A 54,004-nucleotide genomic window follows, 5' to 3' on the forward strand; every position below is an offset into this window, starting at 1 on the left:
CCCGGTGCACGGGTGTGATCGGGGCGCTCGACCCGCCCCGGTTCTGTCCCGAGTGCGCTCGCCGGATGGTGGTTCAGGTGACCCCATCCGGGTGGTCCGCGCGCTGCAGCCGGCACGGAGACCGCACGTCCTCGAACGCTCTGTCCCCGACCGACTAGTCTTCGTCACGGACAGTTGGTCGCGGGGAGCGGAGGCAGGCGTGGCGGAACAACCGGTCGGGGCGCAGGGCGCCGCACCCTTCCGGGCGGAGCCCGCCGCGGGCAGCAACAGCGAGCCCGGCAGCGAGCCCGGCAACGAGCCCGGCAACGGCTCGGGCACGAACGCCGAGGCGGGTGCCGGTGGACCGGTCGCCGGTGGCGATGCGGCCGGGTCCGTGCCGGTGACGCCGTACCCCACGTACTTCCCGTTCCCCTGGCGGCCGGAGCGGCCCAAGGTCGTGATCAAGGCCGACCTGCTGCCCGCGGTGAGCGTGCTGTCCACCGTCGCGCTGCTGGGCCTCGCGGTCGGCTGGCTGTGGTCGCGGCTCGCGCCGCCGCAGCGGATGATCATCGGGCAGGACGGCAAGCCCGTCGCGTTCGCCGCGGCTACCGGTAACCAGGCGGAGAGCTTCCACCGCTTCGACGACCTCGTCCTGTTCGCCCTCCTCGGCCTCAGCGCCGGCCTGTTCACCGGGCTCGCCGTGTGGTTCCTCCGCGAGCGTCGTGGCCCGGTGATGATGATCGCCGCGGTGCTGGGGGGCACGCTCGGTGGCTGGCTCGCCATGCAGGTGGGCGTCGCCTGGGCCGAGGGCCGCTACCCGGTCAGCGGCAACGTCAAGGTCCTCGACGTGATCCTCAAGCCACCCCAGCTGGAGTCCGGCTGGATCCTGCTGGCCTGGCCGCTGACCACCGCGCTCGCGTACGGCGTGATGGCCGCCTGGAACAGCATGGACGACCTCGGCCGCCGGCTGGGCTGAGGAACGTCGGCTCAGTTCTTGCTCGCGTGCCGGCGCAGCTCCGCCGGAGGGGCCGGCACCGCCCGCAGCGTCGCCAGGATCCCCGCCTCCCGGTTGAGCATCCGACCCACCAGCCGCAACCGGTGCAGCGGCCGGGTCTCCTCCAGTAATCGCTGACGGTCCTCCAGCGGCAGCAGGCAGTCGGTGGCCAGCAGGTGCGACAGCTGCGCGATCTCGGCGTCGGCGGCCGGCTCGGTCCAGTCGCCCTGCTGCCACGCCGCCTGGCAGTAGCGCCGGTACGCCGCCCGCGCCGCGCGGGCCAGCGACCCGATCGTGTCGGACACGTCGCGCTGGCCGGGGAGCATCGCCGGGGTGTCCGGCACCCACTCGACGGCGCCGAGCAGGTACGGCGCGCTGGAGGAGTCCACCGCCAGCAGCCGGAACCGCTGCTCGCCGAAGCTCACGATGTCGAACCGGCCGTCCGGCAAACTCTTGGCCTGGCGCAACACCGCCGCGCAGCCGAACTCCTGCAGCTGGTCGCAGGAGGTGATCTCGGCCTCGTGCGACGGAGTCAGCGCGACCACGCCGAAGCGCTTGTCCGGCAGCGTGCCGGTCATCAGGTCGACGGTGAGCTGCCGGTACCGCGGCTCGAAGATGTGCAACGGCAGGGGAGTGCCCGGCAGCAACACCGTCTGCAGCGGGAAGAGCGGGATCGTCTCGGGCACATGCTCAAACTACGACGCGTTGCCGGTCCTCGCTTGGTTCGGCGGCCGGAACACGGCGAACGGGTCGGTCACCTCCATGCTGCGCTCGGTGAACCGGAACAGCGCCGCGGGCCGCCCACCAGCGCGTCCTGGTGGTGCGGTCGCGCCCGTCGGCTCGAGCAGACCGCGTCGCGCGAGCACGCGTTGCAGGTTGGTCGCGGACACCTTGTAGCCCAGCGCGGCCGAGTACAGCTCGCGCAGCGCGGAGATCGTGAACGTCGGCGGCGCGAGCGCGAACCCGATGTTGGTGTACGACAGCTTCGCGCGCAGCCGGTTGCGGGCTCGGCGCACGATCGACTCGTGGTCGAACGCGGTGTCGGGCAGCGCGTCGACCGGGTGCCAGCGGGTGTCCTCGGGCAGCGCCGGGTCGTTGTCCGACGGCACGAGACCGAGGAACGCGGTGGCCACCACCCGCTCGCCCGGCACCCGTTGCGGCGCGCTGAACACCGCGAGCTGTTCGACGTGCGCCAACTGCCGGACGTCGACCTTCTCCGCGAGCTGGCGCTTGATCGACGTCTCCACGTCCTCGGCCGGGCCGAGCCGCCCGCCGGGCAGTGACCACCGGTGCGCGTGCGGCTCCAGAGCGCGCTGCCAGAGCAGCACCTGGAGTGAGCCTGCTCGCACTTGGAGCACCGCGGCCAGCACTTCATGGGCTTCCGGTCGGGGGACGGTGGTAGCATCGACCATGTTTTCGATCCTAAGGCGAAAACCTCTGGATGGGAAATCGGCAAGGGTGCTGACCCGAGGGAGGACACGATGGGCGCTATCGCTGAGCGTGCGCGGACCGACGATCTGACGCCGTACGGCGGGGTCGAGCCGGACGCGGCGTGGCGCGACGAGGTGCGCCGGCTGGCCCGGAAGCGCGACGCGGTGCTGCTCGCGCACAACTACCAGCTACCCGAGATCCAGGACATCGCCGACCACACGGGCGACTCCCTCGCGCTGAGCCGGATCGCCGCGGCCAGCGACGCGGCGACGATCGTGTTCTGCGGCGTGCACTTCATGGCCGAGACGGCCAAGATCCTCAGCCCGCACAAGACGGTGCTGATCCCCGACGAGCGGGCGGGCTGCTCGCTGGCCGACTCCATCGACGCCGCCCAGCTGCGCGCGTGGAAGGCCGAGCACCCCGGCGCCGTCGTCGTGTCCTATGTGAACACGACGGCAGAGGTCAAGGCGGAGACCGACATCTGCTGCACGTCGTCCAACGCGGTCGACGTCGTGCGGTCCATCCCGGCCGACCGCGAGGTCCTGTTCCTGCCCGACCAGTTCCTCGGCGCCCACGTGCGGCGCGAGACCGGCCGGGACAACCTGCACGTGTGGGCGGGCGAGTGCCACGTGCACGCGGGCATCAACGGCCCCGAGCTGGCCGCGCGGGCGGCCGCCAACCCCGACGCCGACCTGTTCGTGCACCCGGAGTGCGGCTGCGCCACCTCCGCGCTGTACCTCGCGGGGGAGGGCGTGGTCCCCAAGTCCCAGGTCAAGATCCTCTCGACCGGCGACATGGTCACCGAGGCCCGCGCCACCAAGGCGCGCTCGGTGCTCGTCGCCACCGAGATCGGCATGCTCCACCAGCTGCGCCGGGCCGCGCCGGAGATCGACTTCCGCGCGGTGAACGAGCGCGCGTCGTGCCGCTACATGAAGATGATCACCCCGGCCGCGCTGCTGCGGTCGCTGCGCGAGGGCAAGGACGAGGTGCACGTCGACCCGCTGGTCGCCGAGCGGGCCCGAGGCGCCGTGCGGAGGATGATCGAGATCGGCAAGCCGGGCGGTGGCGAGTGACCGCCCCCGGAGCGGGCGCGACGCAGCGGACGCCGGCCGGCCCGAGGAGCACGCGCAGGCGCGCCGGCGCGCGGGAGCGACCGGTCCAGCCCTGCTGGGAGGCGCGCGCGGACCTGGTCGTCGTCGGCACCGGGGTCGCCGGGCTCACCGCGGCGCTGCGGGCCCGGGAGCTGGGCCTGCGGGTGCTCGTGGTCACCAAGGAGGCGGCCGACGGCGGCAACACGCGGTGGGCGCAGGGCGGGGTCGCGGTCGTCCTCGGCGACGACGATGACGACTCCGTCGACCGGCACATCGCGGACACGCTCGCGGCCGGCGGCGGGCTGTGCGATCCGCACGCCACCGCGCTGGTCATCGGCGACGGGCCGGCCGCGGTCGCCCGGCTGCGTGATCGCGGCGCGGTGTTCGACGCCGCGGACGGCCGGCTCGCGCGGACCCGGGAGGGCGGGCACACCGCGTTCCGGGTCGTGCACGCGGGCGGCGACGCCACCGGCGCGGAGGTCGAGCGGGCGCTGCTGGCCGCCTCGCGCGACGGGCGGGTGCCGATGCTCGAGCACCACGTCGCGGTCGACACGCTGCGCACCCCGGCCGGCGAGGTCGCGGGCCTGCTGGTGCTCGACGGCGGTGGCGTGCCCGGCGTGCTCACCGCGCCGGCCGTGCTGCTGGCCACCGGCGGGCTGGGGCAGCTCTACCAGGCGACGACCAACCCGGCGGTCGCCACCGCGGACGGCGTGGCCATCGCGCTGCGGTCCGGCGCCCCGGTGGCGGATCTCGAGTTCGTGCAGTTCCACCCGACCGTGCTCTACACCGGCGAGGGCGCGCGCGGCCGCTGCCCGCTGGTCACCGAGGCGGTGCGGGGCGAGGGCGCGGTGCTCGTGGACTCCACCGGCGCCCGGGTGATGACCGGCGTGCACCCGCTCGCCGACCTCGCGCCGCGCGACGTGGTGTCGGCGGCGATCTCGCGGCGGGTCGCGGAGCTGGGTGAGGACCACGTGTTCCTCGACGCCACGCACCTGGACGGTCCGACGTTCCGGCGCCGGTTCCCGACCGTGCTCGCGGCCTGCATCGCGGTCGGCGTCGACCCCACGGTGACGCCGATCCCGGTGTCGCCGGCGGCGCACTTCTCCTGCGGCGGTGTGGTGTCCACTGTGGACGGTAGGACGCCGGTGCGTGGGCTCTACGCGGCCGGCGAGGTGGCCCGGACGGGGCTGCACGGGGCCAACCGGCTGGCGTCCAACAGCCTGCTCGAGGGCCTGGTCGTCGGCACCCGCGCGGCCGAGGCGGTGGCGGCCGACCTGGCGGTGGGTGTGCTGGCCGAGCCGCGGCTCGCCGCGTGCCAGCCGGTGCCCACGGTGCCGGTGGCCGACCGGGACACGCTGCAGCGGGTGATGAGCCGCTACGCCGCCATCGGCCGCGACGCCGAGGGCCTGGCCGTGGTCGGCTCGGTGCTCGATGTGTCCGCTGTGGACCGTCCACTCGAGACCCGGGTGCTGGTGGAGGACGCCGCGCTGACGTTGACCGCGCGTGCGTTGATCGCCGCGGCCGCCGCGCGGACCGAGTCCCGCGGCTGCCACGTGCGCGACGACTTCCCTGCCGTGGACCCGAGCTGGGCGCACGGCCTGACCATCCGCCTGACCCCGTCCGGCCAGCCGATGCTGGACCGTCCGGCGCTGCTGGCGAGGGGTGCGGCGTGACAGGCCTGGACCTGTCCGACGTGCGCCGCGTGGTGTCGGTGGCGCTGGAGGAGGACCTGCGCTACGGCCCGGACGCCACCACGGCGGCCACGGTGCCCGCCGACGCGGTGGCCGTGGCCGAGCTGACCCCGCGCTCGGCCGGCACGCTGGCCGGCGTGCCGGTGGCGCTGGCGGTGTTCGAGTCGGTGCTCGGCTCGGTCGAGGTGGTCTCCCGGCGCGAGGACGGCGAGCGGCTGCTGCCCGGCGAGCCGGCCCTGGTGGTGCGCGGTCCGGTCCGCGGCCTGCTCACCGCCGAGCGGACGGCGCTGAACCTGCTGTGCCACCTGTCCGGCGTGGCCACGGTGACGTCGGCCTGGGTCGACGAGATCGCCGGCACGGGCGCGGTGGTCCGCGACTCCCGCAAGACCCTGCCGGGCCTGCGCCTGCTCGAGAAGTACGCGGTCCGCTGCGGCGGCGGCGAGAACCACCGGCTGGGCCTGGGCGACGCGGTGCTGATCAAGGACAACCACGTCCACGCGGCGGGCTCGGTCACCGCCGCGCTGCGGGCCGCCCGCGCGCACGCACCCGAGCTGCCGTGCGAGGTCGAGGTCGACACCCTCGACCAGCTGGACGAGGCGCTGGCCGAGAACGCCGAGCTGGTCCTGCTGGACAACTTCACCCCCCGGTCCTGCGCGGCGGCCGTCGCCCGCGTCGCCGTGCGCGGTGCCCGGACGAAGCTGGAGGTCTCCGGCGGCCTGCAGCTGGCCGACGCCCGCGGGTACGCCGAAACAGGCGTCGACTACCTGTCGGTCGGCGCGCTCACCCACTCCGCGCCGGCCCTCGACCTGGGGATGGACCTCCGCTAACGCTCCTCGGAGATCGCGCGCAGGTCGGCCAGGCCGCGGAGCAGGTGCTCGCCCGCCGGGACGCTGGCCGGGTCGAGCATCCACTGCATCGACAGCCCGTCGCACACGGCCATCACCCAGCTCGCCACCGCGGTGCAGCGGGGGTCCTCCGGGGCCACCTCGTCGCCGAGGGCGGCGGCCACCAGGGAGGCGACCCGGCGCCGGGTGGTGGCGTACATGCCCGCCAGCTGGTCGCGCAGCTGCGGGTCGCGGTCCGCCTGGGCCAGGGCCTCCACAAAGGACACCAGCAGCGCGCGGCGGCCCGAGAGGGAGTCCAGGTGGGCCGCCCACGTGAGGTGGGCGCGCTCGATCGGCGACGCGTCCGGGTCGGCCATCGCGGCGGTCGCGAGCTGGGTGGTCCACTCCTCGAGCACCATGCCCAGTGCGGCGTTCAGCAGGCCCGCCTTCGAGCCGAAGTGGTAGCCGATGGAGGCCAGGTTGGTGCCCGACGCGGCGACCAGGTCGCGCGCGGTGATGTGCGCGTATCCCTTGTCCTCCAGCAACTGCCGCGCCGCCGCGAGCAGCTGTTCCCGATGGCCCACGGGCTGACGGTACCTTGTGCCTCGATCTATACGAGCGTATAAAACGTGGCATGGCGACGCTCGAGGTCGACCCGCGGACACTGCCACCGGGCTCGCGCCTGCCGTCGGTGCTCCAGACGTTCCTGTTCCTCGTCGCGCGGCGGCAGCTGCACATCCGCCTGCACCGGCGCTTCGGCGACGTGTTCAGCACCCGCATCGCCGGCCGCCGCCTGGTCGTCACGGTCAGCCGCCCCGAGCACATCCGCGAGATCTTCGCCGGCTCGCCGACGATCTTCCACGCCGGCGACGGCAACGCGCTCCTCGCACCCGTGATGGGAAAGCACTCCGTCCTGGTCATCGACGAGGACGAACACCTGCGCATCCGCAAGCTGCTGATGCCCGCCTTCAACGGCGCGGCGCTGCGCGGCTACGGCGACCTGATGGCCGAGCTCGCCACCGCCGACGTCGAGGCATGGCCCACGGGCCGGCCGTTCGCCGTCCACCCGCGGATGAACGCGGTGACCCTGGAGATCATCCTGCGCGTCGTGTTCGGCATGGCCGACGGCGCGCGGCTCACCGAGCTGCGCCCGCGCCTGCGCCGCATCTCCGACATCGGCCCGCTCACGGTGCTCGGCTGGAGCTACCCGAAGCTCACCCGGGTCGGCCCGTGGCGGCGCAACCTCGCCAACCTCAACTCGGTCAACGAGCTGCTCTACGCCGAGATCGCCGACCGCCGGGAGGCCGGCGACCTGGCCTCGCGCGGCGACGTGCTGTCCCGGCTGCTCACCGCGGGCGGCGGCGACCTGTCCGACGGCGAGGTCCGCGACCAGATGATCACCCTGCTGCTCGCCGGCCACGAGACCACGGCGACCGCGCTGGCCTGGTCGTTCCACGAGCTCGCCCGGCGCCCCGACGTCCAGCGCCGGGCCCAGGAGGCGGCCGACGCCGGCGACGAGGACTACCTGCAGGCCGTGGCCAAGGAGGCGATGCGCCGCCGCCCGGTGATCCAGAACGTGGCCCGCATGCTGACCGAGCCCACCGAGGTGGCCGGCTACCAGCTGCCGAAGGGCACGGTCGTCGGCCCGAGCATCAACCTCGTCCACAAGGACCCGAGCGTGTACGCGGAGCCGCGGGACTTCCGGCCCGAGCGGTTCGTCGGCAAGCAGCCGGAGGCCGGCACCTGGATCCCCTTCGGCGGCGGCGTGCGCCGCTGCCTGGGCGCCGGCTTCTCCTTGCAGGAGGCCGCCGCGGTCCTGCGGGCGGTCCTGTCGCGCTACGACCTCCGCCCGGAGCGGGCGAAGCCGGAGTACCCGAAACCCCGCAACATCACCCTGACCCCGTCCCGCGGCGGCCGCATCGTCGCCACCCCGCGCTGAGTCAGCGCACGGGCGTGTCCGCGTCCTTGCTCGCCGCCTTGGCGTTCGGCGTGACGTGGCGGCGGGCCACGAAACCGAGGAGCGCCGCGGTCAGCGCCAGGGCGAGGCCGGTCTGCTCGGCGGTCCACGTGACGAGCCCGAACCCGATCAGCAGGGCGAGTCCGGCCTGGATCACGCCCTGGAAGGCGACCGGCTCGGCCCGAACGTAGGCCGCGATCGTGGCGCAGACCGCCCAGACCGAGCCGTTGCGTGTGTTGTTCCGCATCGTGCACCCCCATGCTCGAATACTTCGAGTTACAGGAGGGTCGCCGACCGCTGCTGATACGCCGTGGCCGGATCGTGACAGAACCGTCGTTCAGGCCATTGTGGACGGTCAGAGCCGGCGGTTGGCCAGGACCGGGATCGACTCGCGGACCTTGTCGACCAGGGGCAGGTCCAGGTCGGCCACCAGCACGTCCGGCGCCGCGCCCAGCTGTGCCAGCACCTCACCCGACGGGCCGGCCACCGTGCTGTGGCCGATGCCCGTCGGCGCCTTCGGATGTGGCTCGACCCCGGACGCGGCCGGGTCGGCCTGGCCGGCGGCCACCAGCCAGCACGTCGAGTCCAGCGCGCGGGCACGCACCAGCAGCTCCCACTGCGCGAGCTTGCCCGGCCCCGCTCCCCACGACGCGCCCAGCAGCACCACCGTCGCGCCGCGGTCGGCCAGGCGGGTGAACAGCTCCGGGAAGCGGATGTCGTAGCAGGTGGCGAGCCCCAGGGTCACGTCGTCGACGGACACCGTGATCAGGTCGGCGCCGGGCGCGACGGTCTTCGACTCCGCGAAGCCGAACGCGTCGAACAGGTGGATCTTGTCGTAGCCGACGTGCTGGCCCCGGCCGGTGGCGAGCAGCGTGTTGAACACCCGGCCGTCCGGCGCCGGGGTGAACATCCCGGCCACCACCAGCATGTCGTGCTCCGCCGCGATGTCCGCGACCGACGAGGCCCACGGCCCGTCGACCGGCTCCGCGACCGGGCCCAGCGACGTGCCGAAGCACGCCATCGTCGCCTCGGGGAACACCGCCACCGACGCGCCCTCCGCGGCGGCCCGGCCCACCGCGTCGCGGATCAGGGACAGGTTCCGCGACGGCGAGGCCGTCGAGGTGATCTGGCACAGCGCGACTCGCACGGAACCTCCCAGGCCGTAATCCCCTGATCCACCCACGCGAGGATATGTCGCCCGGCTAGGGTCGGGCCTCGTGCCCACCATTCGCCACCGACGCATCGTGCCGACGCTCGTCGCCCCTGTGTTGTTGGTCAGCGTGCTGGTGGTCAGCGCCTGCACCGGCGGCACGACGCCGTCGGCCTCCGGCAACCCGGACGGCACGTCGCTCGTGATCGCGGTCGCCGAGGAGCCGGCCGAGCTCGACCCGCTCGGCGGGTACGCCCAGCACGGCGCCGCGAAGATCTTCGACGGCCTGGTGGAGCACGACGCCGACCTGTCCCTGCGCCCCGCGCTCGCCGCCACGCTCCCGCAGCCGTCCGCCGACGGTCGCATGTGGACGGTCAAGCTCCGGCCCGGCGTCACGTTCTCCGACGGCACCCCGTTCGAGGCGCAGGACGTGGTCGCCACCTACCGCGCGCTGCTCGACCCGGCGCGCCGGTCGCCGGTGCGGCAGCGGTTCACGATGCTCAAGTCGGTCCGGGCGATCGACCCGTCCACCGTCGAGTTCACCCTCACCGCGCCGTACGCGCCGTTCCCCGAGCTGCTCGTGCTCGGCATCCTGCCCAGCGAGTCGCTCACCGGACCGCGCCCGGCCGAGCCGATCGGCACGGGGCCCTACCGGCTCGCCGACTGGCAGCGCGGGTCCCGGATGGTGCTGGAGGCCAACGAGAACTACTACGACGGCGCGCCCGCGATCAAGAAGGTGACCGTCGAGTTCATCCCGGACGACAAGACCCGCGCGGACCGCATGCGCGAGGGCAAGCTCGACGGCGCCGCGCTGCCGCCGGCGCTCGCGCGCGAGTTCGCCAGCACCGACGGGCTGCAGGTCGTCGCGCACAGCGCCGCGGACGTGCGCGCGGTCGTGCTGCCCTCCGACGACCCGGTGACCGGCGACCCGGCCGTGCGGACCGCGCTCAACGACGCGGTGGACCGCCAGGCGGCCGTGGACAAGGTGCTCGCCGGGCAGGGGAGCGTGGCGTACACGCCGATGCCGGGCGTACTCGCGGAGTTCGTCGAGGCCGGCGCGAGCTACGAGCACGACCTCACCCGCGCGCTGGACCTGCTGGAGTCCAGCGGCTGGCGGACCGGGCCGGCCGGAATCCGCACCCGCGGCGGCCGGGCCGCGCAGTTCACCCTGCGCTACCCCGCCGGTGACTCGGTCTCGGCGGGCCTCGCCGGGGACTTCGCGACGAACGCGCGGTCGATCGGCGTGCAGGTCGACCTGGAGCCGGTGACCGGCGCGGAGCTGACCGGGCCCACCGTCGTGAGCTTCGGCGACCCGTTCGACCCGGACCTGAGCCTGTTCGCGATGCTGCGGTCCGGTGGCCCGGAGGCGCTCGGCGGGTACGCGAACGAGACCGTCGACTCGGCGCTCGACACCGGCCGTTCGGCGACGGACCCGGCGCAGCGGGCGGCGGCGTACCGGCGGCTGCAGCGGGCCTATGTGACCGAGCCGGGCATGGTCGTGCTGGCCGCGCCAAGCCACACGTACGTCATGCGCGACAGCTGGGACGGCTACACGCCGGTGGTCGACGCCGGCAGCGCGGACCTGACCTGGGGCGCGTGGTGGAACCTGGAGAAGTGGACGCCGCGATGATCGATCTGGCCGCCGTGCGGGCCGACACGCCTGCCAGCAACCGAGGGGTCTTCCTGGACAGCGCCGGGTCGTCGCTGCCGCCGGTGCAGGTGCTCGACGAGGTCATCGGTCACCTCCGCCGCGAGGCCGAGATCGGCGGCTACCGCGCGCACGACGAGCGGCTGGCGGATCTCGAGGACGGCTACGGCCTGATGGCGTCGTTGCTGGGCTGCGAGCCCGACGAGGTGGCGTTCACCGACAGCGCCACGCGGTCCTGGCTGGCGGCGTTCGACGCCGTCCCGCTGTCGGAGGGTGACCGTATCCTGGTGACGGAGGTCGAGTACGCGGGCAACGCCATTCCCTTGCTGCACCGGGCGGCCGAGGTCGGCGCGACCGTGACCCCGATCCCGTCGGCTCCCACCGGCGAGGTCGACGTCGAGGCGCTGCGCTCGATGCTGGACGAGCGGGTCAAGCTGGTGTCGCTGGTGCACGTGCCCACGAACAGCGGCCTGGTCAACCCGGTGGCGCCGGTCGTGTCGGCCGCGCACGAGGTGGGCGCGCTGGTCCTGCTGGACGCGTGCCAGTCGGTGGGCCAGGTCCCGGTCGACGCGGCGGCGCTGGGGGCGGACATCGTCTCCGGCACCGGCCGCAAGTGGCTGCGTGGCCCGCGGGGGACCGGTTTCCTGGTGGTGCGGCGCGCGGCCAGGTCGCGCCTGCGCCCGCGCCAGGTCGACCTGCACTCGGGCACGTGGAAGTCGCCGTCGACCTACACGCTCCGCGACGACGCCCGGGTGTTCGAGCTGTGGGAGTCGAGCGTCGCCGACCGCCTGGGCCTGCTCGCCGCGGTCCGCTATGCGCTGTCCCTGGGCATCGACGCGATCACCGCGGCCGTGCGCGACCGCGCGTCGCACCTACGCACCGCCCTGGCGGCGATGTCGGACGTGACGATCCACGACCTGGGCACCGACCGGTGCGGGATCGTGAGCTTCACCGTGGCCGGCGTGCCGGCGGAGGAGGTCAGGTCCCGCCTGGCCACCCACAACGTGACCGTCACGGTGACCGGCGTGCGCTCCACCCAGTACGACATGACCCGGCGGGCACTGCCGGAGGTGGTCCGGGCGTCCCCGCACTACTTCGTTTCCCCGGAACAGCTCGACGAGGCAGTCGCCGCCCTGAAGTCATGAGTGGGTGGGACCGGGTCGAGGTGGTGGCGTCGGTCGCGGGCGTCGGATGGGCGGAGCTGCCGTGGTCCGGGTGGGGTGCCGCGATCGGCTGGGTCGCGGGACCGGAACGGACGCGGCGCTGCGCCGACACGCGGGACCACGTCACGACCGTCACGACCTACGACGGCGACGGGAACGCGGTCCACGCGTCCTACCCCGCGCCGCCCGAGGAACGGGCCGAGGTCGATGACGACGTGGACGCCTACCTGTCCGAGCTGGGCATCCCGCCCCGGCCGCGGGGCTTCCGGTGGTTCGTCCGGGTGCCGGGCACGCCGGAGGAGTTCTGGGCCGCGGTCCACGCCGAGTGGCATCGCGGCGGCCGGCCCACGCCTGAGTGGCAACCACTGCTCCGCGACCTCGTCGGCCGAATCCGCTGATGCGCAACGGCGCCCGCACCCCAGCCGGCGGGTGCGGGCGCCGTTCGCCTCGTCCGGGTCAGCCGGCGTTCGTCAGGAGGATGTCCACCGCGCCGTCGTTGCGGGTCGTCTGGGGGACGATGTTCTCGTCGGGTGGGTAGAAGCCGTCGATGCCGCCGCCCGACGGGTACATCTCGAAGCAGAACGTCAGCACCTTGTGGGTGCCCCACATCCAGTCGTTGATGTCACCGTCGGTGATGTACAGGCCGCTCGACTGGTCCGGCGTGTAGCCGTTCGCCGACGCCAGCCGGGTGCCGATGTCGCGGAAGTGGTTGTACTCCGCCTGCGTCATGCCCTCGGTCACCTGGTCGTAGGTGTGCCCGAACGGCCACAGCACCAGCTCCGAGAACGTGTGGAAGTCGATGTGCGCCTTGATCTGCCGCCCACCGACCCACGCCTCCAGCGCCGCGACCTCCGTCGCCGACGACGCCGACGGGCCGCGGTAGTCCTCGGCCGACGTCGAGCCGCTCGAACCGCCGCAGCAGCCCCACTTGTACGGGAAGTTCCGGTTGATGTCCGTGCCGATCGTGCCGTCGGAGTTCGGCTGCCGGTTCTTGCGCCAGCCCTGGTACTGGCCGCCGGAGATGTCGTACTCCGTGCCGTCCGGGTTCAGGTTCGGCACCACGAAGATCTCCCGGCTGTCCACGAACCCGGTGACCGTGGGGTCAGTGCCGTAGCCGTCGGTGAACCGCTGGATGATGTGCAGGCACATCTCCGTCGTCAGGTGCTCGCGCGCGTGCATGTTGCACGTGAACAGCACCTCGGGCTCGGCCTCGTCGGTCGCCGCGTTGTCGCTGATCTTCAGCACCGGCATGTCCCGGCCCTCGTAGGACGTGCCGATGCTCGACAGCGCGGTGATCGCCGCGTGGTCGCTGGCCGCGGCCTGCACCTCGGCCACCATCTCGGCATACGTGTGGTAACCCTCGTCGCCCGCCGGGAAGTCGGCGGCCGACACGCCGGACGCCGACGCGCCCCGCGACGACGGGCCGCCGCTCCGCTCGGCCAGCAGCTTGTCGAAGTCGCCGGTCAGCGCGAGCGCGAACCCCCGCGAGCGCAGCGCGGCGGCCTGCGCCGGGCTCGCCACGATGTCCATCGCGCCGTCCCGGGCGCCGAGCACGTCGACGCCGGAGCTGGCCACCTCGGTCCGCGCCGCGACGTCCGCGGCATCGGTCACCCGGTACAGGCCGCGATCGGGTGTTGGCGCGGCGGTGGGCTCCTGCGCGCCCGCCGCCCAGCCGGTGACCAGCACCAGGCCGGTCGCGGCGGCCGCGGCGAGCGCGAGCACGCGACGTTTGGTGAACATGTCCCCTCCGAAGAACGCAAGCGAGTGATCACCCGAGCGTGCTGCCCGTGTTCGGCCGGCGACAACCCGTCATTGGTCGGGGAATCCGGCCTGCTGGCGGATCACCCGACGAACGTAGTGGGCCGTTCGGGTGCGGGACCGGACCACATACCCTGGAACACGCCAGGCCCCGAGACCGAAGGAAGCCGATGCTGAGCCGCACCGACCTGCGTGGTCGAGTCCCGTCCCCGGCCGAGCTGCGCGCCATGCTGCCGCGCGCCGACATGGACGTGGATGCCGTGCTGCATCGGGTGCGCCCGATCGTGGAGGACGTGCGGGAACGTGGCGTGACCGCGGCCCTCGAGTACGCCGAGCGGTTCGACGGAGTGCGACCGAAAACCGTCCGGGTGCCCGAGAGCGACCTGAAGGAGGCGCTCGACGGGCTTGACGGCAAGGTCCGGGAGGCTCTCGAGGAGTCTGTCAAGCGGGCTCGCGCGGTCCACGCCGAGCAGCGCCGCCAGGACGTCACCACCCAGGTCGTCCCCGGCGGCACGGTCACCGAACGCTGGGTCCCGGTCCGCCGGGTCGGCCTCTACGCCCCCGGCGGCCTCGCGGTCTACCCGTCGAGCGTCGTGATGAACGTCGTCCCCGCGCAGACCGCCGGCGTCGAGTCGCTCGTCGTCTGCTCGCCGCCGCAGGCCGAGTTCGGCGGCCGGCCGCACCCGACCGTCCTCGCCGCGGCCGCGCTGCTCGGCGTCACCGAGGTGTGGGCGGCCGGCGGCGCGCAGGCCGTCGCGCTGCTCGCCTACGGCGGCACCGACACCGACGGCTCCGGGCTCGAGCCGGTCGACATGGTCACCGGCCCCGGCAACGTCTACCTCACCGCCGCCAAGCGCCTGCTGCGCGGGCTCATCGGCATCGACTCCGAGGCCGGTCCCACCGAGATCGCCATCCTCGCCGACGCCACCGCCGACCCTGTGCACGTCGCCGCCGACCTCATCAGCCAGGCCGAGCACGACACCCTCGCCGCGAGCGTCCTCGTCACCGACTCCGAGCGGCTCGCCGACCAGGTGGACGCCGAGCTCGAGCGCCAGGTCGGCCGCACCAAGCACACCGAGCGGATCACCACCGCCTTGCGCGGCAAGCAGTCCGGCTGCGTTCTCGTGTCCACTGTGGAGGAAGGACTGTCCGTCGTGGACGCCTACGCCGCCGAGCACCTCGAGGTCCAGACCGCGGCCGCGGCCGCCGTCGCCGCCCGGGTCCGCGCCGCCGGCGCCGTCTTCGTCGGCCCGCACAGCCCCGTCTCCCTCGGCGACTACTGCGCGGGCTCCAACCACGTGCTGCCCACCGGCGGCTGCGCGCGCCACTCGTCGGGCCTGTCGGTGCAGACGTTCCTGCGCGGCATCCACGTCATCGACTACTCCCGCGAGGCGCTCGAGGAAGTCGCCGACCGGGTGGTCGCCCTCGCCGACGCCGAGGACCTGCCCGCGCACGGCCAGGCGGTCACCGCGCGCTTCGGGGGCGCCGGGTGAGCATCGGCGACGAGATCGGGATAGCGGACCTGCCGCTGCGGGAGGACCTGCGCGGCCGAAGCCCTTACGGCGCCCCGCAGCTGGACGTCCACACGCGACTCAACACCAACGAGAACCCCTACCCGCCGCCGCCCGCGCTGGTCGCCGACGTGACCAAGGCGGTGGCCGAGGCGGCCGTCGACCTGCACCGCTACCCGGACCGGGACGCCCTCGCGCTGCGGGCCGACCTCGCGAGCTACCTCACCGCGGCCACCGGCGTGGCGCTGTCGGCCGCCAACCTGTGGGCCGCCAACGGGTCCAACGAGGTGCTGCAGCAGATCCTGCAGGCGTTCGGCGGTCCCGGCCGCACGGCGCTGGGCTTCGAGCCGTCGTACTCGATGCACCCGATCATCGCGGCCGGCACCCGCACCGAGTGGGCACCCACGCCGCGCCGCGCGGACTTCACCCTCGACACCGCCCGCGCCGCCGGGATCCTCGCGGAGCGCAGGCCCGACGTCACGTTCGTCACCAGCCCGAACAACCCCACCGGCGGCTCGATCCCGCTCGACGAGCTGCGCACGCTCGTCGAGGCGGCACCCGGGCTCATCGTCGTGGACGAGGCCTACGCCGAGTTCTCGGCGCAGCTCAGCGCGGTGCGGCTCATCGCGGAGTTCCCGGCGAAGCTGGTCGTCTCGCGCACGATGAGCAAGGCGTTCGCGTTCGCGGGCGGGCGGCTGGGCTACCTCGCCGCCGCACCCGCGGTGGTCGACGCGCTGCAGCTCGTCCGGCTGCCCTACCACCTCTCCTCGCTCACCCAGGCCGCCGCGCGGGCGGCGCTGCGGCACGCCGAGGACACGCTGCGCTCGGTGCACGCGCTCGCCGCCGAGCGCGACCGGGTGATGGAGTCGTTGCGCGGACTGGGTTTCGACGTCGTGCCCAGCGACGCCAACTTCGTCCTCTTCGGACGGTTCGCGGAGAGCCACGCCACGTGGGAGTCCTACCTGGCGCACGGGGTGCTCATCCGCGACGTCGGCATCCCCGCGCACCTGCGGGTTACCATTGGCACACCGGCCGAGAACGACGTGTTCCTGGCCGCCAGTAAGGAGATCGTCAGGTGAACCGCGTCGGCCGGATCGAGCGGACCACAAAGGAGTCCAACGTCGTCGTCGAGATCGACCTCGACGGCGCGGGCAAGGTGGACGTGTCCACCGGCGTGCCGTTCTACGACCACATGCTCACCTCGTTCGGCGTGCACGGCGCGTTCGACCTGTCCGTCGCCGCCAGCGGCGACGTCGAGATCGACGCCCACCACACGGTCGAGGACGTCGCGATCGTGCTCGGCGAGGCCATCGGCAAGGCGCTGGGGGACAAGCAGGGCATCCGCCGCTTCGGCGACGCCTGGATCCCGATGGACGAGACCCTCGCGCACGCGGCGGTCGACGTCTCCGGCCGGCCGTACTGTGTCCACTTGGGAGAGCCGGAGGCCATGGCCGGCTTCACCGTCGGCGGCAACTACCCCACGGTGCTCAACCGGCACGTGTTCGAGTCGCTCGCGTTCCACGCGCGCATCGCGCTGCACCTGCGCGTCCTGCACGGCCGCGACCCGCACCACATCACCGAGGCGCAGTACAAGGCGCTCGCGCGCGCGTTGCGGGCCGCCGCCGAGCCCGACCCGCGGCTGACCGGCGTCCCCAGCACCAAGGGCGTCCTCTAGGCTTCGGCGCCATGTCCAAGGAAGTCGTCGTCATCGGGCTCATCGCCATCGCCGGGTTCCTCATCGGCGGCGTCTACTCCACCTGGAAGACCGCCAAGGGCCTGGCGATGGTCCTCGCCGTCGCGGCGGCCGTGGCGGTCGGCGGCGCCATCGTGTGGCTGGTGTCCTAGCCGGACGGGGCCGCGCGGCTCGAACGCCGTGCGACCATGGGAGGGTGACCGAACGCAAGCCGCCGGCCATGCCGGTCGAGGACTGGGTCGAGCGCCAGATCCGCATGGCGCAGGAGCGTGGGGACTTCGACGACCTGCCGGGCGCCGGCAAGCCGCTGCCGAACCGGCCCGGCGGCACGATGGAGTGGGTGGCGCGGAAGCTGCGCGAGGAGAACGCCGACACCGCGGCGCTGCTGCCGCCGTCGCTGGCACTGCCCAAGGAGATCGCCGAGCTGCCGGCGCGGCTGGCGAAGGAGCGGTCGGAGACGCGGGTGCGCGAGCTCGTCGCCGACCTCAACGCGCGGATCGCCAAGGCGCACCGCGAGCCGCAGGTCGGGCCGCCGCTGCGGGTGGGACCGGTGGAGGTGGCCGACGCGGTCGAGGCCTGGCGCGCGAGCCGCTAGTTGATGCCGCCCTCGGAGGCGGCCTTCAGGCGCGGGGCGCCCGGGCCCAGCGCGGCGAGGGCGTCCTCGCGGTTCATCAGGTGGCAGGACTTCAGCGACAGGCAGCCGCAGCCGATGCAGGCGGTCAGGCGGTCGCGCAAGCGCTGCATCGCGTCGATGCGGGCGTCCAGCTCGCCCTGCCACAGGTGGGACAGCCGGGCCCAGTCGGTCTTCGTCGGGGTGCGGCCCTCGGGCAGGGTGGCCAGCGCGTCGTGGATGTCCTCCAGCGACAGGCCCACCCGCTGCGCCGTCCGGATGAACGCCAGCCGCCGCAGCACCGCCCGGGCGTATTTCCGCTGGTTGCCGGTGGTTCTCTCGGACGAGATCAGGCCCCGCTCCTCGTAGAACCGCAGCGCTGTGTGCGGCACGCCACTGCGCTTGGCCACCTCACCGATCGTCAACACATCCGGCAGTTTCGGCACATCACCGACCTTACCGGCTGACCTCGACCTAGGTAGAGATAGTCCCGGCGGCCGTTCACCGTGGTGCGCAAGGGAAGCGGGGACTCCAGCCGAGCTTCTGGTCTCGACCCTTCGGACAGGTTGCCGTTCCGTGGTCGACCAACCACGGACTGTGTCGGGGGTGCACGCTGCCGGCAGAGCGGGAGGCGGCCCGCCGGGTCCGCGCCCACGAGCTGGGCGCCGCGTCGAAGGTGGCACGTCGGACGACCGGCGGATCGCGACATCTCGTAGCCTGGGGGGGTGGCACGAGTCGTCGTACTGGACTACGGATCCGGCAACCTGAGGTCGGCCGAGCGCGCGCTGCGCCGGGTCGGCGCGGACGTCGAGGTCACGAGCGACCGGCACGCCGCCCAGGAGTGCGACGGGCTGGTCGTGCCCGGCGTCGGCGCGTTCGCCGCGGTCATGGCCGGGGTCGACAGCGTCGGCGGCCAGCCGATCATCGAGCGCAGGCTGGCCGGCGGGCGGCCGGTGCTCGGCATCTGCGTCGGCATGCAGGTGCTGTTCGAGCGCGGCATCGAGCACGGGGTCGAGACCCCCGGCTGCGGGCAGTGGCCGGGCACGGTGTCCCGGCTGGACGCGGCGATCGTGCCGCACATGGGCTGGAACACCGTGCGCGCGCCGGAGGGCTCGGTGCTGTTCGACGGCCTCGACGCCGACACCCGCTTCTACTTCGTGCACTCCTACGCGGCCCGCGAGTGGGACCTGGTGCCCGAGCCCCCGATGCCCGAGCCGCTCGTGACGTGGGCCACGCACGGCGGCGACTTCGTGGCCGCCGCCGAGAACGGCCCGCTCGCGGCCACCCAGTTCCACCCCGAGAAGTCCGGCGACGCGGGTGCGCACCTGCTGACCAACTGGTTGAAGGCGCTCGGCTAACCGAGCTGCGCGAGGAGCCGGGAGAATTCCCGGTCGGGATCCTTGAGGAGCCCGTGGATCGTGTGCACCGCCGGGCAGGGCCACTCGACCCCGCACGTGCGGCAGGACCCGTCGGCGGCGGAAGGGTCGTGCAGGGCCAGGATCGCGCGCACGACGGTGACGAGGTCGGGTATGAGCGAGCGGGCTGACGCGGTGTCCTCTTCGGACCACGGGGCGTACTTCATGGCGAGGAACTCGGCGTCGTCGAGATGGCGGTAGAGATTTCCACGCAGCAGACGGAATGCGTCGTCCATTGCGGGTGAGACATTTTCCATGAGTTTATCGAATACGATGCGCCTTGCTCACCGCATTCCTCCGATGGGGGACATTTGAGGTGGTGTCCGGCGGGCTCGATACCCTTGCGGCGTGACGTTCACGCTGCTGCCCGCCGTCGATGTCCGCGACGGCAAGGCCGTCCGCCTGTTGCAGGGCCGGTCCGGTACGGAGACCGGTTATGGCGACCCGTTGGACGCCGCGCTCGCGTGGCAGGACGACGGTGCCGAGTGGATCCATCTGGTGGACCTCGACGCGGCGTTCGGCACGGGTGACAACCGCGCCCGGCTGGCCGAGATCGTCGGCCGGCTCGAGGTCCGGGTGGAACTGTCCGGCGGCATCCGCGACGATGCTTCGCTGGCCGCGGCGCTCGCCACCGGCTGTGCCCGGGTGAACCTGGGGACGGCCGCGCTGGAGCACCCCGAGTGGTGCTCGCGCGCGATCGGCGAGTTCGGCGACCGGATCGCGGTGGGCCTGGACGTGCGGATCGACGGTTCCGGAACGCACCGGCTGGCGGCCCGCGGCTGGACCGAGGACGGCGGCCTGCTGTGGGACGTGCTGGACCGGCTCGAGCGGGACGGATGCTCGCGCTACGTGGTCACCGACGTGACGAAGGACGGCACGCTCGAGGGGCCGAACCTGCGGCTGCTGGAGGACGTCTGTGCGGTGTCGAAGGCCCCGGTGATCGCGTCCGGCGGGGTGTCGAGCCTGGCCGACGTGTCGGCGCTGGCGGGGCTGGCCTCGGTCGGGGTCGAGGGCACGATCATCGGCAAGGCGCTCTACACGCGGGCGTTCACGCTGCCGGAGGCGCTGGCGCTCACTCGCTGAGGGTGATCGCCAGGCAGACGGTGCCGGCGCGCCCCCGCCGCAGCACGCTCCCGCCGATGACGACGCGCCCGGTGATGCCGTACTTGCGCTTGAGGAGCGTGCGCCCGCGCTCGGTGGCGTCGGCGTCGAGGATGCGCGCCTGCCCCTTGACGGTGGCCCCTTTCGCTCTGCCGCGAAGGTCACACTCGGCGAGCTCGACGGCCCCGTTGTTGCGAACCCGCTTGACCTTGCCGGCGGTGGCCTGCGACCAGATGACGAGCTCGTCCCCGTCCCGCCCCACCCACACGGGCGTGGGGACGGGCGTGCCGTCCCGCCGGAAGGTGGTGACGAGCAGGTAGTTACCCCGACCAAGCCGTTCCACTTCGGACACCATGCGGTCAACGCTACCGACCGCCACCTGTGGGCACTCTCAGCAGCGACCCCGCCAACCGCGAAACCCGCCGCCAGCCCCGAACCCACCGAACCTCAAGCGCGAGCGGGAGCCGCGCCACGCAGGCGCGGCCTCCGGCCCCCGATATCCATTCTACGAAGCCCCACCGACAAGAAACGCCGAGCGAAGCCGGACCTGTGGACGACTCAAGGCGTCCGCCGTCGCAACGTCGCCGATCCCAACACGATAGCCAGCACGGCACACCCGGCCACGATCAGGAGGTTCCGCACCAACGTCCCGTCGACCGACGCCGAGTGCGTCACCTGCGCCAACGCGTCCACCGCGTACGACAGCGGCATGATGTTCGACAGCCACTCCAGCACCGGCGTCATCGAGTCGCGCGGGGCGAACAAACCGCACAGCAGCACCTGCGGCATCACGATCGCCGGCATGAACTGGACCGCCTGGAACTCCGTGCGGGCGAACGCGCTCGCCAGCAGGCCCAGCGCCGTGCCGAGCAGCGCGTCGAGGACGGCGATCAGCATCAGGAGCCACACCGAGCCCGTGATCTCCATGCCCAGCCACGCCAGCGAGATGCCGGCCGCGACCAGCACCTGCACCACCGCCACCACGCCGAAGGCGATCGCGTAGCCGAAGAGCAGGTCGAACTTGCCGATGGGCATCGTCATGAGGCGTTCGAGGGTCCCGGTCGTCCGCTCGCGGAGGGTGGTGATCGACGTGACGATGAACATGATCGCGAACGGGAAGACCGCCAGCAGTGCCGGCGCGGCGGCGCTGAACGCCTGCTCCGAGTTGAACACGTAGCGCAGCAGGATCATCAGCAGCGACGGCAGCAGCACCATCATCGCGACCGTGCGGCGGTCGTGCTTGAGCTGGGTGAGGATGCGCCGGGCCGTGGCCAGCGCGAAGGCGGCGTGCGTGCCCACGGTGACGGTCATGCCACTGCCTCCTGCTCCCGGATCAGGCGCAGGAACGCCTGTTCGAGGTCCCCGGTCCCGGTCGCGGCGCGGAGGGCGGCCGGCGTGTCGTCGGCGAGAATGTAACCGTCGCGCATCAGGAGCAGGCGCTCGCAGCGGGCGGCCTCGTCCATCACGTGGCTGGACACCATCAGCGTGACGCCGCTGTCGGCGAGCCTGCGGAACAGGTCCCACAACTCCTCACGCAGCACGGGGTCGAGGCCGACCGTCGGCTCGTCGAGAACCAGCAGCTCAGGGCGGCCGAGGAGGGCCACGGCCAGGCTCGCCCGGCTGAGCTGACCGCCGGACAGCTCACCGACCAGCTGGTGCGCGTGCGTCGACAGGCCCACCTCGTCGATGACCCGCTCGACGTCGCCTTCGGGGGCGCGCAATATCGCGGCGAAGTAACGAAGGCTCTCGGTGACCGTCAGGTCCGCGTAGACCGACGGGTTCTGCGTGGCGTAGCCGATCTTGTCGCGCAGCGGCGCGCTGCCGGCCGGCTCGCCGAGCACGGTGACCGTGCCGCCGGCCACGATCTGCACCCCGACGACGGAGCGCATCAGGGTCGTCTTGCCGCACCCGCTCGGACCGAGCAGGCCGGTGATCGAGCCTCGCGCGACGGCGAAGCTCACGTCGTGCAGCACTTCCCGGGCGCCGCGGTGTACCCGCAGCCCCTCGGCCACCACAGCGTAATTAGTCATGCGTTTAATTCTGCGCCTGTTGAGTTCCGCAGTCAAGCGGGAAGCCGGCAGCCGGACTCAGCCGTCGAAATAGTGTTGGATCACCGGCGCGACCAGCTCGACGACCTCATCGTCGGTGGCCGAGGCCAGCGGCTCGGCGCCGATGACGTGGCGCATCATCACCAGCCCGATCATCTGCGACGCCACGCCGGTGAGCCGCAGCGGCGGCAGGTCGAGCGCGGTCGCGACCTTGGCGAGCACCGCCGTCTGCATGAACTGGCGCAGCTGCGCGGCCACCTCCGGGTTGCTGCTCACCGAGCGCAGCAGCGCGAAGAACGGCATCCGCGTCGCCGGCTCGCGCCACAGCCCCAGGAACAGGCGCAGGATCCGCTCGCCGATCTGCTCGCGCGGCCCGGTGAGGACCACGTCGACCAGCGCCGCCGGGTTGAACGGCAGGTTCAGCGCCTCGACGAAGACCTGGTCCTTCGAGCCGAAGAAGTGGTGCACGAGCGCCGGGTTGACGCCCGCCTCGGCGGCGATGCCGCGGATGGTGGCGCCGCCGTAGCCACGGGCGGCGAACTGGTTGCGGGCGGCCGCCAGGATGTCGTCCCTGGTCTGCGTCTGCCCCGGCCGTCGCCCCGTACGCGCCACCTCGGCTCCTCTCGTCCCACCGCCAGTATCCTCGGTGGCATGTCAGTCGCAGTCCGGGTCATTCCCTGTCTGGACGTCGACGCCGGCCGGGTGGTGAAGGGTGTCAACTTCGCCAACCTCGTCGACGCCGGCGACCCGGTCGAGCTCGCCGCCGCCTACGACGCCGAGGGCGCCGATGAACTGACCTTTTTGGACGTCACCGCGTCCTCTTCGGACCGCGAGACAACGTATGACGTGGTCAGGCGCACCGCCGAGCAGGTGTTCATCCCGCTCACCGTCGGCGGGGGTGTGCGTGCGGCGTCCGATGTGGACCGTCTACTGCGGGCAGGCGCGGACAAGGTGAGCATCAACACCGCGGCCATCCTGCGGCCCGAGCTGCTCCGGGAGTGCTCGCAGCGGTTCGGCGCGCAGTGTGTCGTGCTGTCGGTCGACGCCCGGCGCACCGTGGGGTCCACCACGCCGTCGGGCTTCGAGGTCACCACGCACGGTGGCCGGCAGGGCACCGGCATCGACGCGGTCGAGTGGGCCGCGCGCGGCCAGGAGCTCGGCGTCGGCGAGATCCTGCTCAACTCCATGGACGCCGACGGCACCAAGGCCGGCTTCGACCTCGAGCTCATCAAGCTCGTCCGCGCGGCCGTCGACGTGCCGCTCATCGCCAGCGGCGGCGCGGGCGCGGTGGCGCACTTCCCGCCCGCGGTGGCCGCCGGCGCGGACGCGGTGCTCGCCGCCAGCGTGTTCCACTTCGGACAGCTGCGCATCGGCGAGGTCAAGGACTCCTTGCGGCAGGCCGGGATCGAGGTCCGGTGACCACTTTGGACCCCGCGATCGCGGCCCGGCTCAAGCGCAACGCCGACGGTCTCGTGTGCGCGGTGGCGCAGCGGCGGGGCACCGGCGAGGTGCTGATGGTGGCGTGGATGGACGACGAGGCGCTCGCGCTCACCCTGTCCACGCGGCGAGCCACGTACTTCTCGCGCAGCCGCGGCCGGCTGTGGGTCAAGGGCGAGACCTCCGGGCACACCCAGAAGGTTCACGAGGTCCGCCTCGACTGCGACGGCGACACGGTGCTGCTGGTGGTCGACCAGGAGGGTGCGGCGTGCCACACGGGCGCGGCCACGTGCTTCGACGAGGACGTGCTGCTCAACTGATCGGGCCGGTGAGGTAGCGCTGGATCGTGGGCGCGACGGCGGCGACCATGGTCTCGACGTCGGTGGACGCGAGCGGCTCGAACTGCGCGACGTAACGCACCATGCCCATCCCGACGAGCTGCGAGGCCACGAGCGTGGCCCGGAACTCGTGATGATCGATCCCGACGGACTTGAGCACCTGCCCGGCGACGTGCTTGATCAGGAAGTCGCGCAGCACGTGCGCGGCCAGCTCGTGGCTGGTGATGCTGCGCATGAGCGCGGTGAACACGCCGCCGCCGGTGGTGTCCCAGGTGGTGAGGAAGGTGCGGACGATCCGCTGGCCGAGGTTGTCGACGTCGCCGTCGAGCAGGCGCTCGGCCAGCTCGTGCGGGCTGAACGGGAGCTTGAGTACGGCCTCGGCGAAGAGGCCCTCCTTGCTGCCGAACCAGTGGTTGACCATGGCCGCGTCGACCCCCGCCTTGGCGGCGATCGCGCGCACGGTGGCGCCGTCGTACCCCTGCTCGATGAACACCGCCCGCGCGGCGTCGATGAGCGCCGCACGCGTGTCCGTGCCACCCGGCCGCCGGCCCCGGCGGCGGGCCGCCCCTTGCGTCGCGCCCTTGGTCACCTCATCATCATGCGTCAGGCGCGCCGGGTTTTCCACGTCCCATGAATTTTCGCCCCTGTGGAAAGTGCTGTTCGACGGCCGAGAGCGGGCGCGGGTGCGAGGCGGGGCCGGACCGACGTGAGCTGAGCGCCGAGTGTGGCCGCGGGCAGCGGGTGGCACAGCGAGCTCGCCCGGTGTGAGCCGGGGACATGCGGGTTCGGAGGGGCACTCCGTGGTGCGGCACCAAGGGCGCTCGCGGGCGTGGGGACCGGTGCCGGGACAATGGGGCACATGGTCAGTGTGATCAACACCGCGAAGGCCGTCGGCGGGTTGGGTGTCGTCAGTCCCAGCCGGGAGGAGTTTCACCAGCTCGCCGCCAGCCGGCGGGTCATCCCGGTGGTCCGGCGGGTTCTCGCCGACGCCGAGACGCCCGTCGGCGTCTACCGCAAGCTCGCGCAGGGGCGGCCCAACACCTTCCTGCTCGAGTCCGCCGAGAACGGGCGCTCCTGGTCGCGCTGGTCGTTCGTCGGGGTCGACAGCTCGGCCGTGCTCACCGAGCGCGACGGCGAGGCCTGCTGGGTCGGCACCACCCCGGTCGGCCTCCCCAGTGGCGGCGACCCGCTGCGCGTGCTGCGCGAGACCGTCGAGATCCTCCACACCGACGCCCTCCCCGGCCTCCCCCCGCTGACCGGCGGCATGGTCGGCTTCATCGGCTACGACGCCGTCCGCCGCCTCGAGCGCCTGCCCGACCTCACCGAGGACGACCTCCACCTGCCCGACCTCGCGATGCTCCTCGCCACCGACCTCGCCGCGCTGGACCACCACGAGGGCACCATCACCCTCATCAGCAACGCCGTGAACTGGGACGACAGCACCGCGGGGGTGGACGCGGCCTACGACGCGGCCATCGAGCGGCTCGACGCCATGACCGGCCGGCTGCAGACCCCGACCGAGGCCACCGTCGCCGTGTTCGACCGGCCCCAGCCCGACTACACGCGCCGCCGCAGCCCCGAGGACTACACCTCGGCCGTGCGCACCGCCAAGGAGGCCATCCGCGCCGGCGAGGGCTTCCAGGTCGTCCTCTCCCAGCGCTTCGAGATGACCACCGACGCCGACCCCCTCGACGTCTACCGCGTCCTGCGCGCGACCAACCCCAGCCCGTACATGTACCTGCTGCGCCTCGACGGCTTCGACATCGTCGGCTCGAGCCCCGAGTCGCTGGTCACCGTGCGGGACGGGGTCGCCACCACGCACCCGATCGCGGGCACCCGCTGGCGCGGCGTCGACCCCGACGAGGACGCCCTCCTCGAGAAGGACATGCTCAGCGACGAGAAGGAGCGCGCCGAGCACGTGATGCTCGTCGACCTGGGGCGCAACGACCTCGGCCGGGTCTGCCGCCCGGGCAGCGTGCACGTCGTCGACTTCTTCCGGGTCGAGCGCTACAGCCACGTCATGCACATCGTGTCCACCGTCACCGGCACGCTCGCCGAGGGCCGGACCGCCTTCGACGCCGTCGCCGCCTGCTTCCCGGCCGGCACGCTCTCCGGCGCGCCCAAGCCGCGGGCCATGGAGCTCATCGAGGAGCTCGAACCCACCCGGCGCGGCCTCTACGGCGGCGTCGTCGGCTACCTCGACTTCGCCGGCGACGCGGACACCGCCATCGCCATCCGCACCGCGCTCATGCGGGACGGCACCGCGTACGTGCAGGCCGGCGCCGGCATCGTCGCCGACTCCAACCCGGTCGCCGAGGACACCGAGTGCGTCAACAAGGCCAGCGCCGTGCTCGCCGCGATCGCCACCGCGCAGACCATGCGCCCGGCCGCCGGGCAGCGCGGTGACTGAGCCGAGGCGCGCGGGTCCATTATGGATAGTCGCGGTGCTACTACTCGCCGCCGCGGCGGCGTTGTGGGGCTCCAGCCGGGTGAGCTGGGGCGCTGACACCCCGCAGTACGGCACGGCGCTCGCGTTCGTGGCGCTGGCCGGGTTCGCGGGCACGGTCGCGGTCGGCGGCTGGGGCAAACGGGTGGTCGGCGGGGTCGTCGTGCTCGCGGGAGTGCTCGCGGGTGTGCCCAGCGTGACGGCCGACGGCACGGGGCTCGGCCGCTGGATCGCCTTGCTGGGCGCGGTTCTGCTGGTCGTGGCGGGATTCCTGGTGATCCGCTCGGCGCCGCGGCTGCCGACGCTCGGCGCCAGGTATCAGTCGGCTAACGCGCGGCGCCGTTCCGGCGATCCCGACAAGGACTTGTGGGACGGTCTGTCCCACGGTGAAGATCCAACCGTTCGCGATGCCGAGGATGAACGCTGAGCGTGGACCCGGTAACGAGTCGCCGCACGGTGCGGGGTTAGCATCCCTTTGGCGGGAAGGGGCAAGGCTGGTGACTGATAGCACCTGCGACACATCGGAAACGGCGCAACCGCCGTCTCCGACGGGCGTCGGCGAGTGTGGCCTGTGAGTGTTCTCGAGTCGATCATCGAGGGTGTCCGCGAGGACCTCGCCGTGCGCGAGGCGGCGCTCTCGTTCGACGCGGTGAAGGAGGGCGCGACCAAGGCCGCGCCACCCAAGGACGCCGTGGCCGCGCTGCGTGGCTCCGGCATCGGTGTCATCGCCGAGGTCAAGCGGCGCAGCCCCTCCAAGGGCGAGCTGGCGCAGATCGCCGACCCGGCGGCGCTGGCCAAGGACTATGCCGACGCGGGCGCGCGGGTCATCAGCGTGCTCACCGAGGGCCGGCGGTTCGGCGGCTCGCTCGCCGACCTCGATGCGGTGCGGGCCGTGGTCGACATCCCGTTGCTGCGCAAGGATTTCGTCGTCAGCCCGTACCAGGTGCACGAGGCGCGCATGCACGGCGCCGACCTGGTGCTGCTCATCGTCGCGGCGCTCGAGCAGAACGCGCTCGTCTCGCTGCTCGACCGGGTCGAGTCGCTCGGCATGACCGCGCTCGTCGAGGTGCACACCGCCGAGGAGGCCGACCGGGCTCTCGAGGCCGGCGCCACGGTGCTGGGCATCAACGCCCGTAACCTGCACACCCTCGAGGTCGACCGGGACGTGTTCGGCCGCATCGCGCCGGGCCTGCCGATGGACGTCATCAAGATCGCCGAGTCCGGTGTGCGCGGCCCCGGCGACCTCATGACCCACGCCGGCAACGGTGCGGACGCCGTGCTCGTCGGCGAGAGCCTCGTCGCGAGCCCCGACCCCAAGGCCGCCCTGGTCCAGCTGGTCACGGCCGGCTCGCACCCGGCGTGCCCGAGGCCGAGCCGGTGACCGAGCAGGACCCGCACGACCCGAGGACCGGAGCCGGCCCTGAGCCGGGCGTCGAGCACGAGCCGAACCAGCACGACCCGGACGCGCGCGGCCACTTCGGTCCCTACGGCGGGCGGTTCCTGCCCGAGGCGCTGATCGGCGCCATGGACGAGCTGTCCGCCGTGTACGACAAGGCGCGGCTCGACCCGGACTTCGTCGACGAGTTCAACCGGTTGCTGCGCGACTACGCGGGCCGCCCGTCGCTGCTCACCGAGGCGCAGCGGTTCGCCGAGCACGCCGGCGGCGCGCGGATCTTCCTCAAGCGCGAGGACCTCAACCACACCGGCTCGCACAAGATCAACAACGTGCTGGGTCAGGCGTTGCTCACCAAGCGGATGGGCAAGAAGCGGGTCATCGCCGAGACCGGCGCCGGCCAGCACGGGGTGGCCACGGCCACCGCGTGCGCGCTCATGGGCCTCGACTGCGTCGTCTACATGGGCGAGGTCGACACCCAGCGCCAGGCGCTCAACGTGGCCCGGATGCGGCTGCTCGGCGCCGAGGTCATCCCGGTGAAGACCGGCTCGCGCACGCTCAAGGACGCCATCAACGAGGCGCTGCGGGACTGGGTCACCAACGTCGACACCACCCACTACCTGCTGGGCACGGCGGCCGGCGGCCACCCGTTCCCGATGATGGTGCGCAACTTCCACAAGATCATCGGCATCGAGGCGCGCGAGCAGATCCTCGAGAAGGCCGGCCGGCTGCCCGACGTGGTGGCCGCGTGCGTCGGCGGCGGGTCCAACGCCATCGGCATCTTCCACGGCTTCATCGACGACCCCGGCGTGCGGCTCGTCGGCTTCGAGCCGGGCGGCAAGGGCATCGACTCCGGCGAGCACGGTGCCACGCTCAGCGAGGGCACCCCGGGCATGCTGCACGGCGCGCTGTCCTACCTGCTGCAGGACGAGGACGGGCAGACCATCGAGGCGTACTCGATCTCGGCGGGCCTGGACTACCCCGGCGTCGGGCCGGAGCACTCGTGGCTCAAGGACACCGGCCGCGCGGAGTACCGCTCGGTCACCGACGCGGAGGCGATGGCCGCGTTCCAACTGCTGTCCCGCACCGAGGGGATCATCCCCGCGATCGAGTCGGCGCACGCGCTGGCCGGCGCGCTGGTGCTCGGCCACGAGCTGGGGCCGGACGGCCTGATCCTCGTCAACCTGTCCGGGCGCGGCGACAAGGACATGGGCACCGCCGCGGACTACTTCGGCTTCATGGAGCAGTGATGGCACGGCTGGACCCGGTGTTCGCCCGTACGCGCGCGGAGGGGCGGGCGGCGCTGGTCGGCTACCTGCCGGCCGGGTACCCCACGGTCGAGGGCTCCGCGGCGCGCCTGGCGGCCATGGTCGAGGCCGGCTGCGACGTCGTCGAGATCGGCGTCCCGTACTCCGACCCGGTGATGGACGGCCCCACCATCCAGGCCGCCGCCGACCTGGCGCTGCGTGGTGGCTTCCGGCTGCGTGACCTGTTCGGCGTGGTCGAGACGGTGGCGTCGGCCGGCGGGCACGCGGTCGTCATGACGTACTGGAACCCGGTGCACCGCTACGGTGTCGACCGGTTCGCCCGGGACCTCGCCGCCGCTGGTGGGCTCGGCATCATCACCCCGGACCTCGTCCCGGACGAGGGCGCCGACTGGCTCGAGGCCTCGGCGGCGCACGACCTCGACCGGATCTTCCTTGTCGCGCCGTCGTCCTCGCCGGAGCGGCTGGCCTCCACAGCCGCCGCGACCACGGGCTTCCTCTACGCGACGGCGGTGATGGGTGTCACCGGGGCGCGCGACAAGGTTGGCAGCGCCGCGGCCGGGCTGGTGGCCAGGGCCCGCGCGTACACCGGCGACCTGCCGATCGCCGTCGGCTTGGGCGTGCGGTCGGGGGAGCAGGCGGCAGAGGTCGCCGGCTTCGCCGACGCGGTCGTGGTCGGCTCGGCCTTCGTCTCGAAGGCGGGCGACGTGGACGGCGTCCGCGAACTGGCCACCGAACTGGCCGCCGGCGTCCGCCGCCCGGTGGTTGCCGGCTAGTTCGCCTCCCCGGGATTAAAGGTGAGGTGGATGGTGGCTGGGTGCCGTCACGGTCCCCTGAGGTTCCGGTGGTCGGCGCAGGACTTCACCCGATGATCTACGAGACAGGCCTTAGCTGATTCGGTCGTGTGGTTGCCTCGGGTTCACCCCGGGGGCGATGACGCCGAGCGTCTGGTGGAACTCGGTCTCCGTCCGGGTGCCGAGTACCAGGGCGGCGTTCTGCGGCGCGCTGCCGAGGTACCAGACGTCGCCGGAGTGCTTCACGACGATGACCGGGCCGTTGTGGACGACCGCGGGCGTGGGCAGGACGGCGAACGCGTAGCCCAGGTCGGTGACGCCGTAGTGGTTCGGCTGCCAGCCGAACCACTGCAGCCAGCGGGCCAGCCCCTGCTGGGTGACCCCTTCCGGCTGAGGCTGGCCGCCGACCCACTCGTGCGGGGTGCCGGGGTCCATCCCGGCCTCCTTCATGGTGGCGTGCAGCTCCTGCTCGGACTTCGCGCCGTAGATCGGCAGGCTGCCCGGGTTGGAGGCGAGGTTCCAGACCGCGCCGGTGCGCTTGACCACCACGGACGGGCCGTTGCCGTAGGTCATCGCGTGCTCGTAACCGTCGTGGTAGTCGTCCGGCTGGGTGTCGACCCAGAAGGCGAAGCCTCCGTCGGTGACCCGCTTCTCGGCGTGCTTGGTCGCTTGCCTGATGGCCACCCAGGCCACCACGTCCTCACGTGACAACATGATCGCGATCGTCTCACGGGACCCTATGCGCCCTCCGCGGACGTCGCCCGTTACGGTGACGCGCGTGACTGTGGCGTCCAGTGTCTTCCTGGCGAACATCCCGAGCCCGGACCGTGGTGTCTGGCAGCTCGGTCCCATCCCGCTGCGGGCCTACGCCCTGTGCATCATCGCCGGCATCATCGTGGCGATCTGGTGGGGCGAACGGCGCTGGGCCGCCCGCGGCGGCACCCCCGGCACGGTCATCGACATCGCGGTGTTCGCGGTGCCGTTCGGCCTGGTCGGCGGCCGGCTCTACCACGTCATCACCGACTACCAGCGCTACTTCGGTGCGGGCCGCAACCCCGTCGACGCGCTGCGCATCTGGGACGGCGGCCTCGGCATCTGGGGCGCCATCGCGCTCGGCGCGGTCGGCGCGTGGATCGGCTGCCGGGTCAAGAAGGTGCCGCTGCCGGTGTTCGCCGACGCCATCGCGCCCGGCATCGTCACCGCCCAGGCCATCGGCCGGCTCGGCAACTACTTCAACCAGGAGCTCTACGGCGGGCCCACCGACCTGCCCTGGGGCCTGGAGATCTACCGGCGCATCAACGAGGCGGGCGCCGAGGACAACCTCAACGGCGTGGCGGTCAACCACATCCCGATCGCGGTCGTGCACCCCACGTTCCTCTACGAGCTGCTGTGGAACCTCGCGGTCGCCGCGCTGGTCGTCTGGGCCGACCGGCGGTTCCGCCTCGGCCACGGCCGCGCGTTCGCGGTCTACGTCGCCGGCTACACGCTCGGCCGCACGTGGATCGAGATGATGCGCACCGACGAGGCCAACCACGTGGCCGGCGTCCGGATCAACGTCTGGGTCTCGATCCTCGTGTTCATCGGCGCGATCGTGTACCTCGTCCTCGCCAAGAAGCGCGGCGAGCGCGAGGATCTGGCGGCCATCCAGGGCAACGTGCCACCGGACGCCGACACCCCGGCAGAGTCCGCGGACACCGACAAGTCGGCCGACGACGACTCCGACGACGACGCCGAGGACCGGGACGACGACTCGGCCGAGTCCACGGCGGAGTCCGACGACGAGCCGGCGGACGAGGACGAACCGGCCGAGGCGGAGAAGCCCGCGAAGGCCGCCGACGCCGATGCCGACGCGTCCTCCGATGCCGATGCCGACGCCAATGCCAATGCCAATGCCAAGGCCGACGCCGAGACCGGCGCCAAGGACGAGAAGGCCAAGGAGCCCAGCTCCTCCGGCAGCACGGACGTCTAGGACACCAGGCCCTCGCCGGTCACCAGCGGCAGGTCCAGCGCGGTCAGCAGGCCGGGCTTCGCGGCGACGACCGCCGGGATCGCGTTGACCAGCCGCATCGCGGTGGCCTTGAGGCCGGCGGTGTTGTGGTCGCTGTCCGTGGCCACGAGCCGCAGGTCGAGCGTGCAGCTGGGCTCGCCGGTGATCTCGACGCGGTAGCCGCCCTGGCCTTGTGCCTGTGGCCAGTCCGGCCCGAGGTCCGGGCGCAGCCGGGTGACGTGCTCGAGCACGCACACCGCGCGGCCGCCGCGCATCCCGCGCACCTCGAACCGCAGCGCGGCCGCGGTGCCCGTCTCGATGGTGCCGGCGGGGATCGTGAACGTCTCCGGCGCGGCCAGCCGGGTCGCGGACTCCTCGACGCCGTCCAGCTCCACGCCCAGGCCGGCGGCGAGCTGGCGCACGACGCTGCCCCACGCGAGCGACAGCACGCCCGGGAGCAGCAGCATCGGCGTGTCGCTCATCGGCCGGCCGAAGCCCATGATGTCGAAGAGGACCTTGGCGTTGTCGTAGGTCGAGTAGTCGAGGATCTCCAGGCAGCGGACCTGGTCGATGCGCTGGCACACCGAGGTGAGCACGAGCGGCAGCCAGTCGTTGGCGAAGCCGGGGTCGATGCCGTTGACCCACAGGGAGGCGCCGCCCTCGGCCGCGGCCCGGTGGATCGGCGCGACGAGGTCGTCGGGCACCACGCCGGCCGGGTACTGCAGGAACACCGGCGAGCTGGACACGATGTTGACGCCCGCGCGCAGGATCCGCTCGAGATCGGCGAGCGCGTCGGTGATCCGGTCGTCGGCCATGGCGGTGTAGACGACGCAGTCGGGCTTGCCGGCGAGGAGCTCGTCCGCGTCGTCGGTGGCGGTGACCCCGAGCGGCCCGATACCGGCGAGCTCGCCGGCGTCCCGGCCCACTTTGTCCTCAGTGGACACCCACACGCCGGCCAGCTCGAGGTCCGGCCGCGCGGCGATCCCGGCTATCGCGTGCTTGCCGACGTTGCCCGTGCTCCACTGCACCACTCGGTAGGTCATAGGTCGGGTAGTCCCAGGTCGAGGTTGGGTGCCTGGAGGCCGCCGTCGACCTCGAGCACCTTGCCGGTGAGGTAGCCGCCGGCCGGGGAGGCGAGGAACAGCGCGGTGGCCGCGACGTCCTCGGCCGAGCCGATGCGGCGCAGGGGTGTGGCCTGCTCCATGCGCGTTCGCAGGTCGTCGTTGGTGAGCACGATGTCGAGCGCGGAGGTGGCGACCGAGCCGACGGAGATCGCGTTGACCCGGATGCGCGGGGCGAGGTCGTAGGCGGAGAGCTCGGTGAGGTGGGCGAGCGCGGCTTTCGCGGTGCCGTAGGCGAGGAAGCCGCGGCCGGAGACGCGTCCCATGATCGAGGAGATGTTCACGACCGCGCCGCCCTGGCCGGCCAGCATGACCGGGACGGCGGCGCGGGTGAGGGCGTGCGCGGTGGAGACGTTGAAGCGGAAGGCCTCCTCGAGGAAGCCGGTGTCGGTGTCGAGGAGGGGGCGCGGGTAGGTGCCCCCGAGGTTGTTGACGACGACGTCGAGCCGGCCGAACTCCTGCCTGGCCGCCTCCGCGAGCCCGGCGACGGCGTCCACATCGGACAGATCGGCGGTGACGGGGTGCGCCCGCCGCCCGGCCTTCGTGACTCGTTCGGCGACGGCGTCGAGCTGGTCCTTGGTGCGCGAGGAGATGACGACGTCCGCCCCGGCCTCGGCGAACGCGACGGCGGTGGCCGCGCCGATACCCCGCCCGGCCCCGGTCACGACGGCGACTTGGTCAGTGAGCAGGAACCGCTCCAGGATCACGCGCAGAAATGTAACACGTTCTAGTGCGGTGGAGGCGGGCGTGCGGCCCGCGAAATGTGGCCTCCGGACTTTGGCCTCCGGCTCCGCGTCTGGACTCCAGGCTCCGCCGCCGGACTCGGCCTCCGGGCTCCGGAACGAGGGCGTGGCCTCCGGACTCCGGAACGGGGCCGTGGCCTCCGGCCCCCCGAACTCCAGGCTACCGGCGGAGACCGACAGTTCCGGGCTCCCCGCCGCGAGGCCTGTGGACAACCCCGGAGTCGCGGGGGCCCCCCGCGTTCCAGTCTATTCGGCGGGACCGACAGTTTCGGGGTCGGCGGCGGCGGGCTGTGGACAACTAGGCGTCTTGCGGGTCGGCGTCACGACCAGGTTGCCGTTCTCCGTCGTCAGGATCTCCACGGTCGCGGCGTAGTGGCGTTCGATCGTCTCGCGGGTCAGGACCTCCGCCGGCGTGCCCGACGCGATCACCTCGCCGCCGTCCAGCAGCAGGAGGCGGTCGGCGTACTGGGCGGACAGCGTGAGGTCGTGCAGCGTGCTCACCACCGTCGCGCCCTCCTCCGCGCGGAGCCGGTCGATCAGGTCGAGCAGGGCCTGCGCGTGCCCGATGTCGAGACCCGTCGTCGGCTCGTCCAGCAGGAGCAGGCCGGCCTGCTGGGCGAGCACCCGCGCCAGCACGGTCCGCTGCCGCTCGCCACCGGAGAGCGTGTGCAGGGCGCGGTCCGCGAGCGCGTCCAGGTCGAGGCGCCCGAGGACCTGCTCGACGATCGCCAGGTCCGACCGCCGCTCGCGGGCCAGCGGTGCGAGGTGCGGCGTGCGGCCGAGCAGGACGTAGTCGGTGACCGTCAACCGGTCGGGCAGCTGCGGGGTCTGCGGCGCGTACGCCACCGCCCGGGCCCGCTCGCGGTTGCCGAGCGCCGCGGTCGGGGTGCCGTCGAGCAGGATCTCGCCGTCGTGGTCCACCACCCCGACGATCGACTTGAGCAGCGAGGACTTGCCGGCGCCGTTCGGCCCGATGATCGCCAGCCAGCTGCCCGCCGCCAGCTCGATGTCGACCCCGGCGGCCACGACCCGGCGGCCGTAGCGCGCGGACACCCCGCGCAGCGTCAGCGCGGTCACCGGATCTTCCCGCGGTTGAGCCGCAGCACCAACAGGAAGAACGGCGCGCCGGTGAACGCCGTGATCACCCCGATCGGCAGCTCGGCCGGCGCGAACGCGGTCCGCGCGATGTGGTCGGCGACGATCAGGAACATCGCGCCGCCGACGAGCGACAGCGGCACGACCACCCGGTAGCTCGCGCCGGCCAGCAGCCGCACGACGTGCGGCACCACGATGCCGACGAACCCGATGAGCCCGCTCACCGACACCGCCGCCGCGGTAGCGAGCGACGCGGCGAGCAACACCAGGATCCGCACCCGCCCGGGGTTGATCCCGAGCGACGCGGCCTCGTCGTCGCCGACCGCGAGGACGTCGAGCAGCCGCGCGCACAGGCACAGCACGATGCCGGCGAGCGCGATGTAGGGCAGCGTCACCAGCACCTCGCGCCAGCCGGTGGTGTTCAGCCCGCCGAGCATCCAGCTGTAGACCTGCTTGATCGTGTCGGTGTTGAGCTGCTGCACGAACGTCTGGATCGCGGTGAGGAACGACGCGACCGCCACGCCCGCGAGCAGCAGCACCGCGGTACCGCCGCCGGCCGAGCGGCCCAGCAGCCAGGTGAGCGAGACGCCGCCGATCGCGCCGGCGAACGCGGCCAGAGGGAGCGGCCCGATGACCCACCCGGTGACCGACGGCGCCGCGACGACCACGATCGTGGCCGCCATGCCGGCGCCGGCGGCCGCGCCGAGCAGGAACGGGTCGGCGAGCGGGTTGCGGAACACGCCCTGGAACGCGGCCCCGGCCATCGCGAGCGCCGCGCCCACCAGGCCGGCGAGGACGACCCGCGGCAGCCGCACCTCCCACACGATCGCCGCCTCGGTGGCCGACAGCGGGGACACCCCGCCGGTCAGCTGCGCCCACACCTCGTGCACCACCCGGGTCCAGCCGAGGTTGGCGGCGCCGAGCAGCGTGGACACCGAGATCACGACGACGAGCGCGAGCACCGACCCGGCCAGCACCGCCGGCCGCAGCCTCGTGGGCGTGACCTTGCGCGCGGGCCGCGTGGTCTCGCGGCTCGTCGTCGTGAGCATCAGCCCTGGCTCGCCTTGGTGACCGCGTCGGCGACGGACCGGGCGAGGTCGACCACTCGCGGCCCCCAGCGGGAGGCGAGGTCGTCGTCGAGCGGGACGACGTTGCCGTTCTTGACGGCCTTGAGCGTGGACCACCCCGGCCGCGCGGCGACGGACTGTGCGTTCTGCTTACAGCACTTGGTGTCGGCGAGGAAGATCAGATCGGGGTTGGCCTGGAGGATGTGTTCGGCGGAGAGCTGGGGGTAGCCGCCGGAGTCCTTGTCGGCCGGGTCGGCGATGTTCCGCAGGCCGAAGAGCCCGTAGACCTGGCCGATGAAGGTCTTGGAGGTCGCGCTGTAGAGCGTGGTGTCGAGCTCGTGGTAGTAGGTGAGGTTCTTCTTCGGCGTGTCCTTCGCCAGCTTGCCGAGGTCGTCCTTGGTCCGCTTGGCGAGGTCGGTCGCTTCGTCGGCGTGGCCGGTCGCCTTGCCGAGGAGCTCCATGCCGGCGTAGAGATCGTCGAGCGTGGCTGCGGCCGGCACGATCAGCGTGGGCCGGTTGAGCTGCTTGAGCGAGGCGACGAGGTTATCAGCGTCGTCGGACACCACGACGAGGTCGGGGTTGTAGCCGACGATGGCCTCCACGTTGGGCGTCAGCCCCGAGAGGTCGGTCTTGGGCGCGTCGGCCGGGTAGGTCGACTGGTTGTCGACGGCCACCACCTGGTCGCCGGCCCCGATGGCGTACAACGTCTCGGTGTTGCTGGCCGACAACGAGATGATCCGCTCGGGCCGCGTGCCGAGCGTGACAGGCTCGCCCGTGGCGGGCGTGATGGTGACAGGGAACTGCGGTTGTGTCTCCTGCGTGGCCGGCTTCTCGTCGGCACGCTGCGCACACCCGGCCGCCGTCGTGAGAACGGCGGCGAGAGCGATGACCGCGAGGCGTCGCGCGCGCCTGCGGGTGGGGATGGACATGGACCACCTCGGGAGTAGGCCCGGCGCGCGATCCGGACGACGCCCCCGCCGAGAGCGGTCGCGACGCCGCATCCCTGCACCGGGGGCGGTTGGCGTCGACGCGGGGAGCGGTAGGCGACCTGGCTCGGGCGCCGCTTGCGCGGGGCCACCACAGTTGCGGGACAGCGCCGGACTCGCACCGGACTTCGCTACCACCTGTTCCCGAACCCGGGACGGGCCGAGACCTGTTCGCGTCACCGGCCAGCAAGCTGACCAGCAGAAGGACGCTACCACCCGGCCCAGCTGCGACGGGGAACGCGCACAGGTACGAAGGAGGAGACCTCGCCAGAGCGACGCGAAGTGCAGGTCAGGGCAGGCGTCAGCCGGTGTTCGACTCGTACGCGCGACTGTCGCGGATGCCGGACACGCGCGAGCTGGCGAAGATCGAGACGCAGTTGGCGGACAACCGCAAGGTGATCAAGCGGTTGGGTGGCGTGCTGGGTGTCGAGTTTGGACTACGGGTTGTCGGCGCACCACGGTCACCTTCGGAGATCTTGCGTTGGCACGGCAGTGCGGAATTGACCTGGAGGGCGCTCCAGCATGCAGACTCGCCGCCATGAAGTACCGCACCCTGGGCGTGAATCCCCAGACCCGCCGCGAGGTCAGCGTGCTGAGCCTCGGCGCCATGCTGTTCGGCACTGCCACCGACGAGGCCACCTCCTACGCCATCCTCGACCGCTACGTCGAGGCAGGCGGGACGTTCATCGACACCGCCAACAACTACGCGTACTGGGTCAACGGAACGCAGGGTGGGGAGAGCGAGTCCCTCCTCGGACGCTGGCGCCGCGCCAACGGCGTCGGTGAGGAGGTCGTGATCGCGACCAAGCTCGCCGGCCGCCCGCTCGAGCCGAGCAACACCCTCACCACGAACGTCGAAGGGCTCTCGGCCGCGGTGATCCGCGAGTCCTCGGCCCGCAGCCGGGAGCGGCTCGGCGTGTCCCGGCTGGACCTGCTCTACGCGCACATCCATGACCGGAGGGTCCCGATGGAGGAGACCGTCGAGGCGTTCGGGGCGCTGGTGACCGAAGGCAGCGTCGGCCTGCTAGGGGCCAGCAACCACTGGAGCTGGCGGGTGGAACGGTGCCGCCAGCTGGCCGCGTCGGCCGGCCTCTCCGGGTACGAGGTGCTCCAATACCACCATACCTACCTGCGGCAACGCACCGACATGGGCAACCGGCACTCGCCGGACGGCGAGCTCGGCGTGGCCGGCGGCGATGTCCTCGACTACGTGCGACACAATCCGTCCCTCACACTCGTCGCGTACACCCCGCTGCTCAGCGGCGCCTACGTGCGCGACGACAAGCCACTGGGCCCCGAACACGACCACGCGGGCACCCCGGTGCGGCTCAAAGCGCTCCACGAGGTGGCCGCGGAGACCGGCGCGACGCCCAACCAGGTCGTCCTGTCCTGGCTCATCGGCGGCGACATCCCGGTGATCCCGCTGGTCGGCGCCTCCTCGGTCGCCCAACTCGACGAAAGCCTCGCCGCGGTCGACCTCGAGCTGACCGCCGACCAGCGCGCCTGCCTGGACGCCGCCCAGTAGCCCGACTCCTGCGGCGCGGTCAGACCGCTGAAGGAGTGGTCGAACACGTACCTCCGGCCGCCGTCGGCCCGGTGGCGGGCGACCTCGGCGGCGTGGCTGCTGGTTACGCTGCCCAGCCAACCGGACGTCGATGCGACGGAGAACCAGACCCACGGCCGCGATCTCCTCCGGGGTCATCGGCGGGAGCGCAGGGGAACGCCGAAGACGGCCCTGTGGACAGGTACGGACCGAGAGCCGGCGAGATCAGGCGGAGTCGCGCTCGACCAGCTCGGTAGGCAGGACAACGGGATCCCCCACGGGATCCCCACCGATCTGGGTCAGGAGTAGCTCGGTCATCGTCCGGGCCTGGTCGAGCACCGGCTGGTGGATCGTCGTCAGCGGAGGCTCCGTGTGCCGGGCCATCTCGATGTCGTCGTAGCCGACCACCGACACGTCCTCCGGCACCCGCCGCCCAGCCGCCCGGAGCACCCGCAACGCCCCGATGGCCATCAGGTCGTTGGCCGCGAAGACCCCGTCGATATCCGGATGCCGATCGAGCAGCACCGACATGGCCTGCTCACCCGACTCCCGGGTGAAGTCCCCGATCACCACCCGGTCAACCTTGCGCCCAGCGGCCGACAACGCCCGCTGATAGCCGTTCAGGCGGTCGAACCCCGCGGTCATGTCCTGCGGCCCGGCGATGGTCGCGATCCGGCGCCGGCCGGCGGAAAGCAACCGCTCGGCGGCGAGCTGGGCGCCGCCGACGTTGTCGACGTCCACATAGGACAGACCGGGCAGGTGCCGCTGCGGCCGGCCGCCGACGACCGTGGGGATGCCGGCGTCGAGGAGCAGCCGGGGGAGCGGGTCGTCGTCGTGCATGGACGCCAGCAGGACGCCGTCGACGTGTCCACTTCGGACGTAGTCGGCCAGCCGGGAGTGCTCCGCGTTGTTCTGCGCGTTCACCAGCACGAGCTGCACCCCGGTGCCGATCAGCGCCTGCGACGTCGCGATGATGATGTTGCCGAGGTACGGGTCCGACAGCACGGTGGCGTCCGGCTCACGCATGACCAGCGCGACCGAGTCGGTCCGGCGCATCGCGAGCGACCGCGCGGCCCGGTTCGGCACGTACCCGAGCCGGCCGATCGCCGACTCGACCGCGTCCTTCACCTCGGCCGACACCCGCGGCGACCCGTTGATCACCCGGGACACGGTCGCCCGGGAGACGCCCGCCGCCGCGGCAACCGTGTCCAGGGTCGGCTTCTGCCGCCGGACCCGCCGGACCGACAGCTCACTCACGACATCCCCTCGCACGCTCGGTGATGCCGCTCGCGATGACCCCGCGTCATGATCCGCTCGCAAGCTCGCTCATGTGTCTATGCCGTTCGTGCTGATCACCTGCCGGTACCAGTGGGCGCTGTCCTTCCAGACCCGGCGCTGCGTCGGATAGTCCACGTGGACGATGCCGAACCGCTTCGAGTACCCGTACGCCCACTCGAAGTTGTCCAGCAGCGACCACACGAAGTATCCACGAAGGTCGACGCCCGACTCGATCGCCTCGTGCACCACCGCCAGGTGCTCGCGCAGGTAGGAGATCCGCTCGTGGTCGCGCACACCCCCGTCCGACCCCAGCTCGTCGTCGAACGCGGCGCCGTTCTCGGTGATCATGAGCGGAATCGGCGCGTACTCCTCGTGCACCCGGTGCACGACGTTGCGCAGGCCCTGCGCGTCGATCGCCCAGCCCATCGCGGTCGCGGGCCCCGGCTGGCTGACGAACCGGACGTCCGCGCACGCCGGCCACGGCGACGGGCCGGCCACCGGCGGGCCGGCGTCGACGAGCGTCGGCGTGTAGTAGTTGATGCCCAGCAGGTCCAGCGGCGCGGAGATCGCCTCGAGGTCACCGTCCTCGACGAACGACCAGTCGGTGAGGCCGCCGGTGTCGTGCCGCACGTCGACGGGGTAGTGGCCGCGGAACAGCGGGTCGAGGAACAGCCGGTTGCCCAGCCCGTCGATCCGCCGCACGGCCGCGGTCGCCTCGGCGGAGGTCGCGCCGGGCATCACCGCGCACAGGTTCAGCGTGATCGACACCTGGGTGCCCGCCGGCAGCGCCGAGCGCAGCGCGGACGCGCCCAGCCCGTGCGCCAGCAGCAGGTGGTGCGCGGCCCGCAGCGACAGCGCCGGGTCGGTCCGGCCCGGCGCGTGCTCACCCGACGCGTAGCCGAGGAACGCCGCGCACCACGGCTCGTTCAGCGTCGTCCAGATCGGCACCCGGTCGCCCAGCCGCGCGGCCACCAGGTCGGCGTACTCGGCGAACCGGAACGCGGTGTCCCGCGCGCCCCAGCCCCCGGCGTCCTCCAGCTCCTGCGGCAGGTCCCAGTGGTAGAGCGTCAGCATCGGCGTGATGCCGCGCGACAGCAGCTCGTCCACCAGCCGCGCGTAGTGGCCCAGGCCGGCCGGGTTCGCCGGGCCCTTGCCGCCGGGCTGGATCCGGGGCCAGGACACGGAGAACCGGTACGCCGGCAGGCCGAGGTCGGCCATCAGCGCGACGTCGGCCGGGAACCTGCGGTAGTGGTCGGCCGCCACGTCCCCGGTGTCCCCGTTCGCCACCAGGCCCGGCGTGTGCGCGAACGTGTCCCAGATGGACGGTCCGCGCCCGTCGGCGGCCGGGGAGCCCTCGATCTGGTACGCCGCCGTCGCGGCACCCCAGGTGAACCCCTCGGGAAAGTCGAGTCGGGTCACGGCGTTCCCTCGCAGGCTCGGTGGCGCCGTTCACGGTCGCCCTGTGTTCGATCGTTCGCTCCGCTCACCCCTTCACCGCCCCTTGCATGATTCCTCCGATGATCTGCCGCCCCAGCAACAGGAACACGATCAGCATCGGGAAGGTGGCGATCACCGTGCCCGCCAGCACCAGCGAGTAGTCCACCTCGATGCCGCTCGCCGTGTTGGCGATCGCCACCTGAACCGTGGGGTTCTGCGTGTTGAGCAGGATGAGCGGCCAGAACAGGTCGTTCCAGTAGGTGATGAACGTGAGCAGGCCCAGCACCGCCGCACCCGGCCGGGCGACCGGCAGCACCACGCTCCAGTAGATGCGCAACGTCGAGGCGCCGTCGACGCGGCCGGCCTCCAGCAGCTCGGTCGGCATCGCCGAGACGAGGTACTGCCGCATGAAGAACACGCCGAACGCGCTCACCAGCGCCGGCACGATGACCCCGCGCAGGTCGTTGGCCCAGCCGAACCACTGGGTGACCATGATGTACAGCGGGATGATCGCGAGCTGGGTCGGCACGAGCATCGTGGCGACCACCGCGGTGAACAACCCGTTGCGGCCGCGGAAGGACAGCTTGGCGAACGCGAAGCCGGCCAGCGTGGACGTGAACACCACGGCCACCGTGATCGTGCCGGCCACGAGCACCGAGTTCGTCAGCGCCAGCCCGAAGTTGCCCTGCTCGAACGCCGCGGACAGGTTGTCCCACAGCGAGCCGCCGGGCACCAGCGGCGGCGGGTAGCGGCCGATCGCCGACTGGTCGCGCGAGGACACCACGATCGACCAGTACAGCGGGAAGATCGAGAACACCACGATCGCGAGCAGGATCCCGTAGGTCACCCAGCCCGCCGAGTCGGGCGCCCTGGCCCGGCGCCGCCGCGGTGGCGCTGCCGGCGCCGGGGGAGCGATGGTCGTCGTCATCTAGTCCTCCGCCGATCGGATCCGCCGCACCAGCAGGAAGTTGACCAGCGCGATCACCACGGTGACCAGGAACAGCGTCCACGCGATCGCGGCGGCGTAGCCGTAGCGGCCGTTGGTCCAGAACTGCTGGTACAGGTAGAGCACGACGGTCTGGAACTGCCGTTCGGAGCCGCCGTTGTTGTTGCGGGTGGTGTCGAACAGGAACGGCTCGGCGAACAGTTGCAGCGCGCCGATCGTCGACACGATCACCGTGAAGATGATCGTCGGCCGCAGGCTCGGGACCGTGATGTACCAGAACTGCTGCCACTTGCTCGCGCCGTCGATGGACGCGGACTCGTACAGCTCGTACGGGATCGTCTGCATCGCCGCGAGGTAGATCAGGCTGTTGTAGCCGGTCCAGTGCCAGGTCACCATCGCCGACACCGCGAGCCACGACGACCACTTCTCCGCGCGCCAGTCCAGCGGGTTGTCCAGGAACGGCTGGAGGAACCAGTTCAGCAGCCCGAAGTCACGCGCGAAGATCTGGTTGAAGATCAGCGCGACCGCGGCCACCGAGGTGATGTAGGGGACCAGCACGCCCATCCGCAGGAACAGCCGGCCGCGCAGCCGGTAGTTCAGCAGGTGCGCGATCCCCAGTGCCAGCAGCAGCTGCGGCACGGTCGACACCAGCCCGATGCCGAACGTGTTGACCAGCGCGTTGTGGAAGTTGGTGTCCTGCAGGAGGTTCGTGTAGTTGTCCAGCCCGACCGAGACGTCCTCGCTGCCGGGCTTGCGCGGGCTCCACGACGTCGTCGAGATGAACGCCGTGTACACCAGCGGGAACAGGCCGAACACCGCGAACAGCGCGAAGAACGGCAGCACGTACAGGTACGGCGAGCCCTTGACGTCGAGGCGGTAGAGCCGCGAGCGCCAGGCCTGCCGCCGGGGCGACGGGGTCTCCGCGGGGCGCCACCGGTCCTCCGGTGCCGCCCCGCGGCGGTCGAGCTGGGCCGTCATCCATCACCTGCGGCGGCCTTGATGTCGTTCATCGCCGACTCCCACGCCTTGTCGGGGTCGGTGCCCTGCTCGACGCTGTTCAGCGCGCCGGCGAAGGTGTTGCCGATGACGCCGCTCTGCGGCCCGTAGACCTGCACCGGCGCGTTCTCCAGTGACGCGGGGAAGATCTTGCCGGCCGGCGCGCCGGAGAAGAACTCCGAGGTGAAGTCCGCGACTTCGGGTTGGCTCCACGTGCTCTTCTGGCTCGGGAAGTTGCCGATCGTCTTGAACAGCTTGACGTTCTGCTCCGGCGCGGTCAGCCACTTGGCGAGCTCAACGGCCGCGTCGATGTTCTTGCCCTGCGAGGGCACCGTGACGTAGGAGCCGCCCCAGTTGCCCGAGCCGCCGGGGATCGTGGCGATGTCCCACTTGCCCGTGGTCTCCGCGGCGTTGGCCTGGATGTAGCCCATCATCCACGCGGGACAGGTGACGGTCGCGAACTGGCCCTGCTGGAAGCCGGTGTTCCACTCCGGCGAGAACTCCGGCAGCGCGGCCGACTGGCCGTCCTTGATCGCCGAGACGGTGAGGTCCCACGCCTCGCGCACCGCCTTGTTGCTCTCCACGATCAGCTCGCCGTCGGCGTTGTAGTAGGTCTCCTCGTCGTTGCCGAGGATGCCGGTGAACACGTGCCCGCCGGCGTCGAACCACTTCACCTTCGGCACCTTCTGGGTGAACCGGTTGCCGACGTCGACGTAGTCTGCCCAGGTCGACCACAGCGCGGAGACGTCCTCGCGCTTGGTCGGCAGGCCGGCCTTGGCGAACAGGTCGGTGCGGTAGCACATCGCGAGGCCGCCGATGTCGGTCGGCAGCCCGATCAGCGTGCCACCGTCCGCAGTGGACGCCCGCTGGACGGTCGACTCGGTCCACTGCGAGGTGTCGACGCCCTTGTCCGTCAAGTTCACGAACTTGTCCGGCTGCCCGATGTAGCCGGACACCTGGCCCACCTCGATCACCTCGAGGTCGGCCGCGCCCGAGCCCGCGGTGAGCCGCGCCTGCAGGTTCTGGTGGTGCGTGCCGAAGTCGCTCCGGTTCTCCACGATCTTGACGTTCTTGTGTGCCTTCTCGTACTCGTCGTAGAGCTCCCGGTTGTCGGGTAAGGAGAAGCTGTCGCCGAAGACGTTGATGTTCAGCGTGATCTCGCCGTTCGCGCCGGCGCCGCCCCCGCTGCTTCCGCACGCGGCGAGGACGAGGGCACTCACCGCCGCGAGCGATGCGGCGATCGCGACCGTGGGTCGTCTGGACGTACGCATGTGGGCCTCCTGCGGCCGGTCGGCCGGCCACGTCGCTGTGGGTTCGAGCCGCGATCATGAGAGCGCTCTCATGGGTTCCCGAAGGATCTCGTTCGCATCGGCACCTGTCAAGACCCCGTAATCAGCACGTTGCGGACAAAAGACCGGCTCTCCTCGCACCAGGGACGGGGTGCGAGGAGAGCCGGTCGGCGTGGTGTCCGCCACCCTCTCGGTGGACACCACACCAGCGATCCGAGCTCCACGTGGCCTGTTACTGGTCGATCGGATCGCCGTTCGTGCCGCGGAGGTAGCCGGCGTCGACGCGGTCGGTAACCGGTCGCCGCAGGGACGCGGACAGGTCAGTGGCCGAAGTTGAACCAGTTGACGTTCACGAAGTCGGCCGGCTGGCCGCTGGTGAACGTCAGGTACACGTCGTGCACCCCGGTGACGTTGGAGATGTTCGCCGGGATCGTGCGCCAGCTCTGCCAGCCGCCGGTGTTGGCGACCGCGAAGCTGCCGATCGGGGCGTTGGACCGGGAGTCGAGCCGGACCTCGACCAGCCCGCTCACGCCGCCGGCCGCGCCGGAGGCCACCCGCGCCACGAACTGCGTGGCCGGGGTGGCCCCGAAGTCGATGCCGTTGTACCGCGCCCAGTCGCCGTTCCCGGCCGGGCCGACGTAGCTGCCGCCGCCCGTGTCGGTCGCCGCGCCGATGGTCAGCCCGGCCTGCTGCTGGAAGGCCTCGGCCTCGATGCGGTTGTAGGCACTGCCGCCGCCACCGGGCGGCGGGTCGGTCGGGCTGCCGCCACGGGTCCACACCGCGACGTAGTCGACCATCATCGGCCGGCCGGGGACGGTCTCCGCGACCGGCGTGGCGCGGCCGGCCAGCGCGTCGGGGAACGCGCCGCCGATGGCGACGTTGAGGATGACGAAGTAGCCGCCGTGGCCGGTCATCTGGTTCCACGTGTCGGCCGGCAGCTGGTTCTGGCTCACGCTGTGGAACTGCTGGCCGTCGACGTACCAGCGCAGCTGGTTGGGCGACACGCTCTGGTCCCACTCGAACCGGTAGGTGTGGTAGGCCGACTGGCACGAGGCGCCCGGGCAGGCGCGGTTGGCGCCGATGCCGGTGGTCTCGTTGCACGGCCCGCCCGGCGACACTCCACAGTGGAGCACGCCCCACACGGAGTTGATCCCGTTGACGTTCTCCATGATGTCGAACTCGCCGATGCCGGGCCAGTTCCAGTAGTTGCCGCGGAACGGCGCGCCCAGCGCCCAGAACGCGGGCCAGTAGCCGAGCGCGGGGTTGCCGGTGACGTTGGGCATCTGGATGCGGCCCTCGATGCGCAGCACGCCGCCGGCCGGGGGCTTGAAGTCGGTGCGCTGGGTCTCGATGCGCGCCGAGGTCCAGTTGCCGGCGCCGTCGCGCAGCGGGGTGATCCGCAGGTTGCCGGCGCCGTCGACGCTGACGTTGGCGGGGTTGTTGGTGTGCGCGGCGATCTCGCCGGTACCCCAGTTGCCCGGGCCGCCGGGGTAGTTGTGGCCGATGTCGAAGATCCAGTTCGACGACGACGGCAGCGTGCCGGCCGCGCCGTTGAAGTCGTCGGCCCAGACCTGGGACCAGCCCGCATCCGGTGGGGGAACGGAGGCTTCGGCGGTCTGGGTCAGCGGGGTGATGATCGCGACCGCCGCGGCGGCCGCGCCGAACGCGACCAGCCGGCGGCGCCGGCGTGGGGGTGCGCCGGGGTGAGGTGGGGGAGAGGTACGGGGCATGGCGGTGACCTCCTCGTCACGCTCGGGCAGGGTTTCCGAGTGCCTGTCAGCCAGGCCGCAGATATTGCCGTATGTCATGGAAGCGCTCTCACGGGTCGCTTGTCAACCGCCTGACGTGGGTCTCGGTGAGATCGGTGCGCCGGTCGACGTTCTTCCAATTCCGACCGCAGCGGTTACCCTGGGGTAGGCGAGCGCCGGTGCCGCGGCCGCCCCCAACCGGGGTGTGCGGCGCAATATCGTGCGGATCACGTCAATCGTTACACCGATCCCGACAAATCCGCTCTCGACGCGTAGATCCTGGGTTTCAGGACTGTTAAGCTCGTGTCAACACGCGGGCCACCGCCGTCCCGCGCCCAGGTATTCAACTGAGCGCGAGGACGACGAGGGAGGTCGACGCGTGATTTTTTCTGCCATTCCCGCTGCGCAGGGTCTTTACGACCCCACTGCCGAGCGTGACGCGTGTGGCGTGGCCATGGTCGCCGACATTCAGGGGCGCCGTTCGCACGGAATCGTCACCGACGCCCTGGTGGCACTGGCCAACCTGGAGCACCGCGGTGCCGCCGGGGCCGAACCAACCAGCGGCGACGGCGCCGGCATCCTGCTCCAGCTGCCCGACGTCCTCCTCCGGGACGTCGTGGACTTCGACCTTCCCGAGCCCGACGCGACGGGTGCGCACGCCTACGCCACGGGTCTCGCGTTCCTGCCCACAGACCTCGATCAGCGAGCCAGAGCCGTCTCGCTGATCGAGCGCATCGCCGAGGAGGAGGGCCTGGAGGTGCTCGGCTGGCGGGACGTGCCCGTCGCGCCCGAGTCCGCCGACGTCGGGCCCACCGCCCGCTCGGTGATGCCGCACTTCGCCATGCCGTTCGTCGCCGCCTATCCGGACGCCGCCGGCAACCGGGTCGCCGGCATCGAGCTCGACCGGCTCACCTTCTGCCTGCGCAAGCGCGCCGAGCACGAGAGCGTCGCGGCCGGCTGCGGGGTCTACTTCCCGTCGCTGTCCGCGCGCACGCTGGTCTACAAGGGAATGCTCACCACCGCGCAGCTGCCGGTGTTCTTCGCCGACCTCACCGACGAGCGGCTGGCCAGCGCCATCGCGTTGGTGCACAGCCGGTTCTCCACCAACACGTTCCCGTCCTGGCCGCTCGCGCACCCGTTCCGGTTCGTGGCGCACAACGGCGAGATCAACACGATCCGCGGCAACCGCAACCGCATGCGGGCCCGCGAGGCGCTGCTGGCCACCGAGCTGATCTCCGGCGACCTCACCCGGCTCTACCCCATCTGCGACCCGGACGGCTCGGACTCCGCGTCCTTCGACGAGGTCCTCGAGCTGCTCCACCTCGGCGGGCGAACCCTGCCGCACGCGGTGCTGATGATGATCCCGGAGGCGTGGGAGAACAACGCCACCATGGATCCCAGGCGCAAGGCGTTCTACAAGTTCCACTCCAGCGTCATGGAGCCCTGGGACGGCCCGGCCAGCGTCACCTTCTCCGACGGCACGCTCGTCGGCGCGGTGCTCGACCGCAACGGCCTGCGCCCGGCGCGCTGGTGGCGCACCACCGACGACCGCGTCGTGCTGGCCAGCGAGACCGGCGTGCTGGACGTGCCGCCGGAGAAGATCGTGGCCAAGGGCCGGCTGCAGCCGGGCCGGATGTTCCTCGTGGACACCGAGGCCGGCACCATCGTCGACGACGACGAGATCAAGTCGGGGCTCGCCGCGGAGCTGCCGTACGAGGAGTGGCTGCACGCGGGCCTGCTCAAGCTCGCCAACCTGCCCGAACGCGAGCACGTCGTGCAGACCAACGAGTCCGTGCTGCGCCGCCAGCTCTCCTTCGGCTACACCGAGGAGGAGCTCAAGATCCTCCTCGCGCCGATGGCGCTCAACGGCGCCGAGCCGATCGGCTCGATGGGCACCGACACCCCGCCGGCCGCGCTGTCGCAGCGGTCCCGGCTGCTCTACGACTACTTCAAGCAGAACTTCGCCCAGGTCACCAACCCGCCGCTGGACGCCATCCGCGAGGAGATCGTCACGTCGGTGCAGCGGATCATGGGCCCGGAGCAGAACCTGCTCGAGCCCAGCCCCGCGTCCTGCCGGCACATCCAGCTGCCCTACCCGGTCATCGACAACGACGAGCTCGCCAAGCTCATCCACGTCAACGACGACGGCGACATGCCCGGCTACGCCTGCACGGTCGTGCCCGGGCTGTACGAAGTGGACGGTGGCGGCAAGGCCCTCGAGGAGGCCATCGCGCGGGTGCGCAGGGACGCCTCCGAGGCCATCGCGGGCGGCGCGCGGATCCTCGTGCTGTCCGACCGGGACTCCGACCACCGGATGGCGCCGATCCCGTCGCTGCTGCTGGTCTCCGCGGTCCACCACCACCTGGTGCGCACCAAGGAGCGGCTGCGGGTGGCGCTGGCCGTCGAGACCGGCGACGCGCGCGAGGTGCACCACGTGGCGCTGCTGCTGGGCTACGGCGCCGCGGCGGTCAACCCCTACCTCGCCTTCGAGACCATCGAGAACGAGATCCGGCGCGGCACGATCACCGGCATCGACCCCCGCCAGGCCATCCGCAACTACGTGGCAGCGCTCGTCAAGGGCGTCCTCAAGATCATGTCCAAGATGGGCATCTCCACCGTCGGCGCCTACACCGCGGCGCAGGTGTTCGAGGCGTTCGGGCTGGCCAACGACGTGCTGGACGAGTACTTCACCGGCACCAGCTCCAAGCTCGGCGGCGTCGGGCTCGACGTCATCGCCGACGAGGTGACCGCGCGCCACCACCAGGCGCACCCGGAGAACCCGACCGACCGGGTGCACCGGCGCCTGGAGGTGGGCGGCGAGTACGCCTACCGGCGCGAGGGCGAGCTGCACCTGTTCACCCCCGAGACCGTCTTCCTGTTGCAGCACGCCACGAAGACCCGCCGCGAGGACGTGTACCGCAAGTACGCCGACGAGGTCGAGCGGCTCAACCGCGAGGGCGGCGCGCTGCGCGGTCTGTTCAGGCTGCGCACCGAGGGCCGCACCCCGGTGCCGCTGGACGAGGTCGAGCCGGTCGAGTCGATCCTCAAGCGGTTCAACACCGGCGCGATGTCCTACGGCTCGATCAGCGCCGAGGCGCACGAGACGCTGGCCATCGCGATGAACCGGATCGGCGGCCGGTCCAACACCGGCGAGGGTGGCGAGGACACCGACCGGCTCTACGACGCGGAACGCCGTTCCGCGATCAAGCAGATCGCGAGTGGACGGTTCGGCGTCACCAGCGAGTACCTCGTCAACGCCACCGACCTGCAGATCAAGATGGCGCAGGGCGCCAAGCCGGGCGAGGGTGGTCAGCTGCCGCCCAACAAGGTGTGGCCGTGGATCGCGCGCACCCGGCACTCCACCGCGGGCGTCGGGCTCATCTCGCCGCCGCCGCACCACGACATCTACTCCATCGAGGACCTCGCCCAGCTCATCCACGACCTCAAGAACGCCAACGAGCACGCGCGGGTGCACGTCAAGCTCGTCAGCGAGCTCGGCGTCGGCACGGTCGCGGCGGGCGTGTCCAAGGCGCACGCGGACGTCGTGCTCATCTCCGGGCACGACGGCGGCACCGGCGCCTCGCCGCTCAACTCGCTCAAGCACGCCGGCACGCCGTGGGAGATCGGGCTCGCCGAGACGCAGCAGACGTTGCTGCTCAACGGCTTGCGCGACCGGATCACCGTGCAGGTCGACGGCGCGATGAAGACCGGCCGGGACGTCATCGTCGCGGCGCTGCTCGGGGCCGAGGAGTACGGCTTCGCCACCGCGCCGCTCATCGTGGCCGGCTGCGTCATGATGCGGGTGTGCCACCTGGACACCTGTCCGGTCGGCGTCGCGACGCAGAACCCGGTGCTGCGCGAGCGGTACACCGGGCAGGCCGAGCATGTGGTCAACTTCTTCCACTTCGTCGCCACCGAGGTGCGGGAGATGCTGGCCGAGCTCGGTTTCCACACCCTCGACGAGGCCATCGGCCACGCGGAGCTGCTCGACACCGACGAGGCAGTCCACCACTGGAAGGCCAACGGGCTCGACCTCTCGCCGATGTTCGTGGTGCCGGAGACCAGCTACGGCGGCGCCCGGCGGCGGGTCCGCGCCCAGGACCACGGGCTCGACCAGGCGCTGGACCGCACGCTCATCCAGCTCGCCGAGGCGGCGCTGGAGGACGCGCACCCACTGCGCCTGGAGCTGCCGATCCGCAACGTCAACCGCACCGTCGGCACGCTGCTCGGCTCCGAGGTCACCCGGCGCTACGGCGGCGACGGGCTGCCCGACGACACCATCCACATCGGACTCGAGGGCTCTGCAGGCCAGTCGCTCGGCGCGTTCCTGCCGGCCGGCATCACGCTGGACCTGGTCGGCGACGCGAACGACTACGTCGGCAAGGGCCTGTCCGGCGGGCGGATCATCGTGCGGCCGCACCCCGACTCGGCGTTCGCCGCCGAGCAGCAGGTCATCGGCGGCAACGTCATCGCCTACGGGGCCACCGGCGGCGAGATCTTCCTGCGCGGCCGGGTCGGCGAGCGGTTCTGCGTGCGCAACTCCGGCGCGGTGGCCGTCGCCGAGGGCGTCGGCGACCACGCGTTCGAGTACATGACCGGCGGCCGGGCAGTGGTGCTCGGGCCCACCGGCCGCAACCTCGCGGCGGGCATGTCCGGCGGCATCGCCTACCTGCTCGACCTCGACCAGCAGCTGGTCAACACCGCGATGGTCGACCTGCAGCGCCCCAACGGCGAGGACCTGCGCTGGCTCCGCGAGATCGTGGAGCGGCACCACACCCTCACCGGGTCCGCCGTCGCGGCATCGCTGCTCGGTGACTGGACCCGGCGCGGGGCGTCGTTCACCAAGGTGATGCCGCGCGACTACCAGCGCGTGCTCGAGGCGATGCGGCTCGCCGCCGCCGAGGGGCGCGACATCGACGAGGCGGTCATGGAGGCTTCGCGTGGCTGACCCCAGCGGCTTTCTCAAGAACCAGCGGAAAGATGCGCCGAAGCGGGCCAAGGAGGACCGGCTGGCGGACTGGCACGAGGTCTACGCGGACATCGAGCCGGCCGAGCGGGACAAGCAGGTGCGCACCCAGGCGTCGCGGTGCATGGACTGCGGGATCCCGTTCTGCCACTCGGATTCCGCGGGCTGCCCGCTCGGCAACTTGATTCCCGAGTGGAACGACCTCGTGCGGGTCGGCGACTGGGCGGCGGCGAGCGAACGCCTGCACGCCACCAACAACTTCCCGGAGTTCACCGGCCGGCTGTGCCCGGCGCCGTGCGAGTCCGCGTGCGTGCTGTCGATCTCGCCGATGTCCGGCGGGCCGGTGGCCATCAAGCGCGTCGAGGAGGCCATCGCCGACGTGTCGTGGGAGAAGGACCTCGTCCGCCCGCGGCAGGCGGCGGTGTCGTCCGGCAAGCGGGTGGCCGTCGTCGGCTCCGGCCCGGCCGGGCTCGCCGCGGCCCAGCAGCTCACCCGCGCGGGGCACGAGGTCACCGTGTACGAGCGGGACGACCGGCTCGGCGGGCTGCTGCGGTACGGCATCCCCGAGTTCAAGATGGAGAAGAAGATCCTCGACCGGCGGCTCGCCCAGCTGCGGGCCGAGGGCACCCGGTTCGTCACCGGCTGCGAGGTCGGTGGTGCCAAGCCGGGTGCCCTGTCGGTCGAGACGCTGCGGGCCACGTTCGACGCGGTCGTGCTCGCGGTCGGCGCGCTGCGGGGCCGCGACGCGCCGGACATCCCCGGCCGGTCGCTGTCCGGCGTGCACCTGGCGATGGAGCACCTGGTGCCGGCCAACAAGGAGTGCGAGGGCGACGGGCCCACGTCCATCTCCGCGGAGGGCAAGCACGTGCTGATCATCGGCGGCGGCGACACCGGCGCGGACTGCTACGGCACGGCCACCCGGCAGGGTGCGCTGTCGGTGACGCAGCTCGACCAGTACCCGCAGCCGCCGGACGCGCGCGACGAGGAGATCTCGCCGTGGCCGGTGTGGCCGTGGGTGTTGCGGACCTACCCGGCGCACGAGGAGGCGGGGGAGCGGCGGTTCGCCCTGGCCGTCGAGGAGTTCGTCGGCGACGAGTCCGGGGCGGTCAGGTCCGTGCGGCTGCGCGAGGTCGTCGTCCGCAAGGACCCGGCGACGGGCGTTCGCGAGGTCACCCCGGTGGGCGACCACGTCGAGGTGATCCCGGCGGACCTGGTGCTGCTCGCCATCGGCTTCGAGGGCGTGGACCACATGCCGCTGCTGGACGGTCTCGGCCTGTCGCCGACCCGCCGGGGCACCCTGTCGTGCGGTTCCGACTGGCAGACCCCCGCCGAGGGCGTCTTCGTCTGCGGTGACGCGCATCGCGGGGCCTCGCTGGTGGTGTGGGCGATAGCGGAGGGCCGGTCCGTGGCCGGCGCGGTCGACGCCTTCCTCACCGGCCACTCGGACCTGCCCTCGCCCGTACACCCGACGGCGTTGCCGCTGGCGGTGGTCTGATCCTCGGTCAGGCCAGGTTGAGCTGCCAGGAGACGCCGTAGCGGTCGTTGACCCAGCCGAACTTGGTGCTGAAGCCGTGGTTCGCCAGCGGCATCAGCGCGGTGCCCTTCTCGGCCAGCGCGGCGTAGAGCCGGTCGATCTCGGCCTCGTCGGCGGCATCGACGTAGAGCGAGACAGCCGGCGTGAAGCCGAACGGGTGCGTCTCCGAGCTGTCGATGCACATGAACCGCTGGCCGGCGAGGGTGAAGGTGGCGTGCTGGACCGAGCCCTCGGCCCCGGGCCCGTCGGCGCCCCACCGCGAGAGGGAGACCACCTCGGCATCGTCGAAGAGCGACAGGTAGAAGGTCATCGCCTCCTCGGCCTGCCCGTCGAACATGAGAAACGTGGTGATCTTCTGCGCCATGCCGATCATCCTGTAGTACTGACTTATATAAGTCGGAACTGTATCATCGGCTAGGCGCGCGCGGCGTCGACGACCCACTCGGCCGCGGTGACCATCCGCTGGCAGAGCTCCGGGTCCGAGCCGCCGGTCGACGCGGACATCGAGATGCCCTGTGTCGATCCGGCGCCGACCACGACCTCGCACGAGGCCGCCGGGTCGAACCTGGACCGCAGCGCGGCCGGGAGGCCACGGATGGTTCGTTCCTCGAAGACCTGCCAAATCAGGTCCTTGGTGGTGGCGTTGAGGTCGTTGCTCTCCCGGTAGACCTCGGCCAGAGGGTCGCCGCTCAGAATGATCTCGAGGCGGAACAGGTACGTCTCGGTCCGGCCGGGCGCGCTCTGGTTCGTGAACCATTCGCAGATCCCGGACTCGGTGTTGGCGCCTTCCGAGGTCTGCGGTGGGAGATCCAGCTCGGTGACCTGGTCCTTGCTCAGCAGTGCACACGGTTGGAGACGGTGTGGACGAAGATCCACGGGCTGGGCTGCCTCTGGTGGCACGGAAGGGCGCAGCGTCGATTCGGTGGTCGTGGTGCTGGTCGTCGATGGCGTCGGAGGGGCGTCGGTTCCGGTGCAACTCGCCATCGACACCGCCGTCACCAGGATGAGCACTGGCAGGGCCAGGGCCGGCCGGGGCATCTCACTCACCCCCGAGCCGCTGAGCGATCACGCCGTCGGGCTTGGCCTTCTCGTCGGCATACCGCCGGCGTTCCCGCCCACGTGTTGCCCGGGTCGCCGAGCTGGTTGGTGACCGACTCGCAGATCTCCGTCCGACCGCTTGGGCAGCGTTCACGCTGTACTCGTGCTGTATCGCGACGCAGGAAATGATCTTGTTCAGCGCTGGCATAACTGGCCCCAGTTACGTCGAGTGTTCAGGACGTTACTCGCGTACGACGTCGGCGGTAGTCGGTCGGTGCCTTTGCGGGAGCGACTAGATGTCGGCCAAGCGGTCCATCAGTGCGACGGCCGCCTCGAGGTCCGCTGACAACGAACGGTCCGCCAGGTCAGGGTCGAGGACCGCGTCCGCCAGGTCGAAGGCCTCGCGGATCGGGAGGTCCAGCATCTCCGCCGGGCGCATGCGCAGGGCGCGGACCGCGGCCACCAGCTCGCACGCCAGCACCTGCCGGTAGGC

53 protein-coding genes and 1 pseudogene are annotated in these 54,004 nt (G+C 71.9%); 26 read left to right on the forward strand and 28 right to left on the reverse strand.

Features of this window, described 5'->3' with window-relative positions; genetic code table 11:
• Positions 1-199: 199 nt before the first annotated feature.
• Positions 200-955, forward strand: coding sequence for a DUF2567 domain-containing protein (locus tag VGD70_RS10380; protein ID WP_331080521.1), 756 nt, complete (start codon positions 200-202; stop codon positions 953-955).
• Positions 956-966: 11 nt separating this feature from the next.
• Here VGD70_RS10380 and VGD70_RS10385 read toward each other — a convergent pair whose 3' ends face one another.
• Both VGD70_RS10385 and VGD70_RS10390 read right to left on the reverse strand, forming a co-directional pair.
• Positions 967-1,659, reverse strand: coding sequence for an LON peptidase substrate-binding domain-containing protein (locus VGD70_RS10385; RefSeq protein WP_331080523.1), 693 nt, complete (start codon positions 1,657-1,659; stop codon positions 967-969).
• Positions 1,660-1,668: 9 nt separating this feature from the next.
• The gene (locus tag VGD70_RS10390; protein ID WP_331080525.1) at positions 1,669-2,385 is read right to left on the reverse strand and encodes an NUDIX hydrolase; all 717 of its coding nucleotides are present in this window, start codon (positions 2,383-2,385) and stop codon (positions 1,669-1,671) included.
• Positions 2,386-2,454: 69 nt separating this feature from the next.
• Between VGD70_RS10390 and nadA the strand changes: the two genes are divergently transcribed.
• The 3 genes from nadA to nadC all read left to right on the forward strand — a co-directional run bounded on the left by nadA (position 2,455) and on the right by nadC (position 6,013).
• Entirely contained in the window at positions 2,455-3,477 is a 1,023-nt protein-coding gene (nadA, locus tag VGD70_RS10395) for a quinolinate synthase NadA (RefSeq protein ID WP_331080527.1), read from the forward strand.
• Positions 3,478-3,590: 113 nt separating this feature from the next.
• The gene (locus VGD70_RS10400) at positions 3,591-5,168 is read left to right on the forward strand and encodes an L-aspartate oxidase (RefSeq protein WP_414637936.1); all 1,578 of its coding nucleotides are present in this window, start codon (positions 3,591-3,593) and stop codon (positions 5,166-5,168) included.
• Complete coding sequence (gene nadC / locus VGD70_RS10405; RefSeq protein ID WP_331080531.1) at positions 5,165-6,013, forward strand: carboxylating nicotinate-nucleotide diphosphorylase; 849 nt, start codon at positions 5,165-5,167, stop codon at positions 6,011-6,013. Before VGD70_RS10400 ends, nadC begins: the two co-directional genes overlap by 4 nt.
• On the opposite strand, the gene VGD70_RS10410 is transcribed toward nadC, so the two are convergent.
• Complete coding sequence (locus VGD70_RS10410) at positions 6,010-6,594, reverse strand: TetR/AcrR family transcriptional regulator (protein WP_331080533.1); 585 nt, start codon at positions 6,592-6,594, stop codon at positions 6,010-6,012. The genes nadC and VGD70_RS10410 overlap by 4 nt on opposite strands.
• A gap of 50 nt (positions 6,595-6,644) precedes the next feature.
• Here VGD70_RS10410 and VGD70_RS10415 point away from each other — a divergent pair, with 50 nt between their 5' ends.
• Complete coding sequence (locus VGD70_RS10415) at positions 6,645-7,949, forward strand: cytochrome P450 (RefSeq protein WP_331080535.1); 1,305 nt, start codon at positions 6,645-6,647, stop codon at positions 7,947-7,949.
• Between the two features lies 1 nt (position 7,950).
• Here VGD70_RS10415 and VGD70_RS10420 read toward each other — a convergent pair whose 3' ends face one another.
• Together VGD70_RS10420 and VGD70_RS10425 are read right to left on the reverse strand one after the other, a co-directional pair.
• Positions 7,951-8,214, reverse strand: coding sequence for a hypothetical protein (locus tag VGD70_RS10420; RefSeq protein WP_331080537.1), 264 nt, complete (start codon positions 8,212-8,214; stop codon positions 7,951-7,953).
• A 108-nt stretch (positions 8,215-8,322) separates the two neighbouring features.
• The gene (locus VGD70_RS10425) at positions 8,323-9,114 is read right to left on the reverse strand and encodes a carbon-nitrogen hydrolase family protein (RefSeq protein ID WP_331080539.1); all 792 of its coding nucleotides are present in this window, start codon (positions 9,112-9,114) and stop codon (positions 8,323-8,325) included.
• Between the two features lie 70 nt (positions 9,115-9,184).
• Between VGD70_RS10425 and VGD70_RS10430 the strand changes: the two genes are divergently transcribed.
• The 3 genes from VGD70_RS10430 to VGD70_RS10440 are packed head-to-tail and all read left to right on the forward strand — an operon-like array spanning position 9,185 to position 12,326.
• Entirely contained in the window at positions 9,185-10,747 is a 1,563-nt protein-coding gene (locus tag VGD70_RS10430; RefSeq protein WP_331080541.1) for an ABC transporter substrate-binding protein, read from the forward strand.
• Positions 10,744-11,910: an aminotransferase class V-fold PLP-dependent enzyme gene (locus tag VGD70_RS10435; protein WP_331080543.1), complete on the forward strand. Its 1,167-nt coding sequence runs from the start codon at positions 10,744-10,746 to the stop codon at positions 11,908-11,910. Before VGD70_RS10430 ends, VGD70_RS10435 begins: the two co-directional genes overlap by 4 nt.
• Positions 11,907-12,326, forward strand: coding sequence for a DUF5956 family protein (locus VGD70_RS10440; RefSeq protein ID WP_331080545.1), 420 nt, complete (start codon positions 11,907-11,909; stop codon positions 12,324-12,326). The genes VGD70_RS10435 and VGD70_RS10440 overlap by 4 nt, the downstream gene beginning before the upstream one ends.
• 58 nt (positions 12,327-12,384) lie before the next feature.
• Here the strand turns inward: VGD70_RS10440 and VGD70_RS10445 are convergent, their stop codons facing one another.
• Positions 12,385-13,668, reverse strand: coding sequence for a M14 family metallopeptidase (locus VGD70_RS10445; protein ID WP_331080547.1), 1,284 nt, complete (start codon positions 13,666-13,668; stop codon positions 12,385-12,387).
• A 188-nt stretch (positions 13,669-13,856) separates the two neighbouring features.
• On the opposite strand from VGD70_RS10445, the gene hisD reads away from it, so the two are divergent.
• The 5 genes from hisD to VGD70_RS10470 are packed head-to-tail and all read left to right on the forward strand — an operon-like array spanning position 13,857 to position 17,485.
• Positions 13,857-15,179: a histidinol dehydrogenase gene (hisD, locus tag VGD70_RS10450; RefSeq protein WP_331080549.1), complete on the forward strand. Its 1,323-nt coding sequence runs from the start codon at positions 13,857-13,859 to the stop codon at positions 15,177-15,179.
• Complete coding sequence (locus VGD70_RS10455) at positions 15,176-16,276, forward strand: histidinol-phosphate transaminase (protein ID WP_331080551.1); 1,101 nt, start codon at positions 15,176-15,178, stop codon at positions 16,274-16,276. The genes hisD and VGD70_RS10455 overlap by 4 nt, the downstream gene beginning before the upstream one ends.
• Positions 16,273-16,872, forward strand: a complete 600-nt coding sequence (gene hisB / locus VGD70_RS10460; RefSeq protein WP_331080553.1) for an imidazoleglycerol-phosphate dehydratase HisB — start codon at positions 16,273-16,275, stop codon at positions 16,870-16,872. The genes VGD70_RS10455 and hisB overlap by 4 nt, the downstream gene beginning before the upstream one ends.
• Positions 16,873-16,883: 11 nt before the next feature.
• Entirely contained in the window at positions 16,884-17,042 is a 159-nt protein-coding gene (locus VGD70_RS10465; RefSeq protein WP_331080555.1) for a hypothetical protein, read from the forward strand.
• A gap of 44 nt (positions 17,043-17,086) precedes the next feature.
• On the forward strand, positions 17,087-17,485 hold the full coding sequence (locus VGD70_RS10470) for a DUF1992 domain-containing protein (protein WP_331080557.1): 399 nt from the start codon (positions 17,087-17,089) through the stop codon (positions 17,483-17,485).
• On the opposite strand, the gene soxR is transcribed toward VGD70_RS10470, so the two are convergent.
• Positions 17,482-17,946: a redox-sensitive transcriptional activator SoxR gene (gene soxR / locus VGD70_RS10475; protein ID WP_331080558.1), complete on the reverse strand. Its 465-nt coding sequence runs from the start codon at positions 17,944-17,946 to the stop codon at positions 17,482-17,484. The two genes, VGD70_RS10470 and soxR, sit on opposite strands and share 4 nt — an antisense overlap.
• A 279-nt stretch (positions 17,947-18,225) precedes the next feature.
• On the opposite strand from soxR, the gene hisH reads away from it, so the two are divergent.
• Complete coding sequence (gene hisH, locus VGD70_RS10480; RefSeq protein WP_331080560.1) at positions 18,226-18,858, forward strand: imidazole glycerol phosphate synthase subunit HisH; 633 nt, start codon at positions 18,226-18,228, stop codon at positions 18,856-18,858.
• Here the strand turns inward: hisH and VGD70_RS10485 are convergent.
• Positions 18,855-19,151, reverse strand: a complete 297-nt coding sequence (locus VGD70_RS10485) for a hypothetical protein (RefSeq protein ID WP_331080562.1) — start codon at positions 19,149-19,151, stop codon at positions 18,855-18,857. The genes hisH and VGD70_RS10485 overlap by 4 nt on opposite strands.
• Before the next feature lie 112 nt (positions 19,152-19,263).
• Between VGD70_RS10485 and priA the strand changes: the two genes are divergently transcribed.
• A complete protein-coding gene (priA, locus tag VGD70_RS10490) occupies positions 19,264-19,998 on the forward strand; it encodes a bifunctional 1-(5-phosphoribosyl)-5-((5-phosphoribosylamino)methylideneamino)imidazole-4-carboxamide isomerase/phosphoribosylanthranilate isomerase PriA (protein WP_331080564.1) in 735 nt (244 codons plus the stop codon).
• Here priA and VGD70_RS10495 read toward each other — a convergent pair.
• The 4 genes from VGD70_RS10495 to VGD70_RS10510 all read right to left on the reverse strand — a co-directional run bounded on the left by VGD70_RS10495 (position 19,988) and on the right by VGD70_RS10510 (position 22,676).
• Complete coding sequence (locus VGD70_RS10495; RefSeq protein WP_331080566.1) at positions 19,988-20,371, reverse strand: PPOX class F420-dependent oxidoreductase; 384 nt, start codon at positions 20,369-20,371, stop codon at positions 19,988-19,990. The two genes, priA and VGD70_RS10495, sit on opposite strands and share 11 nt — an antisense overlap.
• A gap of 203 nt (positions 20,372-20,574) precedes the next feature.
• Entirely contained in the window at positions 20,575-21,327 is a 753-nt protein-coding gene (locus VGD70_RS10500) for an ABC transporter permease (RefSeq protein ID WP_331080568.1), read from the reverse strand.
• Positions 21,324-22,046: an ABC transporter ATP-binding protein gene (locus tag VGD70_RS10505; protein WP_331080570.1), complete on the reverse strand. Its 723-nt coding sequence runs from the start codon at positions 22,044-22,046 to the stop codon at positions 21,324-21,326. Before VGD70_RS10505 ends, VGD70_RS10500 begins: the two co-directional genes overlap by 4 nt.
• A gap of 57 nt (positions 22,047-22,103) precedes the next feature.
• Positions 22,104-22,676, reverse strand: coding sequence for a TetR family transcriptional regulator (locus VGD70_RS10510; RefSeq protein ID WP_331080572.1), 573 nt, complete (start codon positions 22,674-22,676; stop codon positions 22,104-22,106).
• Positions 22,677-22,715: 39 nt separating this feature from the next.
• Between VGD70_RS10510 and hisF the strand changes: the two genes are divergently transcribed.
• On the forward strand, positions 22,716-23,483 hold the full coding sequence (gene hisF / locus VGD70_RS10515) for an imidazole glycerol phosphate synthase subunit HisF (protein WP_331080574.1): 768 nt from the start codon (positions 22,716-22,718) through the stop codon (positions 23,481-23,483).
• The gene (hisI, locus tag VGD70_RS10520; protein WP_331080576.1) at positions 23,480-23,821 is read left to right on the forward strand and encodes a phosphoribosyl-AMP cyclohydrolase; all 342 of its coding nucleotides are present in this window, start codon (positions 23,480-23,482) and stop codon (positions 23,819-23,821) included. The genes hisF and hisI overlap by 4 nt, the downstream gene beginning before the upstream one ends.
• Here the strand turns inward: hisI and VGD70_RS10525 are convergent.
• The gene (locus tag VGD70_RS10525) at positions 23,814-24,428 is read right to left on the reverse strand and encodes a TetR family transcriptional regulator (protein ID WP_331080577.1); all 615 of its coding nucleotides are present in this window, start codon (positions 24,426-24,428) and stop codon (positions 23,814-23,816) included. The two genes, hisI and VGD70_RS10525, sit on opposite strands and share 8 nt — an antisense overlap.
• 270 nt (positions 24,429-24,698) lie before the next feature.
• Between VGD70_RS10525 and VGD70_RS10530 the strand changes: the two genes are divergently transcribed.
• From VGD70_RS10530 to trpA, 5 genes are all read left to right on the forward strand, one after another.
• Positions 24,699-26,249: an anthranilate synthase component I gene (locus VGD70_RS10530; RefSeq protein WP_331080578.1), complete on the forward strand. Its 1,551-nt coding sequence runs from the start codon at positions 24,699-24,701 to the stop codon at positions 26,247-26,249.
• Between the two features lie 34 nt (positions 26,250-26,283).
• Positions 26,284-26,712, forward strand: a complete 429-nt coding sequence (locus VGD70_RS10535) for a Trp biosynthesis-associated membrane protein (protein ID WP_331080579.1) — start codon at positions 26,284-26,286, stop codon at positions 26,710-26,712.
• Between the two features lie 144 nt (positions 26,713-26,856).
• The gene (trpC, locus tag VGD70_RS10540) at positions 26,857-27,666 is read left to right on the forward strand and encodes an indole-3-glycerol phosphate synthase TrpC (RefSeq protein WP_331080581.1); all 810 of its coding nucleotides are present in this window, start codon (positions 26,857-26,859) and stop codon (positions 27,664-27,666) included.
• Positions 27,645-28,928: a tryptophan synthase subunit beta gene (gene trpB, locus VGD70_RS10545; RefSeq protein ID WP_414637934.1), complete on the forward strand. Its 1,284-nt coding sequence runs from the start codon at positions 27,645-27,647 to the stop codon at positions 28,926-28,928. The genes trpC and trpB overlap by 22 nt, the downstream gene beginning before the upstream one ends.
• Complete coding sequence (gene trpA, locus VGD70_RS10550) at positions 28,928-29,719, forward strand: tryptophan synthase subunit alpha (protein ID WP_331080584.1); 792 nt, start codon at positions 28,928-28,930, stop codon at positions 29,717-29,719. The genes trpB and trpA overlap by 1 nt, the downstream gene beginning before the upstream one ends.
• Positions 29,720-29,830: 111 nt before the next feature.
• On the opposite strand, the gene VGD70_RS10555 is transcribed toward trpA, so the two are convergent.
• A complete protein-coding gene (locus tag VGD70_RS10555; protein ID WP_331080586.1) occupies positions 29,831-30,451 on the reverse strand; it encodes a hypothetical protein in 621 nt (206 codons plus the stop codon).
• A 25-nt stretch (positions 30,452-30,476) separates the two neighbouring features.
• On the opposite strand from VGD70_RS10555, the gene lgt reads away from it, so the two are divergent.
• Positions 30,477-31,706: a prolipoprotein diacylglyceryl transferase gene (gene lgt, locus VGD70_RS10560; protein WP_414637935.1), complete on the forward strand. Its 1,230-nt coding sequence runs from the start codon at positions 30,477-30,479 to the stop codon at positions 31,704-31,706.
• Here lgt and VGD70_RS10565 read toward each other — a convergent pair.
• The 5 genes from VGD70_RS10565 to VGD70_RS10585 form a co-directional block, all read right to left on the reverse strand.
• Positions 31,703-32,767 carry a diacylglycerol kinase gene (locus VGD70_RS10565; RefSeq protein WP_331080590.1) on the reverse strand — a complete coding sequence of 355 codons (1,065 nt, stop codon included), beginning with the start codon at positions 32,765-32,767 and terminating at the stop codon, positions 31,703-31,705. The two genes, lgt and VGD70_RS10565, sit on opposite strands and share 4 nt — an antisense overlap.
• Positions 32,764-33,552: an SDR family oxidoreductase gene (locus VGD70_RS10570; RefSeq protein WP_331080592.1), complete on the reverse strand. Its 789-nt coding sequence runs from the start codon at positions 33,550-33,552 to the stop codon at positions 32,764-32,766. The genes VGD70_RS10565 and VGD70_RS10570 overlap by 4 nt, the downstream gene beginning before the upstream one ends.
• Before the next feature lie 282 nt (positions 33,553-33,834).
• On the reverse strand, positions 33,835-34,665 hold the full coding sequence (locus VGD70_RS10575) for an ABC transporter ATP-binding protein (RefSeq protein ID WP_331080594.1): 831 nt from the start codon (positions 34,663-34,665) through the stop codon (positions 33,835-33,837).
• A complete protein-coding gene (locus VGD70_RS10580) occupies positions 34,662-35,732 on the reverse strand; it encodes an iron ABC transporter permease (RefSeq protein ID WP_331080596.1) in 1,071 nt (356 codons plus the stop codon). The genes VGD70_RS10575 and VGD70_RS10580 overlap by 4 nt, the downstream gene beginning before the upstream one ends.
• Positions 35,732-36,679: an ABC transporter substrate-binding protein gene (locus tag VGD70_RS10585; protein WP_331080598.1), complete on the reverse strand. Its 948-nt coding sequence runs from the start codon at positions 36,677-36,679 to the stop codon at positions 35,732-35,734. Before VGD70_RS10585 ends, VGD70_RS10580 begins: the two co-directional genes overlap by 1 nt.
• Positions 36,680-37,274: 595 nt before the next feature.
• Between VGD70_RS10585 and VGD70_RS10590 the strand changes: the two genes are divergently transcribed.
• Positions 37,275-38,261 (forward strand): aldo/keto reductase, encoded by a 987-nt coding sequence (locus VGD70_RS10590; RefSeq protein ID WP_331080600.1) that lies wholly within the window; start codon positions 37,275-37,277, stop codon positions 38,259-38,261.
• Between the two features lie 243 nt (positions 38,262-38,504).
• Here VGD70_RS10590 and VGD70_RS10595 read toward each other — a convergent pair whose 3' ends face one another.
• From VGD70_RS10595 to VGD70_RS10620, 6 genes are all read right to left on the reverse strand, one after another.
• Positions 38,505-39,536, reverse strand: a complete 1,032-nt coding sequence (locus tag VGD70_RS10595; protein WP_331080602.1) for a LacI family DNA-binding transcriptional regulator — start codon at positions 39,534-39,536, stop codon at positions 38,505-38,507.
• 69 nt (positions 39,537-39,605) lie between these two features.
• Positions 39,606-40,976: a GH1 family beta-glucosidase gene (locus VGD70_RS10600; RefSeq protein ID WP_331080603.1), complete on the reverse strand. Its 1,371-nt coding sequence runs from the start codon at positions 40,974-40,976 to the stop codon at positions 39,606-39,608.
• 64 nt (positions 40,977-41,040) lie between these two features.
• Positions 41,041-41,922: a carbohydrate ABC transporter permease gene (locus VGD70_RS10605; RefSeq protein ID WP_331080605.1), complete on the reverse strand. Its 882-nt coding sequence runs from the start codon at positions 41,920-41,922 to the stop codon at positions 41,041-41,043.
• Positions 41,923-42,918 carry a sugar ABC transporter permease gene (locus tag VGD70_RS10610; protein WP_331080606.1) on the reverse strand — a complete coding sequence of 332 codons (996 nt, stop codon included), beginning with the start codon at positions 42,916-42,918 and terminating at the stop codon, positions 41,923-41,925.
• Positions 42,915-44,207, reverse strand: coding sequence for an ABC transporter substrate-binding protein (locus VGD70_RS10615; protein WP_331080608.1), 1,293 nt, complete (start codon positions 44,205-44,207; stop codon positions 42,915-42,917). Before VGD70_RS10615 ends, VGD70_RS10610 begins: the two co-directional genes overlap by 4 nt.
• Before the next feature lie 338 nt (positions 44,208-44,545).
• On the reverse strand, positions 44,546-45,955 hold the full coding sequence (locus VGD70_RS10620) for a glycoside hydrolase family 16 protein (RefSeq protein WP_331080610.1): 1,410 nt from the start codon (positions 45,953-45,955) through the stop codon (positions 44,546-44,548).
• Between the two features lie 397 nt (positions 45,956-46,352).
• Between VGD70_RS10620 and gltB the strand changes: the two genes are divergently transcribed.
• The gene (gene gltB, locus VGD70_RS10625) at positions 46,353-50,921 is read left to right on the forward strand and encodes a glutamate synthase large subunit (protein WP_331080612.1); all 4,569 of its coding nucleotides are present in this window, start codon (positions 46,353-46,355) and stop codon (positions 50,919-50,921) included.
• Positions 50,914-52,434 carry a glutamate synthase subunit beta gene (locus VGD70_RS10630; RefSeq protein ID WP_331080614.1) on the forward strand — a complete coding sequence of 507 codons (1,521 nt, stop codon included), beginning with the start codon at positions 50,914-50,916 and terminating at the stop codon, positions 52,432-52,434. Before gltB ends, VGD70_RS10630 begins: the two co-directional genes overlap by 8 nt.
• A gap of 7 nt (positions 52,435-52,441) precedes the next feature.
• Here the strand turns inward: VGD70_RS10630 and VGD70_RS10635 are convergent, their stop codons facing one another.
• The 3 genes and pseudogenes from VGD70_RS10635 to VGD70_RS10645 all read right to left on the reverse strand — a co-directional run.
• Complete coding sequence (locus tag VGD70_RS10635) at positions 52,442-52,837, reverse strand: VOC family protein (protein WP_331080616.1); 396 nt, start codon at positions 52,835-52,837, stop codon at positions 52,442-52,444.
• A gap of 50 nt (positions 52,838-52,887) precedes the next feature.
• On the reverse strand, positions 52,888-53,511 hold the full coding sequence (locus tag VGD70_RS10640) for a DUF3558 family protein (RefSeq protein WP_331080618.1): 624 nt from the start codon (positions 53,509-53,511) through the stop codon (positions 52,888-52,890).
• 292 nt (positions 53,512-53,803) lie between these two features.
• Positions 53,804-54,004: pseudogene (locus VGD70_RS10645) on the reverse strand (histidine ammonia-lyase); the annotation flags it as partial.

It is taken from the genome of Actinophytocola sp., from assembly GCF_036402745.1.
Lineage (GTDB): Bacteria > Actinomycetota > Actinomycetes > Mycobacteriales > Pseudonocardiaceae > Actinophytocola.

Coding starts and splice junctions, on each gene's coding strand:
- VGD70_RS10390 (WP_331080525.1), bottom strand. CDS start 2,385: ATGGTCGATGCTACCACCGTCCCCCGACCGGAAGCCCATGAAGTGCTG.
- nadA (WP_331080527.1), top strand. CDS start 2,455: ATGGGCGCTATCGCTGAGCGTGCGCGGACCGACGATCTGACGCCGTAC.
- VGD70_RS10415 (WP_331080535.1), top strand. CDS start 6,645: ATGGCGACGCTCGAGGTCGACCCGCGGACACTGCCACCGGGCTCGCGC.
- VGD70_RS10420 (WP_331080537.1), bottom strand. CDS start 8,214: ATGCGGAACAACACACGCAACGGCTCGGTCTGGGCGGTCTGCGCCACG.
- VGD70_RS10435 (WP_331080543.1), top strand. CDS start 10,744: ATGATCGATCTGGCCGCCGTGCGGGCCGACACGCCTGCCAGCAACCGA.
- VGD70_RS10440 (WP_331080545.1), top strand. CDS start 11,907: ATGAGTGGGTGGGACCGGGTCGAGGTGGTGGCGTCGGTCGCGGGCGTC.
- VGD70_RS10445 (WP_331080547.1), bottom strand. CDS start 13,668: ATGTTCACCAAACGTCGCGTGCTCGCGCTCGCCGCGGCCGCCGCGACC.
- hisD (WP_331080549.1), top strand. CDS start 13,857: ATGCTGAGCCGCACCGACCTGCGTGGTCGAGTCCCGTCCCCGGCCGAG.
- VGD70_RS10465 (WP_331080555.1), top strand. CDS start 16,884: ATGTCCAAGGAAGTCGTCGTCATCGGGCTCATCGCCATCGCCGGGTTC.
- VGD70_RS10485 (WP_331080562.1), bottom strand. CDS start 19,151: ATGGACGACGCATTCCGTCTGCTGCGTGGAAATCTCTACCGCCATCTC.
- VGD70_RS10495 (WP_331080566.1), bottom strand. CDS start 20,371: ATGGTGTCCGAAGTGGAACGGCTTGGTCGGGGTAACTACCTGCTCGTC.
- VGD70_RS10500 (WP_331080568.1), bottom strand. CDS start 21,327: ATGACCGTCACCGTGGGCACGCACGCCGCCTTCGCGCTGGCCACGGCC.
- VGD70_RS10505 (WP_331080570.1), bottom strand. CDS start 22,046: ATGACTAATTACGCTGTGGTGGCCGAGGGGCTGCGGGTACACCGCGGC.
- hisF (WP_331080574.1), top strand. CDS start 22,716: ATGTCAGTCGCAGTCCGGGTCATTCCCTGTCTGGACGTCGACGCCGGC.
- VGD70_RS10530 (WP_331080578.1), top strand. CDS start 24,699: ATGGTCAGTGTGATCAACACCGCGAAGGCCGTCGGCGGGTTGGGTGTC.
- trpA (WP_331080584.1), top strand. CDS start 28,928: ATGGCACGGCTGGACCCGGTGTTCGCCCGTACGCGCGCGGAGGGGCGG.
- VGD70_RS10555 (WP_331080586.1), bottom strand. CDS start 30,451: ATGTTGTCACGTGAGGACGTGGTGGCCTGGGTGGCCATCAGGCAAGCG.
- lgt (WP_414637935.1), top strand. CDS start 30,477: ATGCGCCCTCCGCGGACGTCGCCCGTTACGGTGACGCGCGTGACTGTG.
- VGD70_RS10565 (WP_331080590.1), bottom strand. CDS start 32,767: ATGACCTACCGAGTGGTGCAGTGGAGCACGGGCAACGTCGGCAAGCAC.
- VGD70_RS10580 (WP_331080596.1), bottom strand. CDS start 35,732: ATGCTCACGACGACGAGCCGCGAGACCACGCGGCCCGCGCGCAAGGTC.
- VGD70_RS10585 (WP_331080598.1), bottom strand. CDS start 36,679: ATGTCCATCCCCACCCGCAGGCGCGCGCGACGCCTCGCGGTCATCGCT.
- VGD70_RS10590 (WP_331080600.1), top strand. CDS start 37,275: ATGAAGTACCGCACCCTGGGCGTGAATCCCCAGACCCGCCGCGAGGTC.
- VGD70_RS10605 (WP_331080605.1), bottom strand. CDS start 41,922: ATGACGACGACCATCGCTCCCCCGGCGCCGGCAGCGCCACCGCGGCGG.
- VGD70_RS10610 (WP_331080606.1), bottom strand. CDS start 42,918: ATGACGGCCCAGCTCGACCGCCGCGGGGCGGCACCGGAGGACCGGTGG.
- VGD70_RS10615 (WP_331080608.1), bottom strand. CDS start 44,207: ATGCGTACGTCCAGACGACCCACGGTCGCGATCGCCGCATCGCTCGCG.
- VGD70_RS10620 (WP_331080610.1), bottom strand. CDS start 45,955: ATGCCCCGTACCTCTCCCCCACCTCACCCCGGCGCACCCCCACGCCGG.
- VGD70_RS10635 (WP_331080616.1), bottom strand. CDS start 52,837: ATGGCGCAGAAGATCACCACGTTTCTCATGTTCGACGGGCAGGCCGAG.
- VGD70_RS10640 (WP_331080618.1), bottom strand. CDS start 53,511: ATGCCCCGGCCGGCCCTGGCCCTGCCAGTGCTCATCCTGGTGACGGCG.